Genomic DNA, 55,684 nt, shown 5'->3' with positions numbered 1-55,684 from the left:
AACAGAACCAGGATGACGCCTGTCGATGTGAAACCGCCAAAACCACCCACAATGATCACTCCTTCGACAAAATTGAATAGCCGGCATACTCCCCAAGTCGGATATTCGCAATATCAATGTATGCAGAAGACGAATGACCGGTATGGACGAGTGAGGGGGATCATTTTAAGGCGACGAACCCATTCCTTTGGCAGGGTACAACACTTTAAATGCGAAGGAATTCCGGGAGCACATGCCGAATCCTCGACAATAACAACGCCGAAACGACAGGATCAACCATTTTCCGACTGACTGTGTGATTTTTTTCACATCACTTTTCTCTCGGACATGCTATAGTAAAGGCGTAGGGAGGAAGCAAATCCCGACATCAATCAAAGGAAAGGAACATGCGATATGAACACGGTGCTTCGTTCCCGATCCAGCCGACGACACTGCTATAGCAGCCGATCTTGTATTAAAAAATAGTCTTACCTTGTTGGAAAGCAGGCGAACAATTTTTCTTGCGGATGTTTGTGAATATTTTCACGAATCTTGAAAAAAAGTCGAATGATTTCGAAGGTCCTTCTATTCCTGTAAGTTTAAATGGATATTATCCCTAAATAGTGGTAATTTATCCCTCTTCATCTCTTTAGCGATGTGCAATAATGAAAAAAATGAATGTGTCAAAATTTAGACACAATTGAACAAAAGGAGCGATTACGATGATTATGAAATGGTTAAGAGAAAACGTGTATGCTGCCGGCTTGCTGCTCATATTACGCGTATACGTCGGATGGACGTGGCTTACGGCCGGGTTCCACAAACTAACCGGCGGGTTCGACGCCGCCGGCTTCCTGAAGGGCGCTATTGCCAAACCGGCAATGGACAAAGCCACAAACGAATTGATTTACCCGACCTTCACGGCATTCCTGCAAAACTTCGCTTTACCTAACGCGAAGCTGATCAACTTCCTGATCCCGCTCGGTGAGTTTCTCGTCGGCCTCGGCCTAATTCTCGGGACGCTGACGACGGCGGCCGCCTTCTTCGGATTAATGATGAACTTCATGTTCCTGTTCGCCGGAACCGTAAGCACGAACCCTTGGCTGGTGCTCCTTGGCTTCATCGTCTTGGCCGCAGGAGCCAACGCCGGCAAATTCGGCGGCGACTACTACGTACTTCCTTACCTCCGCAAAGCGTTCCGTAAGATGAACAAAGGCGGGGACGGTCACGATCCTAACAAAACCGCCGGCGGCACCCGTGCCCCGATGGGCGTGTAACGCAAGCATACGACAAGAAGATCACGGATCGATTCCGTGGTCTTACTTTTTTTTATTCACAATCAGCATCATCATAAACGAAATGACGATGATCGAGCCGGTCCACCACCAGGCGAGCGTCATGCGGCCGGATTCCACCGCCATGTAGATGGCGGTCGGAACGGTCTGCGTCTTGCCCGGGATGTTGCCAGCGATCATCAGCGTCGCCCCGAATTCGCCGAGTGCCCGGGCGAAGCCCAGAATGTAAGCCGTAGCGAGGGAGCGCCAGGCCAGCGGCAGCGTAATATAGCGGAGCACCTGCCACTCGCCTGCGCCCGTGGAGCGCGCGGCGTCCTCCAGGTTGCGGTCGACCGAAGCGAACCCGACCTTCATCGTTTGGTACACGAGCGGAAAGGCGACCACGACCGAGGCGATGACGGCAGCCCACCACGTGAAGATGAGCGGGGCCGCAAACCATTCTTCGATCCAGCGGCCGAACCAGCTCTTCTTGCCGAGAAGCACCAGCAGGATGAAGCCGATCACGGTCGGAGGAAGCACCAGCGGCAGCATCAGCGCGGTTTCCAGCAGCGTTTTGCCCGGAAACGCACGGCGGGACAAGCCCCATGCCGCAGCGATCCCGAGGAGGAACACCAGCGCGCTAGCAAACAGCGATACTTTGACCGATAGCAGGACCGGCGACAGAAAAGCGTTCCAATCAGTGCCAGGCATACCGGCTACTTCCCGGCAGGAACGGTGAAGCCATACTTCGTGAACACGTCCGTCGCCTCTTTACTCTGCAGATACGTGTAGAAGGCTTCGGCTTCTTTGGCATGCTTCGTCGCTTTGACGATACCTGCCGGATATTCGACCGGCTTGTAGGTTTTCGGATCGACGTTGAAGGCGATCTTCACCTTCTTGGACGTAAGCGCATCCGTCTTGTAGACGAAGCCCGCTTCCGCGTTGCCCGACTCGACGTACGTCAGCACCTGCCGCACGTCTTTCGCCATGACGAGCCTCGGCTGTAAAGCATCCCACTGCTTCGCGTTCGTCAGCGCTTCCTTGGCATAACCGCCCGCCGGTACGGATTCCGGCTCCCCGATGGCCACGTGCTTCACTTCCGGCTTCGCCAAATCGCCCACCGTGCCGACCTGCGCTTTGCCGCCTTCCGGTACGACAACGACGAGCTCGTTGACGAGCAGATCTTTCTGCTGCGCCGCATCGACAAGCTGCTTGTCCACCAGTGCTTTCATATTTTTGGCGGCGGCGGACAGGAACACGTCGGCAGGAGCACCCTGCTCGATCTGCTGCTGCAGTGCGCCGGAGGCCCCGAAGTTGAAGTTCAGCTTGATGTTGGCGTTCTTGCTTTCATAAGCGGTCTGGATTTCCTTGAGCGCGTCGGTCAAGCTCGCCGCGGCGGATACGGTCAGCTCCACCTTCTCAGCAGGGGCGGCTTGGCCGGCCTGACTCTTCTCTTGCCCGGCTTTCGGCGCGTCCGCCGGAGTCGGCTTGGCTCCGCCACAGCCTGTAAGCCCGATGGCTAAAGATAAAGCAAGCAGCAGGAATAAACAAGAAGCGATGATTTTGCGCATAATACCCTCTCCTATCTATTTAATTATGTTTAGATATAACTAGATATAATTAGCTCGAAACTCATTATAAGCGAAGAAAAGGAACCCTGTAAACAGCGGTTTGAATCGCTACCGCTTCCATCGTATGATAGACGTGACGACTTCGTGTCCAAGCCGGGAGCAAGACCGGCGCTGCCTGCGAAGACGAATGCAAGACGGGAGGTTTCAGCGTCATGACCAACGACGTTTCCTATACAACTGAAGAAATCGCGAAGCTTTTGAAAATATCCAAGCTGACGGTGTACGACCTGATCAAAAAGGGCGATCTTCCCGCCTATCGCGTCGGCAAGCAAATGCGTATCGACGCCGCGGATCTGGAAGCCTATAAAGCCAGGAGCCGCGAAGGCCGCATGCCGCCCGCAGCCGCTCCGGCGTCGTCCGGTTCCTCAAGGCCGGAGGCCGTTTTTTCTCCGGGCAGCCGTCCGCTCGTCATCACAGGGCAGGATATCAGCCTCGACATGTTGGCCAAGCATCTGGAGAAGCAAGCGCCCGGCGTCCGCCCACTCCGCTCGTACGTCGGCAGCTTAGACAGCCTGATCTCGATGTACCGCGGCGAATCGGATATCGTGAGCACGCATCTGCTGGATGGCGATACCGGGGAATACAATATTCCGTATATCCGCAAGCTGCTGGTCGGCTTTTCATATATCGTCGTGCATCTGCTTACCCGGAATGCTGGGCTTTATGTGCCGCGGGGCAATCCGAAAGGATTGCGGAGCTGGGGCGATCTTGCACAGCCCGGCCTGCGTATCGCCAATCGGGAGAAAGGCTCCGGCGCGCGCGTGCTGCTGGACGAGCAGCTTCGGCTGCACGGCATCGCTCCGGGCAGCATTGCCAGCTATGAGGCGGAGGAATCCAGCCATATGGGCGTAGCCGGTAAAGTCGCTGCGGGCGAGGCCGATGTCGGGATCGGGATCGAGAAAGCGGCGAGTATCGTCGGAGGCGTCGACTTTATCCCGCTGATCCGGGAACGTTACGATCTCGTGATGCTGAAGAAGCCGGATAACCGCGAATGGATCGAAGCGGTCCGGCGCATCCTGCAATCGGACGCCTTTCTCGGCGAGCTGCGCTCTATCGGCGGATACGACTTGACCGAAACGGGCAAGGTTTTACTGGAAACGTGACGGACCGCTTTCCGTAAACGCTACCCGGCAGAAAATGGGTTGGAGCATGACCGCCATCTGTGTCGTTATTGTGGCCTGCCTTCCCTTCTATCCGAGACTGCGCTACGATCTTTATGAACAAGAACGATGACTGAGCGGCTACGCTTGGCACAAAATCTAACCGGACTCGGGTGATCGCATCAGCATGGATTTTTCAATCATCCAGCATTTGACAGAGGACAACATCAAGTATTGGTTGGAGCAATACCGCTCCCTGGGGCCGCTGCCCGGCATCCTGCTCACGTTCGCCAAGTCGTTCGTTCCTCCGCTGCCTACGCTAGTTATCGTCGGAGTCAATGCGGCGGTATACGGCTTATGGCTCGGCTTTCTATATTCATGGATCGGCATGATCGCCGGCTGCCTGACGACCTTCCTCATCATTCGCAAAGCGGCCGACCATCCATACTTCGAGCGGTGGAAGCGCAAGCCCAAAGTCGAAAAAAGCATGCGGTGGGTCCGCCACAACGGGTTCAGCTATGTGTTTCTGCTGAGCGTGTTTCCGGTCGGTCCGTTCGTGCTTGTCAATATGGCGGCTGCCGTCGCGCGCATGCGCTTGCATACGTTTCTGATCGCCGTAGCCGCCGGCAAAGCGATCATGATCTTCTCCGTCTCGTACATCGGGTACGATCTGGAACGATTCGTCCGTGAGCCGCTACAACTGCTCTATGTGGTGGTGTTTATCGGGGGTTCGCTGTTTCTCAGCAAAAAAATCGAGGCGCATTTTACAAGAGTGGCTGCGGCCAAAGAGGAGCAACGAGGTCTGGACGGCGACGGGCGGGGAAGCGGATGAATTCCCCGCGGAACGGCCAGAGGCCATGCTCCCTCCCCCTTGGGGGAAACGGCTGTGACCGTTTATTCACAAACCTTTTCCAGTTCGGCCATGCTGTTGATGCTATTCACGTCGTTGATTCGACAGCGTAGTTCCCTCCTATCTTGTTTAGACCTTTGTTCAATCCACATCCTGTTAATACGAAAACTCTTCGCCAGATCAACCACTTTATGCACATTTTTCAACTCGTCCTCAACAGCCGTTCCATCTTCCAATCTTTCATATCGGACGTCCAGATAAAAAAGCTGCCGGTCAATCGCTTCTTGAAAAGAAATATACTTGGGCCCAAAAATAATGGCGTTCTCATCCACAAATTCTCCGTATAGGGAATGGTAGTCCGACACGTTGTTTATGCGGTATTTTTCCTCCGGGAGCAGCTCTTGCAGTTTTGGATAAACCGTCTCCTTCAGTTCGGCGTTCCAAAAAGCTTGCACATAGTCATCTTTAAACACGAACTGCTTGTTTTTCTCCGAAACATCCACTCTGATCTTGTAATCGGGTTTTGCAACAGAATGTACTTCAGCACTATACTTGTCAAGCGTGCCGTTATACTCGACCTTTTCAATTCTGAATTCTTCCTGATATTTGCTTTTCAAATGAATGGCCAGTTCCTCCTGCACTCTTTTTTCATCGGACGTGAATTGATTGAAGATGGCATTCAGCATCAAAAAAACCATCCCGCCCACCATCAAGTAGAGAACCAGCAGAACGCAAAAGACGGCTGCAATAATAAAAAGTACGGTTTTGAGCGCCGCCTTAACGTATCTATTGGTTAAAAATTTATCCAGAAACGTTGGTTCCTTATTCGCTTCCGCTATCTTTTTAAGTTCGTTGGTCCTTGAGTGCATCGCCTCAAATAAATTCCGATCCATTTGCGTCATCCCATTCTCTCTAATATCTGTTCAACGCGGAAAAAAGGTGCTCATGTCGCCGACCCGGCAAAATGACGAAATCCGGAAGCATAGGCTTCCGGATGACCCCCTTGGCTTTTGGCCCTCAGGGAGACGGTTTTCGTTTGGGCAGTGACTGCCGTACAATCCCCGCAAGGCAAGGCATTTACTCCTTACAGGGCATGTATCCACGTAACATCCGAAGCTTGAAGGTCGGCCTCCCATTCCTTCGGCTTGTTCACATCGCTGATAATGATATCGATTTCCTTGAGATCGGCCAGCTTGTAGAACTGCCCCTCGCCGATCTTCGAGCGGTCGGTCATGACGATCGATTGCTTGGATTGCTCGATCAGCTTGCGCGCGAGCTGCCCCCGCTCGGCGTCGAAGCTGGTAATTCCGCGGTTCACCATCATGCCGTCGATCGAGATAAACGCCTTGTCCGCATAAAACTGCTCGACCATCCGCTCAGCCATCGAGCCGGACACCCGCGCCTGCGCGGCATTGACCTTGCCCCCGATAAAATAAACGTCGCCGGAGAACAGCTCTTTATTCTTGTAATCGATAAGCAGGTAGAGCGCCGCAGCGGAGAAGGCCAGCACCGTAATATTTTTCTTATTGAGCAAAAAATGAATCATCTGCTGGGTCGTCGTGCCGTCGTCGATGAAGATCACGTCGTTGTCCTCGACCAGAAACGCGGCCGCCCGCCCGATCCGCTTCTTCTCCTCGGCGTACAGCACTTCCCGCTTCAGGTGCGGCGGCTCTTCCCGCGCCAGATTGATTTTGACCGCGCCGCCGTAAACCCGCTTCAGCTTGTTCTCCGCCTCCAGTTCCTCCAAATACCGGCGGACCGTCTCCGACGACACCTTCAGCTTCTCTACCAGCTCAAACGTTTTTACTTTTCCTTCCAGGTTGAGCGTGTTCAAAATAAAATCCTTGCGTTCTTCCCCCACCAAAGACATTCGGCGCAACCTCCAGCCCTGCGTATGATACTTGCATTATAGCACCCAAACGCCGCAGCTTACACGATTTTCCTGTCCGTCGCTTTACAACCAGAACCGGTTGCGCCCGATCGCCTCCAGCAGCCGCCCGATATCATCCGCATGCACATCCCCGATATTGCCGATGCGGAACGTGTCCGCGGACGAGATTTTGCCCGGATACAGCACAAAGCCTTCGAGCTTCATCCGCGCGTAAAATTCCGCAAACGAAAACGGCGGATGCGCTGGGTACACAAACGAAGTAATGATCGGCGATTGGCACGAGGCCGGAAGCAGCGCTTGAAACCCCAGCTCCTCCATCCCCCGCACCAGCAGTCGCTGGTTGTTCTCATACCGCTGCTGCCGCTTCTCGATGCCTCCCTCGTCCTCCAGCTCCAGCAGCGCTTCGTGGAACGCGTGCACGACATGGGTCGGCGAGGTGAACCGCCACTTGCCCTGCTGCCGCTCCATCGTCTCCCATTGATCGTACAGATCGAGCGAGAGCGACCGGGCGCGGCCGGCGCAGGCAGCCAGCTCCTCCGTCTTCGCGATGACGAAGCCGAAGCCGGGAACGCCTTGAATGCATTTGTTGCTGCTGCTGATCAAAAAATCGATGCCGAGCGCCGCCACGTCGATGGCGATGCCGCCGAAGCTGCTCATCGCATCGGCGATCAGCGTCTTGCCGTGCTTCTTCGCCGTCCGGGCGATGTCCTCCAGCGGATTGCGCATTCCGGTCGTCGTCTCCGTATGAACGACGGCCACATGCGTAATGTCCGGCTTCGCAGCCAAGACGACTTCCAAGGCGGCTGCTTCCGCAGGCGTCGTCTCGCCGAGCGCGATCCGGACGGTCGAAATGTGCAGCCGCTCCGCCATTTGCGCGATCCGCTCGCCGTAAGCTCCATTAATGAGGACCGCCAGCTTACCGTCCGCAGGGATCGTCGAGCCGATCACCGATTCCACGACGAACGTGCCGCTTCCCTGCAACAGCACGGCCGTATACCGGTCCGTCTCCGTCGTCGCCAGCCGGACCAACCTGCCGCGAATGTCCTGTACCAAGTCGTTGTATTCGCGATCCCACGTGCACCAGTCCTTCAGCATCGCCGCCTTCACCCGCTTCGTCGTGGATAAAGGGCCCGGCGTCAGCAGCAAGTATGGATTATCTGGCATTGCTGGAATGGTCATCGCTTCTGTCATAAGAGTTCATCCTTTCGTTGCGGCCGCCGTGGAGCATGGGGATTCCCCTGCAGCCAAGCGCCGGTTGATATCTGCAATGACCGGGTCCAACGCCCCGATGGAGTCGATGACGTAGTGTGCGCCCTCCGACCGGTAGCGCCGCCCGATTTCTTCAAGCTTCCGTCGCAGAACGGCGGGATCACATGCGTTCACTTCCGCTTCGCTCATGCCGAGCTCGCTGCTGCCCTTCAGAATGCCGACCGTCCATGTTCCGGCGTTCAGCCCTTCCCGAATGTCGCTGATCGTATCTCCGACTTTGACAATATACTTCATCGGGTAAATTCCGAGCCGGATTGCGTTCTCGTAGATCATCCACGGATACGGCCGGCCCGCAGACATTTCGTCCGGCGTTACCAGCCCATCCGGTGCATAGCCCTGCTTCTTGGCCTCGGCAGCGACGACCTCCATCATCTCCGTCGTATATCCCGTGGTCGAGCCGACCTTGATCCCCTGCGACCGCAGCCGCGCCACCAGTTCAATCGCTCCCGGAATCGGGGTCGCATACTGCTTCAGGATGCCAAACAGCATCAGCTCGAAATCCGCGTACAGCGAATCGACATCGGCTTCCTCCGGCGTCCGGCCGAAGGCCGCCTTCCACTGCTCCGCCACGCTGTCCAAGCGGCAAAGCTCGCGGAGATGGTCCCGCTTCAGCATCCCCATCGGCCCGCGCGCTTCCTCGGCCGTCAGCGCAATTCCCCGCTTCGTGAACACTTCCACGAATACCGACACCGGCGCAAAACAGCCGTAGTCGACAGCGGTTCCCGCCCAATCCAAAATGACTCCTTGTACCGTCATATTTTGATTCCTCCCGTATCATTTGTGCATTTGCCAAGCTTCCGTCCGCCGCTTCACGCCCCTCAAAATGAGCTCGTAGAGCAGCCGGACGGCTATATTCGTTCCCAGGATCAGTACCGACATAGCCGCCGCGGCCGCCGTATCGCCCGCATCGTCCATATGGACGATGGATACCGCCGCCAGCCTGAAGTCCGGCGAAGTCAGGAAGACGAGCGCCGACACCGTTACCATGGAGTTGGCGAAGAAATACATCGCCATCTCGATAATCGCCGGCATCGACAGCGGCACCGTCACCTTGAGGAAGGTCCGGTAGAACGGCACCCGCATCGACTCCGCCACCAGCTCGAACTCCTTGTCCTGCTTCTTCAGCGTTGTCGTTGCCGTGATGAAGGGTACCGCGAAAAAGTGAACGACATTTGCCAACACCAGAATGGCTATCGTGCCGTACATCGGATGCAGCGGGTTATCCGGCGCGTTGAAGAAGAAATGTACGCCAGCCCGATGACCATGCCGGGCAGCGACAGCGGTAGGATGGCCAAGAAATAGCCGAGCTGCCGGACGCTTCGCAGCATCCGTGTTTTTTCGATCAAATACGCCGTGACGAACGCGAACAGCGTGCCCAAAATTGCCGTCAGCAGCGAGAGAACCAAGCTGTTCCAGAACGGCTCGAATCCGGCTGCCGCCATCGCGGAAAAATCAAAATGCTTGAGCGACAGCGTCAGGTTGTATGGCCATACGTTCACCAAGGAAGCATAAACGATCGTCAGCACCGGAATGAGGATTCCGATGGACATCAGGGCGCAGAACAGCATGAACAGCATGTCACGCAGGCGGCCGCTCACAATGCGGTACGGCGTCGATTTGGACGTAATCAGCGCATTTTGCTTGCGCTGCACGAGCCGGTCCACCACGAACGCGATCACTGCCGGGATCGTCAGCAGAATGCCGACAGCCGCGCCCATGGACATGTTTTGCTGACCGATCACCTGCTTGTAAATATCCGTCGCGAGCACGTTGAACTTCCCGCCGATGACCTGTGGCGCTCCGAAATCGGTGAAGCATGCCGTGAAGCAGACGAAGATGGCGCTGATCAGCCCGAACTTGACCGACGGCAGCGTCACCGTGAGTAACCGCTTGAGCCTTCCCGCGCCGAGCGTCTCCGCCGCTTCGTACAGCCGGTAATCGGTCACGGCCAGCGACGCCGCCAGGATGAGGAACGCCTGCGGGAACAAGTAGATGACCTCCGCCATAATGATGCCGACCGGGCCGTACAGCTCGATTTTAAACCCGGGTGCCAGTCCGAACAGTCCGTTCGTGACAAGCCCTTGGTTGCCGAACAAATACGTCAGCGCGATGCCGTGCATCATCGTAGGCGCGAACAACGGCACAAGCGCGATCGTTTTGAAAAACGCCTTGCCCCGGATCGCCGTCCGGATGACCCCGTACGCATAGAAGAACGCCAGCGTGACGGCGATGCCCGTCGCCACGACCGAGACGTAGATCGTATTCGTTAGCGACTGGGACAGCGCCGGCGTCGAGAAGTAACGCACAAAGCTAGCCAGCCCGACGAAAGCTCCCTCGCGGTCCATGAACGCCTTGGCGAACAAGACGCCCAGAGGAAACAAAACGGACGTGAGCAGCAGCAGGACGACGATGACGACAAGCGACATCTGCCAAAGCTCCGCGCCCCCCGCTTTCGGGCTGAGCGCCCGGGTTCGTGCAGTCCACATGATGAAATCTCCTTCACTTGGATTCAGTTGGCCAAGGCCTCTGCTTGGAACGACAGCAGCTTCTCCGCAAGCACATTCAGCAGGACGCGGGCGTCTTTGGCTAACGGTAGCTCGCCGGAGGCTTGGGCGGGAACGTCCACCGATACAAGCCCGCCTGCGCCAGAGTGCAGCATTTGGAGACTCAGCCTGTAAAACGGACCGCGGAATTCGACGTTACGGACGACGGCCGGGATGCCTTCACCCGCATTGCCCGCTCTGACCTCGATATGCTCCGGCCGGACGGCGATCGATAAATACGGTTGCATAAGAGCCTCCTTCAGGCCGCCCCGCAAGGGACCGGCTTGCTTGCTTTCCATTTAAGTATAGGCCGGTTTTGTTAACGGAGTATCAAACGCAAGTTAAGATTATGTTATTTGTTTTGTTTAGTTGCAGTTACGTTGTTTTATCTGGAGGTTGGCATAAAAAAGCGCAGAACCTGCGGCTCCGCGCTTTCATTTAGTTGCGATTTGTTCGACTGTGTGCTACTTTTTGGCTTCGCTCTTGTTGTCGTAGCGTTTGCTCCACTCGTTCAAGACGCTTTCCCGGTTTTTGGCCGCTTCGTTCAGGTCGTTCTTGATCAATTGCTTGATCGGGTCCTGTTCATAGCCTTCCGGAATTTGGCTGCTGTCGCTCTTCACCGCCAAAATCGCAAAGTTTTTGCCGTATTCCTTCATGGCGTCGTCGCCGATGGCCCAATCGAGGAAATCTTTGGCCGCCTGCTTGACCGTCTTCTTCAGCAGCGCATTGGCTTCCACATCCTAGCCGGAGCCTTCCTTCGGAAACACGACCTCAACCGGAGCGCCGGTTTTCTTCTCTTGAATCCCGCGGTAACCGAAGGAGATCCCGATCGGAACCTCGCCCGTTCCGGCCATCTTCGCCGGTTTGGAGCCGGAATGCACATACATCGCGATATTGTCGTGAAGCTTGTCCATGTACGCCCACGCTTTGTCCTTGCCTTCCAGCTGCACGAGTCCCGACACGGTCAGGAAGCCGGTTCCGGAGGAGGCGGGATTCGGCATCGTAATCAGGCCCTTGTACTCCGGCTTAATCAAATCGGCATAGCTTTGCGGAACCGGCAGGCCGCGCTTCTCCATCTCTTTCTTGTTCACGATAAACGCCGTTTCCCAAGCGTCGATGCCGACCCAGCGTGTCGGACTGTTCTTATCCTTGAAGTCCGGTTGTATCCGGTCGACGCCCTGCGGCGAATACCCTTCGAGCATCCCGTTCTGATCCAGCACGAGCAAGCTCGTTGCGGCAAGCCCCCACACGACGTCGGCTTGCGGGTTATCCTTCTCGGCAATCAGCTTCGCCGTAATGATGCCCGTCGAATCGCGAACGATGTTCAGCTTCACGTCAGGGTACTTCGCTTTATACGTCTCCAGATATTTTTTGATCTGATCGTCTTCCAGCGCGGTATAAACCGTGAGCTCTTTGCTTTTCGTACCGATGCCCGCATCGGCGCCGGCGCTTCCTGTATTGCCCGCTCCAGCAGCATGGAAAGCGCCAGCATGAGGATCATCATAAGCGATAAAGACTTTTTCACGTCATAATCTCTCCTTTAATTGGATATGACACCTTGGGCTTAGCCCGTTATCCTAACTATAAGAGAGTTTTGTCAAACCCATATTAAATACACGTTAATTTATTGTATTGTTATTCTTTTTATTGGTTTTAATTTTTTATATATCCATAACCGGCTTTTCTGTTCGTCGCCCCGATAGGCTCCCGTGCATATGGTAGTAGCATACTTGCGAAACTTCTGCGAAGGAGCTGCTCCCCATGCCATACCGCATTATCGTCGATTTGTCACAGCGGATGCTTCATCTGCTGGAAGGCAACCGCGTAATCCGTTCGTATCGGATCGCTATCGGCAAAATACTGACACAGTCGCCCGTGGGCGAGTACAGGATTATTAACAAGGTGCCCCATCCGGGCGGACCATTCGGCGCCTTCTGGATGGGGCTGTCGCGCCCGCATTACGGCATCCACGGTACGAATAACCCGTCGTCCATCGGCCATGCCGTCTCCCATGGGTGCATCCGCATGTACAACGAGGACGTGCTGGCGCTTGCCCGCCTTGTCCCCATCGGCACGCGGGTAACGATCCGTCAGTAGTACACGGCAGGAACTTCCCCGCCCAGTAAGATTTTGCTTACCGCTTAAAAAGTAATCCTCTCTTGTCCGAACCATTTTCAGCTCGCATTCAGGTTCATGTCATGATTTCTTCATACTTATCTGCCATAATGCTATAAAAAAGCAGGCATCCTATGCAAGAAAGGCTGGGCGGAATGGAGCGGAAACACAATTTCTTTTATATTCAAGCAGCCCGCGGCGCTGCCGTTCTGCTGGTCATGCTGTTTCACGCTTCGCAAACGGGCCAGCATTATTTTGGATACAATTATCTCGGGATCAGCGAAATGGGACGCTCAGGCGCCTATACGTTTTTTTTCGCTTTGACCGGTTATTTAATGTTCACGCTGTATCGCGAACAATTCGGAAGGACGGAGCTGTTCGGAACGTTTCTGCTGAAACGGTTCTACCGCATTTATCCATTATACTGGCTCTTCACGGCCGCCGTCGTTCCGATATATTTTTTGGTGCCATCGTTCGGTTTCGGCTATGAGCGCGATCCCGCGGTCATTTTCAAATCGATGCTGCTGTGGCCGCAGGCTCAGGCGCCGATTCTGGGCGTCGCTTGGTCGCTGACGTACGTCGTGTGGTTTTATCTGATGTTCTCCCTGGGATTTCTCTTGAAAGAAAAAACCGTCGCTGCGATCTATTCGGGGTGGCTGACGATCATTGCCCTCCATGCCATCGGGTGGATTCAGGTGAAAGAGGGATTGCTGGGGCAATTTTTGTTTAACGAGGCGCACTTGGAGTTTTTCGCCGGCATGCTCGTCGCCTATCTCGTCCGCAAACGCCAGCTTGGCCGCAGCCTATGGTGGATCGCAGGAGGCGCCGCCGTCTACGCGATTCTCTGGGTGCTGCGGTTTGAGGAATCCGGCCTGCGGTATACGGATCTGCTGCATACGTTCGGATCAGCGTTAGTGCTGGTCGGGGTAACGACGTGGAAAGGTCCGGCGTACCGCTGGCTGAAGCCGTTCGCGCTGTGCGGGAACGCCTCTTATTCGATTCTGCTCGCCAGTCTGCCGATGATGTCGGTCACCTTCAAGCTGGCGCGGGCCGCGCATGCGGTGGAACGGATCGGTCCAGCGCTGACGGTCACGCTCTGCTTCCTGTCGGGACTGCTCCTCTGCCTCGCGGTGTACCGTTGGGTCGAAAGACCACTGAACGCGTTGACCAAAAAAGCCGTGAAAGCACGGAAGCGCAAAACCCAGGAAGCCTATTCGCGAGCCACGTAGACTCGAAAAGCCGTATTCCATAAGAGGAGGGGAAGCCCCTCCTTATGGAATACGGCTTTTTGAGGTTGTTGCAGCCACGCTTGGAGCGGCTCCCGGCGACAGCCGAGTTTATTCCAGCGCGTGATCTGCCGGGGTATACCCGCCCGACCATGCTTTACGCGACGTCCAGTCCGCCGCTTCGCCCTGCCAGAACGGGCGGTCCGCCGAAAGCCCCAGCGGCAGGAAAACGGTGGCGCATAAGTACAAGCTGCCGGTGGAGATGTACGGCTCCCCGATCTCCGGCTGATGCCCGCAGAAGCCGATCGTCAACCAGCCGCCCGCATCGAACGTGCCCGGCGCTTCGATCATGCGGCGCATGACCTCGGTAAGCGCGCAGCGCACTTGGGCCGGAGCGACATCGTCAGGCAACTGCTCGCGCAGCGCCATCTGGCCCAGCAGTTGGAACGCGCCGAAGCGGTAAGCGAGCGAACGCCCGACGACGGGAAACGTTCCTTCTGGCGAAATGGACCGCTCCTGCACGGCGGCGTAACGCAACGCCCTCCGCTGGACACGCTCCCGCAGGCTCGCCCATTCGGGATAGCGGTCGCCGACCGCCTCCAGAAGATCGAGCAGCATCGGCTGAATGACGAAGCTGTTGTAGTAATCCGCATGGTAATGAGGTCCGTCGCCGTACATGCCGTCGCCGAGATACCACTGCTCATGCTGCTTCAGCGCGTAATCGATCCGCATCGGGTCCCACGTGTCGTCGCCGATGACGCAGAGCGCCGCTTCGATCATAGCCGCGAACAGCAGCCAGTTGTTGAACCACGGCTTCCGGGAACGGGTCGCGCGCAGCGCTTCCTTCACGTTCGCCTTGACATGATCGTCCAGCCCGCTCCACAACGCCGTCGGTGCCCGCAGAATCGCATGGGCCAGAAAAGCCGCATCCACAATCGGTTGGTAGCCCTCGGAGAAATTCATCCGGTCCGGCGACTGCGGATCGGTCGTCGCATCCATCGCCAGCCGCGCTAACCGGACATATTCTCCTCGCAGCTCTCCTTCCGCTCCCGTCCTCGGGCCGTGCTCCAGCCACGGCGCGATGCCTGCGAGCAGCCGGCCGTATGCTTCCAGATACGTGTACAGCTCCCGGTCGTCCAGCTTCGCTTCCACCGGCATCCGCTCTTTCAGCTTGCGCTGCGACAGCGCTTCGAGCACCGGCTTCGCGATGTGCTGCATCGTTTGCAGCCAGTAGTCTCGGTCATCGGCATGAGTCGTCACGTTTGATCTTCCTCTCGTTTGTTTCGCAAGCGCCCCGCTACATCATGCCGGACCTCGACTTGTACTCCCCGGGCGTGACGCCGATGTATTTTTTGAACACCTTGGAGAAGTACGTCCGGTCCGAATAGCCGCAGCGCAGCGCGACGACCTCAATGGAATCCTTCGTCTTCTCCAACAGATCGGCGGCGATCTTCATCTTGTACCGGTGGACGTAGTCCGTGAAATTTTCGCCGGAGAGCTTCTTAAAGTACCTTGAAAAATAGCTCGGGTTCAAGTACAAATACGTCGCAATATCGATCGAGGTGATCGTCTCCGCCAAATGCTGCGCGATGTACTGGTCGATCGTCTGCAGCTTCGGCTCCTTGCTCGTCTGCGGCTCCCCGAGCCGTCGGCCGTTCATAATCTGCCGCAGCTTCAGCCCCATCAGCCCGAGCGCGTCGCCAAGCGTGAGCGTCTGCTGCAGGCAGGCGTACAGCGTCTCGCCGCTGAACGCCCGGTACTGGAGCTCAACGAGCCGCAGCCTGTCCGCGCACTGATGCACGAACGACGCCGGTTCCGGCTTCAGCTGCAGCGCCGACCGCCGGATGTCCGCCAGTGCTTTCTCCAGCAGCGCCTCGTCGTGATCCCGAACCGCCTGAGACAATTCGGCGTACTCCTGCTCGAACCCCCCGGCTCCCGGATGATACGCTTGCAGCAAGCCGGCCGCGGGCAGCACGGTCACCAGATGCTCCGTGTAGAAAGCGGTGTAGCGCTCTGTCGCCATGCGGCGATGAGCCGCGCCAATCTCCGTAACCGCCAGCTTGTCCGCACCCGAGCTGACGAAGAACGTCGTGCCTACACCGAGAAACTCTTTGCATTTGGCCTGGAGCTTCGCCAGAAATGCCAGCAAATGCTCCTGTGCGTTCCACTTCAAGGATGGCCGGTAATTGAACAGCACGGCCAACCCTTCGCCGTCGTTGAAGGTCGTGATGCCTTCGAACTCGCCCGCCAGCTCGGCCGCAATATTTGCGAAGCCGTAACGGATGAGCGGCAGGTCCTTGTGCGCGTAGCGCGAGAGCACGTCATAATATGATATGTAACCGAGCGCCAGCAAAAACGACGGCTGGTCCCAGACGAGGCCGAGCCGTCCGGCGGAATCGGTCAGGTAAGCGGCTTCTCCGCCGCGCAGCAGCTGCTTGAAATAAGAATCCCGCAGCACATTGGCATGCCGACTCCAATCCTCACGGTACGTCAGCTGCTCCGTCTGCGCTTTCGCCGCGCGAATGAACCTTACGGATTTCTCCAAGCTTTGCGTTAACTGCTCGGCCGTCAGTTCGTCCTTGATCAGGTAGTCGTCGACGCTCAGCTTGAGCGCCTTCTGCGCATAGTGGAAGTCTTCATGGCACGTCAGAAAAATGACCCGCACCTCCGGCCGCCGCCGCCGCATTTCCGAAGTTAGCTCCAGCCCGTCCATTTGCGGCAGGCCGATATCCGACACGACGAGGTCCGGTCGGAGCTCATCGAACAGCCGCAGCGCCTTGACGCTGGAGTACGTATCCGCGACGATCTGCAAGCCGAGCGCGTTCCAATCGATCAGCTGCCTCAAATATTTCAGCATCGGCACATCGTCGTCGATGATCAGGACTTTGTACATGACTAATCCTCTCCCGTTGTCCATAGTCGCTCGTCAGGCCCGCATATTCAAAATAACGGCTAAGCCCCCAGACGGGTTCGCCCGAAGCTTCATCGTGGCATCAGGCCCGTACGTCAGCCGAAGCCGCTGCAGCACGTTGATCAGTCCGACCCGCCGGTACGTCTGCGGCTTGTCCGTCTCGGGCCCCTCCAGCATCCGGTTCAGCGCCTCCCGCTCTTCGTCCGGCATCCCCTCGCCGTTATCCGTCACCCGGATCTCGAGACGCGAGTCCAGCCGCTCGGCGTCAATGTCGATTCTTGCATCGTCCAGCTTCTCAGCGAACCCGTGCAGCAGCGCATTCTCGACGATCGGCTGCAGCAGCAGCTTCGGCACCTCGAATTCGGCCACCTCGGGAGCCAACATTACCTTCAGCTCGACGTGAAGCTCGCTTCGCAGCCGCATAATGTCCATATAATGCTCGATCAGCTTGCATTCCGCGGCCAAGGAGGTCCGCTCGTTCACCTTCATGTACGCCCGTAGCAGACTCATCAGCGCATCGATCTGGCGGCTGTGCCGACGGTCGCCGTCCAGAATCAGGCTGCATTTGATCGAATTAAGCGTATTGATCAAAAAGTGCGGCCGGATTTGGGCGAACAGCGCCTGCAGCTCGATGACGCGCTTTTGCTCCTGCTCCTGCTCAATGTTCGTAATGAGCTGGTTGATCTCGTCGAGCATCCGGTTCCACGTCTGTCCGAGCTGCGCAATCTCGTCCTTGCCCTTGCCCTGAAACCGGATCAGGCGGTTTCCTTGGCTGAACTGCTTCGCCATGAAGTCCAGCTTCCGAATCGGCCGGTGCAGTCGTTTGGCCAGCAGCAGCGACACAATAAAGAACAGCGCAAAGAACGGAATAACGAACAGCATCGCGATATAAAAGATTTTATAAATTTGCCCAGCCACTTCTTGATCGGGCGTCTCGTAGATCATTTTCCAGCTGGTCTTGGACAGCACCGCTTCGCTCCGCAGCGTTTGGTCGGACGCGCTTCCGCCGCCGAACTGAACAGAAGCGTCCCCCGCGATCAGTCCACCTTCCTCGTCGTATAGCGCAAAAGCGCCGGAGGCCGCCTGCCGGAACAGCTTCTCGAAGTACGGATTCGTAATGCCGATGTAGAGCGTAGCCAAATAAGCGTTGTCCACCGGGTCCCGGATGACTCTGGCCGCGTAATAAACCGGTTCCCCCTTGCCTCCCTCGGTTTGGACGCGGCTCAGCCATTGCAGCCGCTTCGGCGTGTCGGGATCGACCTGGGAGCGGAGCTGCTCCCAGTGCTGCCGGAACGGAGCCAGCTGATCTGGCTCGCTGGATGGGATGATGAAGCCCTCGCTGTTGACCAGAAACATCCGGATGTCCGTATTGAGCGTCTTCGCCAGCACCAGACCGAAAAAATCTTGAATGTGCTGCTGTCTCTGGTAATCGGCAAAACTGGCGATTTGCCGGGTATTGGTGAAGCTGCGAAGCTGAGCCCTCGCGCTCGGGTCTTGTATGAAAAAATTCGACGCATACGTCAGATCGTCGATCGTCTTCGTAATATCCTTCGCCATCACGTCGACAACCGACTGGTTGGTCAGGCGAATTTTGTCCATCACCGCATCCCGCGTCATGGACAGCAAAAATACGGACACGATGACGATCGGCAGCAAAATGAGAATCAGAAACGAGAGCTGAATACGCCGGTAGTAGGAAAATTGAAACATGCTGTTCATGGTGTCAAAAGCTCCCCTTTCTTTCCTACCCCCCATTGTATCACAGAACGCATGCGTCATATCGGGTCCCGGCGCAAAGAAAGGACGCCCTGCGGCGCCCCTTTCCCTGACTATTTTTTGCTGTTCTCTTTGATGATTTTGTTCGCCTGATTGACCATTTGCTTCTGGGCATCCTCGGCAGACTTTCCGTCCAGAATGAACGCGCTGAAGCCGTCTTCGAGCACTTTCTTCAGCTGCGGCGCATACGGCGCAACGACCTCGGACGGAGCCGGCGCGTGAATGCGTTTGTCGAACAGCGCTTTGTCAAGCGAGTCGGTGTTGAAGAGATCCTTGCTTTTCGCGATCGTGCCTTCGATGATCTTCTTGTCGTCGGCTTTCTTCCAGCCGGACAGTTCCTTCTTCGCATCCGACGTATTCGTCGTTATGAAACGGATGAACTGATACGCTTCGTCCTTGTACTTCGATCCGGCCGCGACGGAAATGAACTGTCCGCCGATGCTCGTTTGACCGAGCTCCGCATCCTTCGAGGAGCGCGGCACCGGCGCGAACGCCACTTTGAAGTTATGCGGATACTTCTGCACGTCGGCCGAGTCGGCAACCATCCAGCTGCCCGTCACGAGCATCGCCGTTTTTTCGTTGAAGAACTCCGTCCGGTACGCCAGCTTCGCGCCCACGACGTCAGCGAACGGCGTTGTGGATTTGTCTTCTTTCTCCATCGCGCGGCGGAGGTTGAAGAACGTCAGCGTCGACGGATCGTTAAATTGGGTCGTGCCGTCTTCCTTCAGGAACGCGTTCTGCTTCTCGTTGAACAAAATCGGGTTGGCGTAGTCGCCCCAGTTATGGAAGTAAGCACCATACCGTTTGTTGTTGCCTTCGCCTTTAGTCAACTTCTTCGCGTATTCGCGGAAGTCGTCCCAAGTCCAGCCGATCTCCGGCACCGGCAGCTTCGCTTCGTCGAGCGCCTTCTGGTTCAGCAGAACGATCCAGTTGCTGCGCTGGTACATCGCAGCGTAGTTTTTGCCTTTGTATTTCGGATTGACGTAATACTCATCTTCCGGCTTCACGTTCTCTTTAGCGTACATATCGTCAAGAGGAGCCAGCACGCCTTGCGCCGCGCGGGCCAGCGTCTCGTCGATGCTCGGGAACAGTACCAGGTCGATCTGCTCGCCGGAGGACATCGTTACGTCCAGCTTCTTGAGCGTCTCTACCGAGTTGCCCGGCACGAGCGGCACGGACTCGACTTTGATGTTCGGATATTTCGCTTGGAATTGATCGATGAGTGCTTTGGTCGTCGCACCCATGACCTCGTTATCCCAGTTGTAATATTTCAGCGTCACATTCTTCTTTCCGCCTTCGCCGGACGCTTCCTGCTTCTCCGCCCCTTGGCCGCAGCCGCTCAGTACGGAAACCGCAAGTACCGCCCCGCTCAGCAGCAACGCGCTTGTTTTCTTCATGTGAACTCCCCCTCGGGTCATGATAATATAGGTCTCTATAGCTGCATTCTATAGCTTTCCCGCCCAAAACGATGTGTCTAATTTTTGCCTGTCCCGTGCAATATTTTGACCTTTATCCCTTTACCCCGCCGAGCGCGATTCCGTTAATGACCTGCTTCTGGAGCACGACGAAAATAATCAGCAGCGGCAGAATCGCAGAAAGCGAAGCCATCATGATGACCGCGTAGTTGTCGGCGAATTCGTCCTTGAACATTTGCATCCCCAGCGGGATCGTATACAGACTTTTGTTGATCAGAAAAATAAGCGGCGTCTGGTAATCGTTCCACGTCCAGATGAACTTGATGATGCCGACCGTCGCCAGAATCGGCTTACAAAGCGGCAAGATGATGCTCCAGTACGTTTTGAAATAACCCGCGCCGTCGATTCTGGCCGCCTCGATAAAATCGCTATGAATCCCCATCATAAACTGCCGAAGCAAAAACGTGAAGTAGATCGAGAACATGCCCATCAGAACCATGCCTTCGTGCGTGTTGTACATATGCAGCCATTTCATCAGAAGATAGCGCGGCACGAGCGTCGCCTGCTCGGGAATGACCATGAACGTGAGCAGCACGCCGAAGGCGAGATCCCGGCCCTTGAAACGCAGCTTCGTGAACGCGAACGCCGCCATCGACGAGAAAAAGATCGTGCACGCCGTCATGATCAGCGCCAGCTTGAGCGAATTGAAGTAAAAGAGATAGAACGGCACCTTGCCCAACCACACCTCTTGAAAGTTGCCGATAAAGTTCCAATCCGTCGGAATCCAGCGGATCGGGAATTCCATGACGTCCTTCTCGAACTTCGAGGCGGCCGAGATCATCCAGATCAGCGGAACCAGGAACAATACGGAGAACGCTCCGAGAAGGATTGTCAGGAGCCATTTAGTGAGATCGAATTTTCGTACAGGCATACCCTTCTACTCCTCTCTAGTAATGTACTTTGCGCTTCTGGAGCTGCCAAGTGGCAAGTGTCGCCAGTCCGACAATCGCGAACAGGAGCCAGGAAATCGCGGAAGCGTAGCCCATCTTGAAGTTGCGGAAGCCTTCCTCGTAGATGCGGAAGACGATCACCGTCGAAGAATCGTTCGGTCCCCCGCCGGTCATGAAGGCGACAAGGTCGAACACCTTGAACGACGACATCAGCAGCGTGATGAACAAAAAGGACGTCGTCGGCCCGAGCAGCGGCAGCGTGATCTTCGTAAACTTATGCCAAGGCGAGGCGCCGTCGATGCTGGCCGCTTCGTACATTTCTTCGGGAATGTTCGTCAGGCCCGCCAAGTAAATGACAATCTGGTAGCCGATGCCGGCCCAGATCGCAATAATAATGATCGAGAGCAGCGAGTAGTTCGAATCCGCCAGCCATTTGGGCGGGTCCGTGATGCCGAGGCTGATCAGAAACTGGTTGATCGGCCCTTTCGATGGATGGTACAACGCGCTCCATACCGCTCCAAGCGCGACGAGCGACGAAATATACGGGATGAAAAAAGCGACCTTAAAATAGCTTTTCCCGTAAACGCGCGAATGAATAAGCACGGCGAGTAGCAAGGCGAGAAGCATGCCAACCGGCACCGTGAGCACCGTGTAAATCAAGTTGTTTTTGAGCGCCATCAGCACTTTCTCGTCATCGAAAAGCTTCGCAAAGTTATCGAGTCCGACGAATTTAATCGAAGAAATCCCCCCGACCAAGTTCCATTCGCTGAAGCTGAGATACAGCGAGAACAAGACCGGAAATACGTAAAGCAGCACGATCCCGATAAATTCGGGAGCGAGAAACAGCCAGCCGACCAGCGCTTCCTTCTTGGAATTGTTCCACTTGGATTTGGCCGCTCCGCCCGCCGTCCGGTTCGAAATCTTGTTTGTCTCCATCGTTATCACCCCTGTAAGTGAACAATACTATTGTTGATTCTTACTATATAAGAGGCGGCGATCCCCGCGCTGCGGACGATTCTGACTGAGTTGTGCAAAATTTTTACCATGCCGGCAGGGTTAGAAGGAACGGGGCGGGTGATTTTATGCGGCGTTGGTCATAGCAAAAAGGACAATCCCGGTTGAGTCTCAACCTGAATTGTCCCACGATATGGTCTGTATTTACGGTTTTTTCTCACTCTTTCCTCCTTCTTCAGAAGCCGCCTTGATTTCCTCCAAGGTAATGAGTTTCTCATCGAGAAGAGGGGTGATGTCGAATTTAACATTTTTACCCTCGGCTACTACTTTCAGCGTATACAGTTTATCATTGATATTGATTTCGGCGGATTCGTTTGACATGCCTCCATGGAGATTCTTGTAGTTTCTTTTCATCAAAGCTTTCATTATAGCGTCAAAGTTATCCCGAAGTCCTGCATCTGATTTTGTTATGGTCTTCGCTCCCGGATCTTGAGTCTTCGCGGGAATGGAGCTCATCGCGCCCGTAACGTTAGCCAATTCAAACGTTTGGGTCTGTTCATTAAACGATACGTTGTAGCCTGTTAACTTCCCGATCTCGCGCACCGGCAAGTAAGCCGTACCTTCGTACACCAGCGGGCTCGTCTCCAATGGAGTTTCTACGCCGTTGACTTTGAAGTTGAACTTGGCAAAAACCGCCTTAACTTCTTTGCCGATATCTTCCGCTGCAAATGCTGTTGCCACCGATCCAAGCATCATTCCTGCCGCGAGGCCGATTACGAGTTTTTTCATTCATTTCTATCCGGGTAATCTATCAATTTCATTTTGCCAACAAGCCGGGATTGCGTGTAAGATAGTCATGAATACTTCTATTATAATAAGGAGGGATGGCTGTGACGTTCGGAGCCCGCGTGCTGAAGACAGGGTTTGCGGTTACCCTGGCACTGTATATTAGCGTATTGGTCGGGTACACGCCCCCTGTGATCGCCGGAGTCGCTGCGATTTTTGCCATGCAGCCATCCATTTACCGCTCGTGGCGTTATTTCCTTCAACAGCTGCAAACGAATACGCTCGGGGCCGTGCTGGCCTTGGTTGCCGGCATGATTTTCTCGAATGACCCGATCGCAGTCGGTATTGCTTGTATCCTTGCCATTATGATCTGCCTGAAGCTGAAAATGGAAGAAACCGTTGGCCTGACACTGGTGACCGTCATTGCTGTTATGGAAGCATCCGGGCAGTGGGATTTCGCGCTAAACCGGTTTTTGCTGAGCTTAATCGGGATTGGCTCGGCGTTTTTGATTAATATTACGTTCTTCCCTCCCCGCCCCAGAGTTCAGTTTGTGAAGCAGATCGAATCGATCTTCTTCAAAATGTCTCTGCTGCTGCGCACGGTCATATCGGACGAGATCAAGGAAAGCGTGTTCCGCGACGAAAAGCAGGCGCTCGAAGGAGCGCTCAAATCGCTGACGGACAAGTACACGCTGTTAGAAGAAGAGCTGCATAAGCTCAAGCGCGCCAAATTTAGCGAGGCCCGCCATTTGGTCGTCTACAAGCAAATGCTGCACACGCTGCACAAAGGGATGGAAGTGCTGGATGCCGTGGAGGAGCATTATTTTCAAGCGTCCCGCTCTCCGGAACTCGACCGGGAATTCGACCGCCATATGGAGAAGCTGATCAGGTTCCACGAACACGTGCTCTTGAAATTCGAGAATAAGCTGAAAGCGGATATTTCTGAAGCCGCGGTCATCGAAGTGGAGAACGAGCGCTTCCTGAAGCAGCTCATGAGCTGGTATGCCGATGCCAGCGATGGCGATCTGCGCCTCTCAATCGTAGCCGCGGCCATGTATGACTACGGCTACCATACCGGCAGGCTGAACAAGCTGGTCGAGCAGTTCGACCGCGGCGCGGAGGATAAAGAAAACGATTTGCTGGAATCCGTGTCGGCGTGGATTAATAAGAAGTAGGTGAACGGCCCTTTTGCAGACGGTGTGCTGTAAGAGGGCCGTTGTTTTATTGTTACATGTTGATGAAATGTGAGGTGACGATCTATGTCCATACTTGCCGAACGATTGCGGCACTTGAGAGAAAATAAAGGCTGGTCTCAAACCTATGTAGCCGAACGATTAGGTATCAAACGCAGCAGCACTTACGCCAATTGGGAGTACGGGATACGCGATCCGGATACCGAAACATTGGTTAAGCTTGCACAAGTCTTTGAAGTGACCACAGATTATTTAACAGGAGCATCGGACCATGTCCAGTTTCCGCCATTAGACGAGTTGGATCTGAAGTTATTTCAAGCGATTCGCAGCTTGAGCGATGAAGATAAGGAATACGTGCTAGGATTCATACAACGGATTAAGTGATTGAAAGTTCCGCGGCATTAGAGATTGCTGAAAGTGCTATTGAATATGTAAATCTCTTTGACCTTATGGATAGAAGAGAGTAAGTCGAAATGTTAAGTCGCAGCATATTAACAAATCTGCAAATGATTCATCATATCTCACACAAACACCAGACCTCGATTTGACTTTAATCAACAATACGTTTATACTTTGTATATACTTTTTTAGTTGGGGGCGGTTCCATGTTTCAGGTTCAAAAATGGGGAAACAGCTTGGGCATTCGCATCCCGAAGTCCCTTGCCTTGAAGGTGGGACTTGAGGAAGGCTCCGAGGTCGATCTAGACGTGGAAGATGGTCACCTTGTAATTAAGCCGAAGTCGTCCACTCTGGATGAACTTCTTGCCCAGGTTACGCCGGAAAATCTCCATAAAGAGGCTTCTACTGGCGAGCCACAAGGACGGGAGTCATGGTAACCAATACGTATGTGCCGGATCGCGGCGACTTGGTGTGGTTGCAATTCAACCCACAAGCAGGTCATGAACAAGCTGGGAAGCGTCCTGCTTTGGTCATTTCACCTGCCGCGTATAACGGGAAGGTCGGACTTTCTCTGCTCTGTCCGGTAACGTCCAAGATCAAGGGCTATCCATTCGAGGTCATCATTCCGCAGGATTTGCCTATCGAGGGGGTAATTCTCTCCGATCAGGTGAAAAGTCTCGACTGGCAGTCCCGACTGGCAACTTTCATCTGTAAAGTTCCAGATGAGACACTGGCTGAAGTTGTTTCAAAAATGGAGCTGTTGATTCGATAACAGCTTTTTGCCTTCCAATGGGTTACGAATATGTTGCTACTTCTTAAAACCCTTTTCCCCCGATCGGCCGGACCTTTACGCCGCCGACTTCCGCAATCAAATGCCGACAGCGCCCGATGAGCTCGCGCACTTTTTCGTTCTTCAGCGATGCGGCATGCGCCTCCTGGCTCTCCCACAGCACTGCAATGCCGTACCGTACGGCGGTCATCCGCTTGCCTGAGCGCCCCGTTAAGCCCGCATCGCCTTCGACAGCGCGGCCAGTTTGTTCATCGTATTCCAGTTGCGCGTGGTTACCATATCGCCTAGCTTGTTCAAATGTTTTGCCAGCTTGGAATCCAGTATGCTTTGACGGAACAAAAAGTAAATCTCGCGTCCGTGGATGTGGTATTCATCGTTATCGCGTTCGCTGGCGGACAACAGGTCGATCACCTTCTGCGGCGGCGCTTCGGTCAATAAGGAAACGTGGATGCTCTCGCCTTCCGCCAAGGGAATATCCGCATAAGGGCAATCCGCAATAATTCGCTCCAGTTCCTCGGCCGTCCTCATGACAACGGTGATCGAAATGCCAAATACCGCTCTAATCTCCCCTTCGATCCGCAGGCGCAGCGTCTCCGGGATCTCTTCCGATTCGAACAGGACATTGCCGCTTTGAATATACGTTTGGACCCGATACAGGCCCATCGTTTCCAGCGTGCGCTTCAATTCAGCCATCTTAATCTTATTGTGTCCGCCCACGTTAATTCCCCGCAGCAGCGCGATATAAATGGTCATTCTGCCACCTTCTTCTTCGGAAGTATAGTTATAAGGTCGGGTCGTGCTTGGTCGTAAATTTGCTATTCTTTAGTATACCTTCGACGCCCCCTTTTGAGTATGTTTTCATGACGGACATAAGCAGGTACTTTGTTGTTTTTCGCGACAAGCCAAATTTTGGTATACTAATCTTCAGGAGTCATTTCGACGGAACAGCGAGAGGTGAAATGAATGATGAAAGACCCGGTTATTGTCTTACCTTACAACGACTCGTGGCCTGATGAATTCAAAATCATCGGTGAGCGCATAAGACAAGCCCTGGGAGACGCCGCCATACGAATCGACCATGTTGGGTCTACTTCCGTGAAGGGGATCGACGCGAAGCCCATTATCGACATTCAAATTTCGGTGAAGCAGCTTGCATCGCTGGAGACTTACAAGCCGCAGTTGGAAAGCATCGGCTTCATTCACCGGGAGGAGAACCCCGACAAAACCAAAGCCTATTTCAGAGAACGCCCGGGAACGAAAAGAACCCATATCCATGAGAGAACATGGCAGTTGGTCCGAGCAGCTGACTCTTCTATTTAGAGACTACTTGCGCTCCCATCCGGAAGCTTGTACGACCTATGTCAAGGAGAAGCATCGTCTCATGGAGCTGTACCGGAATGAGCGGGAGAGCTACGTAGACGGGAAAACCCCTGTGATTTGGAGCATTTTGCAGCAAGCCCATTCCTGGTCTCAAGAAACGGGATGGAGGCCCGTAAATAGCGATAGGTAAACCACGAAATGGAGGAGAAAACCATGAACTACCATTTGGAAAGAGTCGCCAGCGGATCGGACGAACACGGGTTCGTTCGGAATCAACTGCTAGCCTACAATCTCAAGAACGTTGACGCTTCCTTGGAAACGATCAACTTCATTGTAAAAAACGAGAGCCAAGAGATCATCGGCGGCCTATTTAGCCGTCGGTTCGGTGAAGGTATTTTTGTTGAAATGCTGTGGGTAGATGAAGGCTCGCGTAAATTGGGACTGGGATCGCGCTTGCTTGAAGAGATCGAGCAGGCCGGAAGGCAGCAGGACGTAAAGCTCATTTATTTGGACACCTTCAGCTTCCAGTCTCCGGATTTCTATAAAAAGCATGGTTTCGAGGTATTCGGGACTCTGGAGGATTTTCCGGTCCAAGGGTGCACGAAATACTTTTTGAAAAAGGCTCTTTAGCAGGTAACGGAAAATGGTAAAATTCGACCTCATATCGGACATTCACTTGGACTTTTGGGTGGAACATTCGGGGAATTTGGCGAAAATGAACCGGCAGTTAGACGCTTTTATTCAGCTGCTTTTGCCTGCCTCTCCCTCAAGCACCCTAGTCATCGCCGGCGATCTTGGACATTTCAATAAGCAGAATGCGATGATGCTTACGAGGCTCAAGGAACTCTACAAACATATAGTCATCGCAGCAGGTAACCACGATTATTATTTGGTGTCCAAATCCATCAAAAATAAATACAAAAGGAACTCGCTCCACCGATGGGCCGAAATGAAGCAGCTCCTTGACCCGCTGCCGGGCGTGCATATCTTGGATGGAAACTCGATCGAAATGGATGGGATTCGGTTCGGCGGCTGCGGCATGTGGTACGATTTTCAGTACGGTCTTCAAGTATTAAAGGCTGACGAGGACCAGATTTACGATCATTGGAAAACAATTTCGAACGATTCCGTGTTAATCGAAGGAAGACCGAGATTGGTGAAATGGATGCGAGACTTATCTCCTTTGGTGATTTCATGACAATTATAGCACATATGTTCGCATGCGTATACAAGAGATGCTGATTCATCTCCCCCTTATCGAAGAGGGAGTCTTCTCAGCCTTAACGATAAAGGAGCGATATCCTATGGCTTCCAAGGCCGCAGCATTCTCCAAATCGATCCAGTCTTACTTAACCTATACCAAGATGCCTTGGGGGCAGTTATTCTATGCGACAGCCTGGCATCAAATCGATCGTTTTCTTGAAGGAGCCGGACAGTCGATTCTGGATGTCGGCAAGAGGAGCTTGCTTTATCGGGACGGTATGACTGGATAAGCAGCAGGAAGATTGGCATCGCCGGGCCATGAAACTGGAGCTCGAATTAGGGCGTCTAAGTCCGTATCGAGATATTGCGGTGTTTACCCACCTCATCGCCCGAAAAAAACCATAGCTTCCACTACGAATAGCGATTTGTAAATCTATCGCGATTAAGCGGTAGCGTCGAAGAACAGTACCGCAACGTGGCCGTCAGTACCGTTAACGAAAGCTGTGACTGGCCTTGTTCTTCTTCATGTGAAACCATGGAAACACATCGCCGTAAACATATAAAAAATAGATTAGGAGTGATGAACCATGTGGAAACCTGTCGATACCCGCTTTTACGCCAAACGATTACCCGTTGCGATCGCTGCGATTGACGACGGCGGCGAGGCCAATTTTATTCGTACGGTCCTGGAACAATTCAATATGGTTACGCTGTTTCATGCGATCGGCACGCCGGAGGATTTTCTGCAAGTGATCGGGCAAGGAGAAGAGAACGCTCCACCTTACCTTATTATTAGCGCTCATGGGGACAAGGGCGGAATTATTTTCGGGGAATATATCGAAGAAATCGACGTTTCGAGCTTGCACGATGAGGTTATGCTTCCGGAGACGATAGGCCGATCGATCAACCTGCCGGGAACGGTTGTCATCAATACGTCCTGCTCCGGAGGCGTGGAAGCAGCAGGAAAAGCTTTTATGCAGGGAAATCTTAAAGCATATATCTCCGCCGATATAGATGTTTCGGGAGAAGCGGCGGCGCTGTTTATCATGCACTTTTTCCATCAGTTGATCAAGACGGAATCGTTGGAAGAAGCCTGGCAGCACGCGGCCGCTTACGATGAGGAAAGCCGCTCCTACCGGTTGTACGTACCGGACGGCTTCTATCAGTTGACGCCGGAGGGACAATGCAATAAGACGACATATTAAGTCTGGGGATACCCCCGGAGGTGAGTCCGATCGGAACGATCGTTTATTTCGTAAGACATGCGGAATCGCTTTATATTGCCGGTAAGGAACGATCGAGGGGATTGACGGATAAAGGAAAAGCCGATGCGATAAAAGTGAAGGACATGCTCCTTCATGAGCCTATCGATCTGTTGATTTCCAGCCCGTATGAAAGAGCCGTTCTGACCATTCGGGAATTGGCCGACCACCTGCGCAAGCCCATTGTTCCAGAAGAGGATTTAAGAGAACGACAGGTATCCAGGGAAGACTTCTTCCTTTCGAAAGACCGGTTCATCCAATCGAAAAAACAGCTATACGACGATCCAACCCTCGCTTTCCCGGGCGGGGAGTCCAGCCAACAGGCGCAAGAACGAGCCGTAAAAGTATTAGCCCAGTACCTGGAGCAATATTCGGGCAGATCGATCGTCGTAGGCACGCATGGAGATATTATGACGCTGATGTTAAACTATTTTAACCCGTCGTATCACTTTGATTTCTGGGAATCGACGACCATGCCGGATATTTACAAGCTGGAGTTTCAGGGCAAAGCTTTATCGAACGTGACGAGATTATGGAAGTAATCTGAATCGCTCTGGGGAGGAAACGAATGCTACGGTTATTTCGCTATAATTGGATGGTGCGGGACGAATGGTTTGAGACCTTCGGGGCAATAAGCGAAGAAGAACTGCTGCGCGAACGCACCGGCGGAGTCGGCTCCATCCTGAAGACGCTGTTTCATATCGTTGATGTGGAGTGCAGTTGGATTCGGGCCATCAAGGGCGAGCCGGACCCGGAGCCTGCTTTCAATGACAACGCCAGTTTGAACAAAATACGGCAGCTATCCGCGCAGTATCGGATCGAAGTCGAGGACTTTCTCGTCCATTGGACAAATGAATCCGATGGAGAACCTGTTATGCCTTCCGGGATGGACGAAACGTTCACCCAAGGCGAAATTTTAAGACATGTGATCGCCCACGAAATTCATCATGTCGGACAATTGTCCGTCTGGGCCAAGGAACTCGGCTTGCGGGCGGTTTCGGCGAACTTTATCCGGAGAGGCTTATAGATAGTCAACCGCAAGGACTTGATGCCGCAGCAACGCAAGCAACTCCAGATCGGAGCCGTTGGCGTAGGCGACGTCGGCGAACAGACGGCGGTGAATGATCTCTTGCGCCCCGATGCCAAGCAAAAACAGGCGGGCGACCGAAGAAGTGCTCTTCCAGCCGTTCGCCTGTACGAAATGCAGCTTTATTTTGCAGGAATTCCCTGCCCGGTATATCGTACGATTAAATCTCGGCCCTCCGGGAGCGGTCCTTTAGCGCGTCTCCGGCCGATGCTCCGGCTGCCCTGTCACGACCGTACCGTCCGCAAGGCGCAGCCAGCTCTCGAAGCCGCGCTCGCCTTCGCGCAGCCGGATGATACGCGCTCCGCGCGGGAAATCGTCCCGGCCGTACGTGTTGTAGCCCGTCGCCCGGCCATAGCACAGGCGGACGCCGTGAAGCGTGCCGCAGTAATCGTTGACGTGGTCGTGGCCAGCGAACGTGCCCATGACGTCGCCCATTTCGACGAGCGCCGAAAACAGTCCCGTGTTGATCTTCGGGCAGCACACGTTCTCGTACTTATGCCCATAGCATACTTCACGCTCCCATACCTCCGCATATTCCGGCAGCGGGATATGGAAGAACGCCAAGGCCGGCAGCGGCGTGCCGCCGTTGTCCGACGTATAGGCTGCGGACTGCCGGACGTACCAATCGATCTGATCGCGGCAAATCCAGCCGTAGCCCTGAACGTGCGGCAGCGTGGACATGCAGCCGGAGTCGAAGCCGTACAGCAAGGCGGCCGGACGACCGGACGCATCCCGGACTTCGAGCACATAGTTGCCTTCTCCGGCGATGTCCGACGGACCGCCCGACGCTAACGCGTATTCGTAACCCGACACTTTATCCATCAGCTGCTGCCGGGTGATTTTCATCTCGGTATCGTGATTGCCGAAGACGACCGCCCACGGGATGCGCCGCTTCTCGACGACGGAAACCGCCCGGTCGAACCGGCCAAGAGGATCGTCACATTCCTTGTCCTCAATGACATCCCCGGTGAAGTAGACCAGATCGGGCCGCTCCGCTTCGAGTATGTGCTCCATCAGCTCCAAGGTACGCCGGTCTGCGTCGCCTCCGGCTTTCATATGCACGTCGGTAAACTGCACAATCGTAAACGTCCGGTCTTCCCGAAAAGTTAAAGCTTGCACTTGAATCGCTCCTCTTCGCTAGTGTTTATCGCGTTACCCTTCGCCGGAAGCGGCTGCCTGCCTTATACGCGGCGGCGTCGGACCCGCTCCGTGCGTCGACGGCGAACCTCAGGCCGTCTTCCCCGCCGCTTCTGTTTTATCCCCGTGCTCGAGCGGCTTCCAACCCGGCGTCTCTACCTTCACCATACCCGGAAGCACGATCAGCTCCTGTACGACATGCTCGTATTGCCCGTCCGTCATCTTGAGCGCCATGCGTACGCTTAAGGCGTTGCGGAAGCCTTCCTCCGTTTCCTTCGCCCGGCTCTCCAGATGCAGCACGGTGACGGAAGCGCCCGCGGCCTTGATCCGGTTCAGCATCGTACCGAGATTCCCGTCTCCGTCCCAGAGCTCGACCTCTACCTCGCGCTTGCGCTTCGTCTTCGCCAGAGCCGCCTTCTCCACCTTGTTCAAGAGGAACAGGCTGACGATGACCGCAGCCGTAGAGACGACGGCTCCGTAGTAAAAACCGGCGCCGACCGCAAGGCCGATAGCCGCCACGACCCATAACGAAGCCGCAGTCGTCAGACCCGACACGGTCGACCCCGTGCGCAGAATCGTTCCGGCGCCGAGGAAGCCGATACCGCTGATCACCTGGGCGGCGAGACGGGTCGGGTCCAGCCTCACGTTCGTTTCGCCCGCAAAATCGGAAAAACCGTAGCTCGACAGCAGCACAATCAGAGCCGAGCCCATGCAGACGAGAATATGCGTGCGAAAACCGGCCGAATGCCCGCCAATTTCCCGCTCCAAGCCGATCAGACCGCCCAGCACCAGCGCCGTAATAATACGAAGCGTCAGCTCCGCATAGCCGATATGCCACACATCCGGGGTCAACGACAGTTCCATGGGGACCTCCCCTTACTGCTCGAGCGGAACGGCGATCCGTTTCTTCTCGTGCACGTAGATGATTTCTTTGTACCCGGTCCGGGCCAGCAAATCCATCGCCTCGTCCAGCTGTGTCCCGATGTCATCGGGAAAATGGGAATCCGAGCTTAACGTAATCGGGACGCCATGTTTATGCAAAATGTCCAGAAAAGCCGGACTCGGGCAAGCTTCCTTGACCGGGTACCGGTAAGCAAGCCCGGTATTGATCTCGGTCGCCACATCGGCCTGCTTGAGCGCACGAGCCACGTCTTCGTACATCGGCAGCAGCAGCTTCTCCTCCGGCCGGTAATTGAACACCTTCAGATTGTCCAGATGAGCAATAATGTCGAACAAGCCGCTGGAAGCCGCCATTTTCACGTAGTCGAACAATTGCCGGTACAGCGCAAGCAAGTCTTTTTCCTTGAACAGCTCCTGCGTTTCCGGGTTGTCGAAGCCCCAGCCTTCCAGAAAATGAACCGACCCGATCACGTAATCCAGTTCGTACCGCGACAGCAGCTCCCCGAGCTCCGCCTCGCCGCCCGGGAAAAAGTCCGCCTCGACCCCGAGCGATACGGGCACGCCTGCTGCCTTCGCCCGGCGCACCACCTGAAGATACGGCTCGATAGAGCTTACGCAGACACGGTCCAGCCAGTACTGCTGCAGCCGGCCAAGCGGCGTATCGTCCACAATCATGTGCCGTTCGTAATATGGCCGGAACTCGGTAAACCGGTACAGATGATCCACCATCCCGAACCGCTCGATCCCGCGCTGCCTCCCCTGCTCGAAATAGAACGCGAGCCATTCGTCGCTGAAGCAGCCCGCCGCAAGCCGCTGCTGAAGCAACTCTCCCAACTTGTTCATCCATTCAAGCGAATGCGGCCGGTCGCCCAGCCGCCCGCTCTCCCAATGCACGTTCTCCAGCGCCCGCGCCGTCCGCTGCAGCCAGCCGGTCGAGTACGGGCCCTCTTCCAGGTGAAAATGAAAATCCAACTTCATCCCGCTTCCTCCTCAGTCCCTCGATTTAAAAAACTCCGACGAAAAAGTGTTCCTCCGCTTTTGACGATTGGTAGTCACTTGTTGTTTATTGTTGCTTATATCACTTTGTTTTTGTGGTTTCTTGTTGATTATTGTAGTCCTTTCTTCATCATCCGTCAATCTCAAAATAAATGGTGGCATTGATTGTTTTGGAAAAACCTTTCAAATCCTTTATACTGAATAAAAGAAGTTTTTCTGCCGAAGCCGAAACTTACACCCAAAGGAGCGATCCCCTTGCTAATCGATATCAAATCCAGATTGGACGAACCCGAAATCGCGGAGCTTCTCGAATATTCCATTTTTCCGGACCCGGCTCGGCTGGAGCAATCCTTAAGCGACTATAAGCGCAGCGAAGAGCTTGAATTGTACGGCTACGAAAAGGACGGAAAGCTGCTCGGCCTCGTTGGCTTCCGGATCGGTCCCGGGCGCGTGATGGAGCTGCGGCACATTGCTGTCCAGCCGGACTACCGGGGAGAAGGCTATGGCCGGGGCCAAATTTTGGAGTTGATCCATCTCAAGGGCCCTGCCGAAATCGTAGCGGAAACGGATGAGGACGCGGTCGATTTTTACCGGAACATCGGGTTCGAGATCGTCAGCTTGGGCGAAAAATATCCGGGTGTGGAGCGGTTTCGCTGCACCTATGCGGTTGAGCCGGAGGAGGAACAGGAAGCATGAGCCTTTCTTTGGAAATCGTTGAAATCCGGGCATACGAGCCGGAATCGTTGGAGCAACTGGCCGAGCTGCTGATCGACACTGTGGAGAGTGGCGCTTCGGTCGGCTTTTTGCCGCCGTTAAGCAAGGAAGAAGCCGTTAATTATTGGAAAAGCGCGCTGGAGCCGGGAGTCGTCTTGTGGGCGGCCAAGCTCGATCAGACGATTGTCGGTGCCGTGCAGCTCCAGCTCGCGCAAAAAAAGAATGCCGCCCACCGGGCGGAAGTCGCCAAGCTTATGGTCCATACCCACAGCCGCAGAAACGGAATCGCCCGCGCCCTGATGCTGGCCGCCGAAGAGCGGGCCTGTACCGAAAACCGAACGCTGCTTGTGCTTGATACGCGCGCAGGCGATCCGTCCAACCTGCTGTATCGGTCGCTCGGGTATGTGGAGGCGGGACGCATTCCCCGCTACGCACGCTCCGCGGACGGCAGCCTGAACGATACCGTATTTTATTACAAGGAGGTCGAGGTGTAGCGCCATGAATCAGCTCCTGCTCCTTCTCGCATGGCTGCTGGTCATCCAGCCGGTTACGACGACGCCAGAGGCCATCACGCAACCCACGCAAACCAACCAGGCGGCGCCGAATCATTTCACGGCCAAGGTTTCTTTATTAACCCATGCGCTCGAAAAGCAGATGGCCCTGGAGCCAAGTCTGGACTCCAAGATGCAATTTATTTCTCTGGATTGGCAGATGACGGACTGGAAGCTGTCCGAAGACGAGCAAAACGAACTTATCTCACATTTTCATACGAAATACGGCGTGGAGATCCTGTTCGACTCCTATCATCAATTAAAGGAGAAAAACAAGTTGGACCCGAAAACGAACCGCCTCTACGGTATCCTGCTCAATATTGAGAAACTGGAAATTCATTCGCCGGACAGCGTGACGGTCACCGGCGGAAAATACCGCTCTCCGTTAGGCGCCGCAGGAATGACCGCCACCTGGAAGAAAACGAAGGATGGCTGGGAAATCGTTAAAATTACCGGTAGTTGGATCAGCTAGGAGGCGCGGGATGAACAAAACAACGATATATTTGGTCCGGCACGGCCAGACGGAATGGAACGTGGAGCACCGCTTTCAAGGTCATCAGGATTCTCCGCTGACGGAGCTTGGCGTAAAGCAGGCTCGTTGGCTGGGCGACGCGCTGCTGGAGCAGCCGCTCGATTGGATCTACAGCAGCTCCAGCCCCCGGGCCGTCAAGACCGCCGAGCTGATCCGCGGCAGCCGGCCGAGTGCCATAACGGAATGCGACGAGCTGAAGGAAATCAATCTGGGCGAATGGGAAGGACAGACCACTGCGGAAATTGCGGAGCGCTGCCCGGAGGCTTACGAGCACTTCTGGCGTCAGCCGGACCGCTTCCGCGCCGCTCAAGCGGAGACGTTCGTGGAGGTGGAGCGGCGCGCCCTCGGCAAGCTCCGACACATTCTGCGCGACCATGCCGGGCAGGCCGTGCTGGTCGTCACCCATACCGTCGTGGTCAAATTGCTGATGGCTGCTTTCGAGCAAAGGCCGATCGAGCAATTATGGGAGCTCCCGTACATTCATCCGGCCTGCCTGTGTAAGATCGAATTTACTGAGGACGGCAAGCCGGACATCAAGCTGCACGGCGACATCAGCCATTATCAGGAAGCGCTTCAGCCTGTAGAAGGATAAATGACGCATGATCCGGGAGGTCTGAGAATGAGCATCGTACAAGTTACCTCTGATAATATCGCTCGGGAACACATCTGCTGCGCCATGTCGGACAAGAAAGTCCAGCGCGGCGTCAGCCTGAAGAAAGAATGGCTGGCTTGCCGTTTTCAAGAAGGGCTTGTCTTTAAAAAGCTGGACGCCAAAGGAAAAGTGTTCATCGAATACTTGCCTGCCGAGAACGCTTGGGTGCCAATCGATGCGCCGAACTACATGTTCATCAACTGCTTTTGGGTGTCCGGAAGCTACAAGGGACAAGGATATGGAGCGCAGCTTTTGCAAGAATGCATTCGGGACTCGGAGGGCAAAGCGGGCATCGTTGCGGTATCGAGCCATAAGAAGCGGCCTTATCTCTCGGAGAAGTCCTACTACGTGAAACACGGATTCGAGGTGTGCGATACCGCTCCTCCCTATTTCGAGCTGCTCGTCAAGCGGTTCGATCCGAACGCCCCGCTTCAGAGAAAATGCCAGACAGCAGGCCGTTGCCGACGATAACGGTCTGGTCGTGCTGTATACGGATCAATGCCCTTTTACCGATCATTATACCGGTGAAGAGCTCGATGCCATTGAGCGGGCGTACGGAATTCCCGTAAAACGCGTGAAGCTCACGACTAAGGAACAGGCGCAAAACGCCCCGACCGCCTTCACGAAGTACAGCGCGTTTTATAACGGACGGTTTGTCACATACGAGATTTTGACCAAAGCCAAATTCGATAAGCTGTGGAGCACACTCGGGAAGCCGCAGGGGTAGAACGAGTACAGCTTTATCCGGGGCCGTGTGACAAGTCCGGCGCCTGCGGGAGAGCCCGCTCCAAGGCCGGATTTGCCGGCGTCGGGAAATACCGTTCGAGCTGAAGGAGAGATTAAGGGTGAAAATTGTATTTTGCAGCGATCCTCTGGATCCGAAAACGGCGGATGCCGACTACGAGCTTGAGTACCGCACGGCCGCAGGACTGGGGCTCCCCGTCGAGCTGATCTCGCTCGACGACTTGTTGGACGGGAAGACGGCACGCGCGGTCCAACGGGTCCGGGAAGCGAACACGGCAGAGCCTGCGATTTACCGCGGATGGATGATGAAGCCTGTGGACTACGAGCAGCTTTATTCGGCCTTGCAGCAAAAAAACGTCCATCTGGTCAATACGCCGGAACAGTACGTGCTCTGTCACCATTTTCCTCATAGCTACAGCTTTATTAAAGAGCATACTCCCGAGAGCCGTTGGTTGGATATCGCCGCGGTCCACTCGGACATCAACCGCGTCCATGAAATGCTGGCTTCGTTCGGGAGCCGACCGCTTCTTTTGAAGGATTACGTCAAATCGCGGAAGCACGAGTGGGAAGAAGCCTGCTATATTCCCGATGCGTCCGATCGGCAGCAGGTGGAGAAGGTGCTGCGGACCTTCATCGAGCGGCAGGACAACGGGCTGAACGGCGGAATCGTGTTCCGCGAGTACGTCGAACTCGAAAAGCTGGGGACGCATGGCAAAAGCGGCATGCCCCTATCGAAGGAATACCGTCTTTTCTTTTACCGGCACCGGCTGATCGCGGCGCAAAATTATTGGGAGGAAGCAGCCTACGACGGGGAACGTCCGGATCTGAGTGTGTTTGTTGCGATCGCGCGGCGGATTCACAGCAGCTTCTTCACCATGGACATTGCAAAGACGACCACGGGCGAATGGCTGATCATCGAGGTCGGCGACGGGCAAGTATCCGGCCTTCAGGATATGACGGATGTGGAGGCTTTTTACCGGTCGTTTCTGGACTGAGAGGTCAGATAAACGGCAGGGCGAAGTTTAAGACGAATAAAGCGGCGATGGTCACGAACACCGGGGAAATTTCCCGCCGTTTGCCCGCCGCGAGCTTCAGGATCGGAAATGCAACGAAGCCGAGCCCCATGCCGTCCACGATGCTGGAGGTGAGCGGAATCCCGGCCACGATGAGGAAAGCCGGCAGCCATTCTGACAAATCGTCGAACGGAATATCCTTCACGCCTTGGAGCATTAGTCCGCCGATCAGAATCAGCACCGGCGCGATGGCCGAATCGGGAATCAGCCGCATGACCGGACCGAGCGGCACCGCGCAGGCGAAAAGCACCCCGGCCGTTACAGCCGTTAAGCCGGTCCGGCCGCCGGAAGAGATGCCTGCGGCGCTCTCTACCGCCGTGACCGTCGGGCTTGTGCCCAGAACGCCGGAAGCGGCTACGGATATGGCTCCCGCCTGAAGGCTGCGGGTCGCCTTCTCCGGCTGTCCGATGAGCCGCAACTGCGCGTCGATGAGCCCGATGCTCTCAAATAGCACGACAAGCGCGAACGAGAATACTGCGGTCCAGAATACGATGGACGGCAGCCCGGAGAACGACATCGCCCCGAATACGGAGCCGTAAGCCGCCAGCGATAATCCCGTCCCCGCGCTCTCCCAGGCGAGCTGACCCGTTATGGCCGCCAAGCCGGTACCGGCCGCGATCCCGATCAGCAGGTTTCCCGGGACGCCGCGGACATACAAAGCCAAGGTCACGGCCAGCGTGGCAAGTGTCAGCAGCGTGTGCGCACTGCCGAAATCACCGAGCGCAACGATCGACGAACTGCCGGGGACGACGATGCCCCCCTTTTGCAGTCCGATGAAAGCCAAAAATAAGCCGACGCCCGCGCCGATCGCATGCTTGAGCGAGTCGGGAATCGTGGCGGCAAGCTGCTTGATCAGAGGCGTAAAGGCAAGCGCCGAGACGATCAAGCCGGATACGAAGACGGCCGCCAGCGCCTCCGGCCAAGGCAGCCGCATCCCCTGTACGACGGTGTACGAGAACAGCGCGTTTATGCCCATTCCAGGCACGATGATCAGCGGACTGTTCGCCCAGAGACCGACGAGCAGCGACCCGAAACATGCCGCAAGCGCCGTCGCGATCACCCCGGCCTCGTACGGAATACCTGCATCCGCGAGGATCGATGCGTTGACGGCGACAATATAAACAACCGTAACAAACGAAACGACGCCCGCGGTTATTTCCGTGCGGACGGTCGTACCGTACTGCTGTAGAAGAAATCGTTTGGTTATCATGCGGCATCCCTCCCGAGCGACGACCCGCGCGCTCTATCATTAGTTCCATACATAAAATGCCAAAGGGTGATTACTGCAATGAAACGGACGGTACTATCAAGCAACCGTTGCAGAAGGCCCTTTCTCGCAAACGGAAATGGAACGCTTGATTGCAAACGGCATCATTGACGATTTCACGAACGTAAGGGCAACGACCGGCGGACCGTGGATGCCTGCCAAAGATACGGACACTTTTCATGCGGCTTTTGACGCCTTGCCCCGCCAAGGACGCAGGGAGTATAAGCTCAGCCACTACGTCACTCTCTTCATGCGATCTGCTTTATTGTTAACCTGTTCGTAGTTATCTTATTACTAATTAAGACGACGTTGGTCCAGTTTTATTAAATCGACTACTTTTATTTTGCGGGAGGTCACATCATTGAATTATACTTCGTTTTATGTCGATCTGGCTCAGCAATATGCGCAGCAACAGCTTATCTCGCAGCAGGTTGGCGCTTTGGCAGGCGGCTCTGTGGGGCGCGGCGAAGCGGACCGGTTCAGTGACTTGGACTTAAATGTCTATACGTCGAACCAAGAACAGCCGCATTACAGCGCAAATGTGCTTTTTCAGGAGCATGTCATTCAGCTTCATGTCCACCCGCTGCCGCAGATGGAGCGAATTATTGATTCCCCTTGGGATTTCCGCTTTCTGGAGGAGGCCCGCATCGTTTCGGACCCTTCAGGACTGCTGCAAGCTTTGATCGACGATGCTTCGGCGTATTTTCAATCTCCGCAAGGCAGAGAACGGATGCTGTCGCAAGCCAAAGCCGCGATCGCCGAGCATCAAGCTTGGCTTCAGGAAAGTCTAGACGCCCAAGAACGAATGACGGCCAGTTTCGCCGCCGATGCCGTTTGGGGAGAAGCGGCTCAAGCCTACGCTTATTTTGTCCATGGCGCGATGTCGACCGGAGGATTGCTGCCGATCATGAGACAGCTGGACCTGTACCCGGCCTACCGGGAGATTCGATTCGGTGCAGGCAGCATCGATCCCGACAAACTGCTCACGTCGCTTCAGGCTTACCGCGCTTACTTGCGCGAGCGGAACGACGATGCGGATGCCTTCGGGCTGCAATCCGTTCAAGACGAGCTCACGGCTCGCAAGGCGGCACGGTACAAGGAAGCAGGCGACCCGGATAATCTCGCTTGGCAGCTTTATGCCGAGGCCTTCTGGTGCTATCTTGCCCTGGATGATGGCCTATCGTTCGAACAGCATGCCCGGGGACTGCCGGAAGCGATGCAGGCGCACCTTGTCACACTAGGCTTCCGAACGTATTCGGAGGAGCAGATACACACCTTAATGAAACAAGCAGAGCACTTGATCAGCCTTTCCGAAGAAGGCCGGGTGAGGTAACGATACCATGAGGAGAAAAAAGAGGGGAAAACGCAATCTATGGGCGGCCACCGCATTCATTTTGTATACGTCCTGCATGCTGTACATGATGTTTGTCGGATTCGGGCGGACGGTTCATGCGGACGAGTTTCGTTACAACCTGCATCCTTTTCGCACGATCGGCCATTATTTTATTCATTTTGACTCCATCGCTTTATCCGTTGTACTTATCAATCTGGGTGGCAACATCGGAATGTTTATCCCTTTCGGAATTTTGCTGCCGCTCTTGTTCCGGAGATGCCGGACGTTTCTAGGTTTTTCGCTCGGCTTCATCATTCCGCTGATCGTCGTCGAGCTTCTTCAGACGGTATTGCACGTCGGTTCCGGCGATATCGACGACGTCATTCTTAACTACGCGGGCGCCTCTCTCGGGTACATGGTGTACAGGGTTGCGTTCGGCAGGAAGCGTCACAGAGGATCGTCCGGTATTTCTATGGTATGAGAATATATTGTCCATATGTCTGAACGTTTTCCGTCTGAAAGGCGTAGATAAACAAGAACTATGGGAGGTCATCGCCATGAACGAACCGACATTGTAAAAAGCGATGGATACACTGGAGTTTCTGAGCCAGAACGAAGAAGCCCGGCGATTGTATGAAATGCGGCAAAAAGCGCTGCACGACGAAGCGTCCATGATCGATGGAGCCAAAGAAGAAGGAAAGCAGGAAAGAAAACGGGAAAAAGAAATTGAAGTAGCCAAAAACTTGCTGGAAATGGGCATGGACGTGGTCAAGATCGCTAAAGCGACGGGATTGCCCGAAGGCGAAGTAAGAAAATTGAAAGAGCAGCTTCACTAATTGCCCTTTGCTAAAATTTCATCTGCCGTCAGGAAAATACGTTCAAAAGAACGTGTTTTTTCTTAAACATCCGCTGCCTTGCAAGCCTGCTTAATCTTCACCCTCCGCTTCTTCTTCCCTCTCGGCCGAAACGGATAGCACATCACATCGTACTCCTGCCTTAGGCTTCGCCTGAGGCTTTTTCCGTTTTGGGGCAAGCAAATCAAATTCTTCATAATTTCTTAACGTAATCATTCATTCCACTTTACACAGCTCCCCTATAATCAAGTTGTCCAATTCAAGTGGAGGTGCTTATTTGAAATGAAGAAAAAGGCTTTTAAAGTCTTAACCAGCATCGTGGTCACCGGCAGCCTGCTCGCAAGCGGCACGGGATTCGTCTCCGAGCCCGCACCGGCGGCTTATGCGGCGGAAACTGCGCAAGCTCCATCCGTGTACATCGCACCGATCGACCGAGCTAAATTTTTAGCCGGAAGCCTCTTCGACTTCCGTGTGGAATTAAATCACCTGACGGCGATGCCTTCCTCCGTCACCATTACGGTGAACGGCAATGATGCCGAGCCATTTTTCGGCAAGCCATTTGTAAAAACCAACACGGACAAAAGCCAGGAGTTCACCATCCGGGACGTCAAAATCAATGAGCCCGGCACCTATGAAGTCTCCGTCAAAGCCGACAACGACTTGGCAAAAACCGTGAAATACGAAGTCGTGCTCGCCGACCAAGGCGGCAAAAAAGCGAAAAACGTTATCCTGTTCGTCGGGGACGGCATGGCTTTCCCGGATATTACGATGTCCCGCATCATGTCCAGAGGCATCACCGAGGGCAAATACAACAGTTTGCTCGAAATGGATAATTTCGATCAGCGCGCGGTCGTGACGACCTCCGGGATGGATGCGCTGGTAACGGACTCCGCCAACAGCGCCAGCGCGTACAATACCGGCCACAAATCCGCCGTGAACGGCCTGGGCATCTACCCGGACAATACGGAAAGCTCGCTCGACGATCCGAAGGTCGAGACGCTTGCGGAAATGCTCAAGCGGACCCGCGGTATGTCGGTCGGCGTCGTCACGACATCGGAAATCGAAGATGCCACCCCGGCGGCCGTCGTCTCCCATACGCGTCGACGTTCGGACAAGCCGGAAATCGCCGAAATGCTGTACAAGCTGCAGCCGGAAGTGATTCTGGGCGGCGGATCGGCTTATTTCCTTCCGAAATCGACGCCGGGCTCCAAACGGAAGGACGAGAAAAACCTGTTCGACATCTTCCAGCAACAAGGCTACGCGATCGCGGAGAACGCCACCCAGCTGAAAGCGGCGAATACGCCGGACAAGCTGCTCGGCCTGTTCCATACGGCGGACATGAGCGTATACTACGACCGCTCGACGAACAACAAAGCGGAGCTGAAATCGTTCACGGACCAGCCGAACCTGTGGGATATGACGCAAAAAGCGCTCGATACGCTCAGCAAAAACGACAAAGGCTTCTTCCTGATGGTCGAAGGTGCAAGCATCGACAAGCAGCTTCACCCGTTGGATTGGGAGCGCGCGGCTTACGATACGATCGAGATGGACAAAGCGATCGGCGTAGCCAAACGGTTCGCCGAACAGAACGGCGAGACGATGATCATCGTTACGGCGGATCATTCGCACTCCGTCAGCGTCGCAGGAACGTATTGGGAAGGCGATGGCAAGTCGGGACGCGAAGCGCTGCGCACGTACGAGGATTCCAAATTCCCGACGTATGTCGACAGTAACGGCGACGGGTTCCCGGACACGCCGGACGTTGACCGCAAGCTGGCTGTCGTGTTCGGCTCGCATCCCGACTACTATGAGGATTACAAATTCGATGCGGTGCCGACTTCCCCGACGGTAAAAAACAAAGACGGCCAATATGTGGCCAATCCGGCCAAGCTGGCGAAGCCGGACGATCCGAACCGCGACCGTTTCCTGCGGCCGGGTACCATTAGTCCGGCGGATAGCCAAGGCGTGCATACGGCTGACGACGTGCCGCTCATGGTATACGGCCCGGGGTCGCAATATTTCAAAGGCACGATGGATAACACCGATGTGTTCTTCGGCATGGCTAACGCGCTTGGCCTGAACGCATCCGATGCGAAATCGGATGGCAAAAACTGGGTTCCGCTGGCCAACTTCGTCAATCTGATGGGCGGTACGGTGAAATACAATGCGTCGGCAAGAGAAATTACGATACGAATCAACGACGGCACGATTGTTTTGAATCTGAATAGCGGCAAAACGACGAAGAACGGCAAAGATGTCGCGTTGGAGCATAAATTCGAGAACGGCACGACGTTTGTGTCCGGCAGCTCCATCTTGGAAGTGCTCTCGAAATAAACAAGGCGCGCGAGATCAACACACATGGAAATTACGGAGTGAATGGAGGCGTTATCCATGCGGCTTGAACCAAGAGGCATGACTGCCCTAACCGCCAGCCTGATCGCCGTTATGCTCCTCGTTCCCGGCTGCAATCAACCGGTTCCCCTGTCTTCCGGGGGGCCGGTTGATTCTTCCGTTTCGGCGGCAGCGTCCGCCCCGGCGGTGGAAACTTCGGCTGCCGGAACGCAGCTGAATCAGGCAGACGCGGTAGCGGGGAGCCAGACCGCAGCCACCAGCACGGAGGAGGCCGACAAAGCCGCTCAGCCAGTGGCGGCGGATGCAGGGCAAGCGGGCGGCGGGCAAACCGCGGCGGGAAGTCCGAGCGCAGGCGCAGCGGGCAGTGCGGCGGCCGCCCCCGGGGCAGCGGGCAATGCACCCGCAAGCACGGCCCCGGCGGGCGATGCAGCCACGGGGAGCGCAACGGCCGACGCGGCCGCCAAAGGCGCTCCCGCGGCAGCCGGAACGAAGCCAGCGCAAGAGAAGCCGCCTGCGGCCGAACAAGCGGCGTCCAAGCAAGCTAAACCTGCGGTGACGAAAAATATCGTGAAGGAAGCCGGTAAAACGCCTGTTTTGACGTTCGAGGACTTATACGCCGAGATGACGGTGCGAGGCGTTAAGCTATCGGATAAAGTGAACCAACTGGCTGGCAGAAAAGTGGAAATGACGGGGTTCATGGCTCCGCCGTTAACCGCCAAAGTCAACTTCTTCGTGCTGACCAAAGTCGCGCTCACCGTCTGCCCGTTTTGTTCGACGGATGCAGACTGGCCGACGGATATCGTGGTCGTCTTTATGCCCAAGGGCAAGGACGTGACGCCGACGGAGCATCAGGTCAAAGTGACGGGCACGCTCAGCGTCGGCTCGCAAACGGACGAAGAGACCGGCTTCGTCAGCCTGATCCGCATTAACGCGGACAACGTGGAGGTGCTGAAGTAATGCTGCACGCCGAGAACTTGACCAAGTCGTACCCCCTTCCGGGCAAGCGGCAGGTGAACGTGCTGAACATCTCCCACTTTGCCATGAACGCGGGCGAACGGGTGGCCTTGGTCGGACCGAGCGGCTCGGGCAAAAGCACCCTGCTTCAGCTCATCGCTGGCATCCTGCGGCCTACAAGCGGCTCCATCCGCCTGCTAGACCGGCAGCTCGAACGGCTGAGCGAAGCGGAGCTGGACCGGTTCCGCGCGCAGCATATCGGCTACGTATTCCAGAATTTCAACCTGCTGCCGGGCTTTACCGCGCTGGAGAACGTGCTGGCGGCCATGCAGTTCGGTAAAACCATCCCGCCGAAGGCGCAAAAACAGCGCGCCGGCGACCTGCTGGCGCAGGTCGGCCTTGAGCACCGGCTTCACCACAAGCCGGGACAGCTCAGCGGCGGCGAGCAGCAGCGCGTCTCCATCGCGCGGGCGCTGGCGAACCGCCCGGCCCTTGTGCTGGCGGACGAGCCCACGGCCAGTCTGGACCACGCCAATGTGGAGCAGGTGTTTTCGCTGCTGGCCAAAGCTTGCGAGCAGAACGGGACGGCCCTGCTGCTGTGCACTCACGACCCGGAGCTGGCCGGCAGACTGGACCGCGTCGTGAGCCTCCGGGAGCTTTCCATTTACGATACCAGAGAGGTCGGGTAATTCATGTCTTTGCTGCACATGGCTTGGCGCAACCTCATGAACCGGCGGGTCCAAACGCTCATCACCGTCATCGTCGTAAGCATCGGCATCGCGATGACGCTCAGCATCATGATGCTCTCCGCAGGCATCAAGCAAGGCATTGTCAAAGCGAGCGAGCCGTTCGGCATGATCGTCGGCTCCAAGGGCAGCGCCAATCAGCTCGTGTTCAACACGATCTTTTTGATGGATAACCCTTTGGCGAATATTTCGTTAGACTATTACCGTACGCTTGAAAACGATCCCCGGGTCACGCAGGCGGTTCCGTTTGCGCTCGGCGACAATTATAACGGGTTCCGGCTCGTCGGCACGACCCCTTCCTTCTTCGCGCTGAAAGGGAAGCCTAGCGACCCGCCTTATTTCCGGCTCGCGGCCGGGCAACTGTTCGACAAGCCGTTCGAAGCGGTGCTTGGCGCCAAGGTCGCCAAAGAAACCGGGCTCAAGGTTGGGGACCGGCTCATTTCGGGTCACGGCGTGGCCAAATCTTTACAGCACGACGAAGGCCACAAGGACCATCCTTACACGGTCGTCGGCATCCTGCACAGCGTATCGGCCCCTTCGGATCAAGGGATTTACGTCAGCATGGACAGCTACTGGATCAGCCATGAGCATGCAGGAGAGCAGCAGCACGATGAAGACGAGCATGGCGTGACCGCCGCCTTGGTGAAGCCGCGAAGCTACGTAGATCTGATGAAGATGTATCAGGAGATCAATCAAGGCAAAGAGGCGCAGGCGGTGTTCCCCGGACAAGTCATCGCCAAAATCTTCGATATGATGGGCAGCGGCGAACAAATTTTGAAATATATCAGCTACGTCGTTCTGGGCATGGCCGGGCTGACCGTCGTTCTGGCCCTGTACGGCTCCACCGTAGAACGAAGGCGGACCGTCGCCATCCTGCGCGCCATCGGCGCAAGCCGCAGCGCCGTCGTCACGATCGTGCTGCTCGAATCCGTGCTGGTGGTCGTCTTCGGCTGCGTGCTCGGCACGGCGCTCGGCGGCGGACTCACCTGGCTGTTGTCGGACTATATCGGCTCGCAAATATCCGTGACCGTCGCGGTCGCGTACAGTTGGGACGTAGCTGCCGTTATCGGAGGCGTTGCGCTGCTGGGCATGTTCGCGGGCATTCTCCCCGCCGTCAGCGTTTACCGGACGGAAACGGCCCGTTATTTGCACACAGCATAATTAAAGCTTGTAAAAACGACCATCGCCCTCGCTTCAGCTCGGAAAAGACTGGAGGAGGGCGATTCGCCGTTTTAGCGCTGCAGCAGCGCCGTTATTTTTTTCTCAAAAGTGGCATAGTCGGCAGCACCGGTAATTTTATCCGCGATAATCCCGCTGCGGTCCACCAGGTAAGTTGTCGGGATCGGCACAATACGGTACGCCTGGGCCGTCTCCGCCCGTTCATCGAGCAGCACCGGAAACGGCAGGCCATGCTCTGAGACGAACGCCCGGACGGATTCGATCCGGTCCTTGGCCGTAATGTTAACCGCCACCAACTCAACTTGGTCCTGATACCGCTCATGCAGCCGGACCAGCGCCGGAGCCTCCACTTTGCACGGCTCGCACCACGAGGCCCAGAAATTGACGATCAATGGCTTGCCGCGAAATTGCTCTGATGTGTACGTTTGTCCATCCAACGCCGTGAGCGCGAATGCGGGCGCCTGGGCCCCAATCTTGGCCGCCGTCCCGGTACGAGCCGGGTACTTGGAATACAGCGCTAAGGATACCAGCGCGATCAGAAGCAAGAGCATCCCTTTTCTTTTCATCGTTTCACCGTCCGTTCTTGTCCAGCCTGTCCCCTTTATTGTATCGGAAGATTGTTTCCCGAATGTCAACGTCAATGTTTGTAAAAGAACGATCTCAAATGGTAAAATCAGGTGTGGTGCTGCAGCCCCGAGACGAAGCATACGGAGGCTTGGAACAAGATCAATTGAGCCGGGTTTGAGCTAAAAACATTATCAGGGGTGGAAAAGCAAATGAAAAAACTTTTACTTTTGGCATTGTGCCTCTTTTTGACCGGATCGACAGCCGCTTATGCCTACCAACCCCAGAACGATCCACCGGGCATAAGGAACAAGTCGAATGATGTTATGGATTATTTCTCTGTTGAAGCCTCGAAAGAGGGCAGCTTCTTCTTTACATCCGGGGACGGAAAAGAGGAGCTGAAACCTAGTGTAGACGGCACGATTTATCGGGTCGTGATCGGTTCCAACGCGAATGCCACATTTACAGCCGTGTTTCCGGATGGTTCCGAGCAAGCATTTGAAATGGACAAATCCCATCACGGATACTTGGTCATTCCGGTCGAGTCTGGCGTCAAGTCGCTCAAAATTAAAGTTGGAACGGACGGATCGCGAACGGTCAAGGCCAACTTGCACCAGTATCGCGTACATACGGAAAAAAATAATTTCATTTTCAATTATAAAAAATGGAAGAAAAGAACGAAATAAGAGGGAACCGTCACACAGTCCCCTCCTCATTTCCAAAGCAAGCAGCTGTTAACCGAAGCTTGCTTGCAATAGAAGCCCTCCATTTCCTTTCACGATCATTATAAGCACAGAAAGGACAGGCCGGGGCCGATGGCATCTATTTATTGCGTCCCCCTCCAGAAACGCAATAAACGGACATGGAGCGGATTTTCGGCACGGCGGCGCTGTCCAGTACGTTCAGACGAATCCGGTCCGTACGGACCGGAGCAAACCGGTCGATCTTCTTATGGCCGACCGCGCTGCCTCGGACCAGTTCAACCCACTGTCCGTCCAGCATCGCTTCCAGCGAATATTCCCGGATGCGCTCGCCATACCGGATATCTTCAATGAGGATGGTATGATCCAGCTCCACAGTCTCTTCCAGCACCAATTCCGCCGTGCCTTCGGCACCCTTCACCTCGGCGAGGGAGCTGCCAAAACGGCGGCGGATCTCCTCCCCGAACGCCAGTACGCGCTTCACGTCCGCCTCCGGCAGCAGCCCCCGCCGGTCCGGAGCCACATTCAGCAGCAGCGTCGCTCCATGCCCGACCGAGCGGTAATACACGTCCATGAGCTCCTCCAGGCTGAGCAGGCTGGCTTCGTCGTCCGGATGCCAAAACCAGTGATTCCTGCGTATCGGCACGTCGCATTCGGCCGGAAGCCAAGCCGGCGTCTCCGGCAGCCAGTTCACGGACGCCTCGGTAAACATGCTGGCCCGGGCCGTCTCGGCCGTGTTCCAGCACGGATACGGCGCAACGCCGTCCTCGTTCCCAACCCATCGGATCGTCGGGGCCCCCATGTTGAAGATCATCGCGTCCGGCTGATGCCGTTTGACAAGCGCGATGATGCGCGGCCAATCGTACTCCCGGCCCTCGGACCCCGCCCCGTCGAACCACACCTCGACGAGCGGCCCGTACTGCGTCAGCAGCTCGGTCAGCTGTTCGGCGTAAAAGTCGTCGTAAGCGGCGCGGTCCGGATAGCAAGCCGCATTCCGGTCCCAGGGCGACACATAAATGCCGAACCCGAGCCCCTCGCTTCGACAGGCATCCGCACATGCGCGTACAACATCGCCGTTTCCGTCAAGCCACGGGCTTGACTTTACCGAGTAATCCGTCGTCCGGGTCGGCCACAGGCAGAAGCCGTCGTGATGCTTTGCGGTCAATATAAAATAGCGGAATCCGGCCTGCTTCGCGATCCTTACCCACTGGACAGCGTCCAGCGCCGTCGGATAGAACCGCTCAGGCGAGTCCGAGCCGTCGCCCCATTCCTGATCGCAAAACGTATTGATGCCAAAATGGCAGAACATCCCGAGCTCCATATCCTGCCAGCGGAGCTGCTGTTCCGTCGGTATAGCTAACGGTGGTTCATGCTTCATCATGCCGTAATCTCCTTCCGTTCTTCGAAATTTTTTGGGAAACCTCGCAGCCAAGCCCGCGCTGCCACTCCGTTGGGAGTACAGGCGGGCTTGATGTTGTCATTCGTTCCTCTGCGGATTACTTCTGACCCTTGGCTTTAAAGCTGTCGTTCATTTCCTTGATATGGCTTTGATAGCCCGTATCGTCCTTCATCGTCTTGACGAATTTGTCCCAATCCTCGATCGTCGCTTTGCCGATAATGACGTTGATCATCATATCGTTGATCTTTTTGTTCCAGTCGGCTCCTTTTTCCTTGAACGGCGCCGATTTCGGCAGCCCGAATTCCGGATTCGGCGCGGATTGTCCCGCGATGGTATCGATCAGTTTTTTATTGTATTCGAGGACATCAGCCGGCATGCCTGGCACGCTGGCACGCTGGTATTTATTAAAATAACCGGTTAACCATTGGCCGGTGGTGTCGCCTGAATAGCCTTTCTTCTTGCCTTCTTCCGTTTGCGTGACCGCTCCGTCCGCACCGATCGTATAGTCCGTATCCTTGATGCCATACGTTCCCAGATTGTAGCCTTCCTCGGTCGCGGTATAATCGTATACTTCCAGAATGCGCTTCAGCTTCTCCTCACTTACTTTCTTGCTGACGAGGAATTGGCCGTAATAGCCGATGGCCTGCTCGTAATGCGCCTTGCCGTCTGCAGCCTTTGGAATCTCATAAGCCACCAAGTTGGCGTTCGGATTCGCTTTTTTCAAGTCTTGGTTGAATTTATAAGCATCATAAACGTTCGTGATCGCCGCTCCGGCTTTTCCTTGAACGAGCATGTCGCGCACCTGCTGGCTCTTCATAACCGGCAGATCCGGCACAATACCTCCGGATTGGAATGTTTTATTCCAGAACTGCATCGCTTCTCTCGCCTGCGGCGTCATCCAGTTCGGGGTGATGCTGCCGTCTGCTCCTTTCTGCCAGCCATATCCCCCGCCGAACATACTGACCAGAAACCCGGCCGGGCCCGGCGAACCGAATAGCGCCAATCCGTACGTGTCGGCTTTGCCGTTGCCGTCCGGGTCGTTCTTCGCGAAAGCTGTGAGCACGTTATTTAGCTCGTCCATCGTCTTCGGCGGCTGCATGCCGAGCTTGTCAAGCCAGTCTTTGCGCAGCAGGAGCGCCTCGGAGCCGTCCAGCGGACGCACCCGCGGCAGCGAGTACAACTTGCCTTTAATGGAGGCGTTATCAAAAACGCTTTGCGGATATTTGGATAAGTTCGAGTAATTTTTGATAAACGGCGTCAGTTCCCAGAACGCGCCTTTGTCGATCGCATTCAGGAAGCTCGGCGTCGTGTTGAAGTCCTCCACGAACATCACGTCGGTAATGTCGCTCGACGCCAGCAGCACGTTCAGCTTTTCCGTGATGTTGTTAGCCGGGATATAATTGATTTTCAGATTGACGTTAAATTTCTCGCCGATCTTCTTGAGCCCTTCCAGCTCCCCGGTCGGCGCCGCGCTGAAAGCGATCGTCGTGACGGTTATATCCATCGGCTTGCCGGATTTGCCCTCCCCTTGGGCTGCCGGAGCGTCACTGGACGTCTTCCCGCCGCAGGCGGCGAGTGAAGCGACCAGGGCGACCGATACGGCGCCTGCTGCGATTGTTTTCATCGTTTTCATTCTAGATGACCTCCCTTAAATATGTTTCCGTATGTGAGGCGAAATGTCCTTTATCGGCGAACGGCCGGACACAGTCAGACTTGAATGCCATCAGCCTTTGACCGAACCCACCATCATACCCTTGACGAAATACTTCTGCAAAAACGGATAAATCACAACGATCGGCAGCGAGGAAATGACGACAGCAGCCATCTTGATGACGTCGGGCGGCACGGTCTGCTCGCTTTGGATCATGGCCGCAACGCTCGGGTCGGCCACCTGCGTGGACGCCTGAATCAGCAGCAGCTGGAGCAGCACCTGCATTGGCCGCAGCGAGTCGTCGTTAATGTACAGCACCGCGCTGAAATACGTATTCCAGTACGCCACCGCAAAAAACAGTCCGAAGGCGGCCAGCGCAGGCAGCGACAGGGGCAGCATCACCCGGAAGAAAACACCAATGTCCGAGCAGCCGTCGATGTTGGCGGCCTCCTCCAATTCGGAAGGCATGTCTTGATAGAAGTTTTTCATCAAGAACACATACCAGGCCCCGGTCAGCACCGGCAAAATAAGCGCCCAGATCGTATTGGTAAGGCCCAGGCTGTCCACCAGCATATAGTTCGGGATCATCCCCGGCTGAAACAGCATCGTGAGCAAAATCGCCACGAGGAAAAACTGCTTTCCCTTCAGCCGTTTGCGCGACAGCACATACGAGAGCGAGCTGGTCACCACAAGACTGAGCAGGGTGCCGACAACGGCCAGCACTGCGCTGATTCCCATCGACCGGATGAACGTCCCCGTCGACAAGATGTACCGGTACGAGTCGAGACTCCATTTTTCCGGAAAAATAACGACCGACTTCGTCACGTACTCGTTCGCGTCGGTGAACGAGATGATCACCACGTACAGAAACGGCAGCAGCGTCAGCAGCGAGATGATGGTCAACAGCACGTAATTCGCCGCTTGAAAAAAACGGTAAGAGGCCGATGCTTTCATGTTAGTATAGCCCCTCCTCTCCGAAACGCTTCGCGAGACGGTTGGCCGTAACGACGAGGATGAGACCGACGACGGATTTAAAGACGCCTACGACGGTCGCATAGCCGAACCGGCCGTTCAGAATGCCTACGCGGTAGACGTAGGTGTCGAACACCTCGGCCACGCTGGATACCGGCGCGCTTGCCATCAGGTAAATTTGCTCGAAGCCGACCTCCAGCACTTGTCCGAGCCGCAGGATGAACAGCACGATGATCGTGCTGCGGATGCCCGGCAGCGTAATGTTCAGCATCTGCTTCCAACGGTTCGCCCCGTCGATCTGGGCCGCTTCGTACAGCTCTTGGTTAATCGCCGTAAGCGCCGCGAGGAAAATAATCGTCCCCCAGCCTGCTTCCTTCCAGATGCTCTGTGCGGTCAGCATGAGCCAGAAGCCGTCCGGGTTCGTCAAGAAAGCAATCGACTTGCCCCCGGATTCCGTAATCAGTTGGTTGACTACGCCGGTGCCTTGGCTGAGCAGCAGGAAGCAGATCCCCACAATGACGACCCAGGACAAAAAGTGAGGCAAGTAAATAACCGTTTGTACGAATTTCTTAAAGAACAGCAATCGCACTTCGTTCAGCAGCAGCGCCAGCACGATCGGCATCGGGAAGAACAATAAAATGTTCATGAAGCTGATCCCCATCGTGTTGCGGAACAAAATCCAGAAGTCGGGGTTCGAGAAAAATTCCTGGAAATATTTGAACCCTACCCACTCGCTCCCCCAGAAGCCGCTCCAAGGCGAGTAATCCTTGAAGGCCAGTGCCAATCCCCAAATCGGGAAATACTTGAAAACGAGAAAAAACAGCAATCCCGGCGCCGCGAGCAAGTATAAGCCTTTGTCTCTTCGCAAAGCGACCGCCCATTCCTTAATGAAGCCGTTTGTCTTCCGCCCAGCTCCGCTCTTCCGCAAGCCAGTTGGAGTGTTCGCACCGCGAACCGCTTCCGTTTCGGATGAACTCATGCTTCCACCTCCTGCGTATGTCAGATCAATCCGTCTTCGATCGAATATGTCTGCATCGTACAGCGAAGCGGAGGCGACGGCAAGGCGCAATTCTTGGGGCGGTTTCCGGGCAAAAAAGGAGCATCGTCCCTCTCGCCAAAAGTGAAAACGACGCGTCGGCGCACGATGGATCGCTGTCATACTCACTTCTTAACTTCGCCAGCATTACAAAAAATGAGCATGACCGCAGTCTGCGCTTTCCTCCCCATAAGGTTGATCCAGTCGGGCTTGATAAAATAGGAGGCCAATGAACCAGGCTGTAGAAGCGTTTTTGAACGATATATGGGGTCAACTCATTGCCATTTACGATAAAGAGTGTCAGAGAATTAACGCGTTTCAAGACCAAAGTCGGCTTCAAGCATGATTCCAAGACTATCTTAAAGTGACGTTGAGAAAAGGAAAATTCAACTGGGCACAAGGCAAAATTCATATCGACATGGATGAATCGTCCTTCCGGAGCGACAGCTCCTATAAGTTCGAAGCCGGCACTTACATAGTCGAATTGACGGATGAAATGTTACTTCATGACTTTTTTCCCGCCCTGCGTGACCGAATAGAGACCCTATTCCGCTCCGATCATTATGGTCCTCATTTTTTTGATTACCGGTTTGAACTCGTATTCGAGTTTGAGCGGGAGCGATCTAAGCTGCGCCACTCCCAATGCTTAGTGAATGAAGAGAAGCTCCAGGGTCTCCAACAAACGCTGCGCAGCTTTATTGACACCGAAATTATGGAAGATCTTCCCGTGCTTCCAAATGAAAAGGACGAGTTTTTCGGCTCTACGCCATAATCAGTGCTTGACAGACAATATGGCAAGTTGAGCGTTCAGTTATACAATCTTAATGCTTGATTTCACTGGTATCTGTATGCCTCGCATTTTTGTTGGAAGGGGTCAAGCACTGATTTCGGTTTTGAGCCAGTTTTTCTTCGCACATCATCTGGTAAATCCGGATCTGATGGAGCAGAGACAGGAAGTCATCGTTCCGCTGATCCGGCGTGCCTGATTCAAGGAAAAGCTAATGATATTATGCAAACCATTGAGATTGGCATCCTATCCGAAGAAGAAGCCGCTTACCGTGAAGCGCTGGACTTTATCTGCGGTCTCCTGCAGCAAGGTTTTCCAAAGGGATACGAGCTAAAGCTGGAGAGCAAAGAAAAGCGCTACTTGCCGTTAAAAAAGCTGGCCAAGTCAGGTCTGCATCAGTTTTTCGCCAATGCGCTGCGTTACCCGACATTATTCCCTCAGCTTGCGGCTTATGCGGAGCTGGCTATGGAGGAATTCGCCTGGTACCAGGATGTGGAGCCAAGCGAGAAATCGGTCATGCCCGGCACCTACGCCGTATTCGGTCTCGGCTTGAGCAGCGATGCCTATTTTCCGTTACTTCAGCGTTACATGGTGCTGGTCGATTCGGAGCATCAGTCCATGCAGGACGGCTATGCGGAAGCTTTTATCGAAGCTCATGGCCTGACACCCGAACGTATGCCTGTCTTCGTCGCTATTCTGCTTGGCGGCAGCGAATCGGCGAAGCCTCTCAAAAACCTGGCAATAAATACTCCCGAGCTGGGCGAAGCACTCATACAGGAGCTTGAGACAAAGGAAGATTATGATCGTGAAGTCGTGATATACCGCATATTCGGCAGTACCAAAAAGCTGGCTCAGGCGGCAAAAAAGGAGTCATCCCCTGTAAAGGAACAGCTTGAGCGGCTATTGGAGCTGACAGGGGAGGCGTAACCGGAAAGGTTTGCCTCATACCGCAACATAGTCTATAATCAGTACTGCTTTCATCTATGATTCTACTACATACATCTAGGAGGCAACATCGCATGAAATCTGGAACATGGAACAAATGGAAACGCGGTCTGGCCGGGGGATTGCTCGCGGTCACCTCAATGCTCGGAACGATCGTACCAGCTCTAGCGAACGAAGCACCGCAGGTTACGCCTCAGATCAGTAAATGGTCTGTAAGCGTACTGAACGAAGGCGAAAAATATGGCATTTTCCCGCTGTCTTGGTACTACGACGGAACCTTTCAAAAGCCGATTGCTCATGATAAATTTCAATCGTTAGTCCAGGCGACCGGAACGAAGCTGGATGCGCTGGGATTAAGCAAAAAGGGCGATTTCACGCTACCATCGGGAACTACAACGATAACAAGAGATACCGTTCTCCAATCTTTATACGGGTTGTTAAAGCAGTACGAGCTGCCGGCAGCCTTCGAGATGGATAAAGACGCTGCACCAGTTCCGTATTTGCAGAAAAAAGGCATCGTCCAAGGAACCGGCAGCGGTCTGGAGCTGGATCAACCGTGCACCGTCGAGCAGGCGGTCGTGATGGCCAGCCGGGTCATTGAATATGCCTATGAAACCGCCGATGGTGGGGCCAAGGGGCTTTTCTGGAAAGTGACGAAGGGGAACAATACGCTGTATTTGCTCGGATCGATTCACCTGGGGATTCCGGAGATGTATCCGCTGCGAAAGCAAATCAAGGATGCCTTCCAATCGTCCGACGCACTGTTGGTCGAAGTGGATCTCATGCCGGACGACACGGCGGGGTTGGAGTATTTCACCGGTCTGACGAACTATAACGACGGCACGACGCTGAAGGACCACGTATCCAAGGAAACGTACGAAAAGCTGGAGCGTGTAATCGACAAATTGGGGCTGTCCAAGCAAGCTTTCGATCAGTTGAAGCCTTGGGTGATCACCTCCAACCTGTCCCTTACTGCGCTCATGAAATCTCCTGAGGAGTTGGCGCAGGCGACCGCTTTGGGTGTCGATATGCACTTCCTCTCGAGTGCTAAGCTGGCCGGAAAACCGGTTCAGGAGCTGGAAGGGTTCAAGCTGCAAGGCGATGTTCTGAGCAGCGCGTCTCCGCAAGAGCAGGAGAAAGAATTGAACGCGGTGCTGGACCATCTGTTATCGCCTGACGCTAACGCTCCGGATGCCGCCACACAATTCAAGCAGTGGCAGCAGCTGTGGACCAAGGGGGATTTGGACGGCTTTAGCCAGTCTTTCTCCGCTTCGCAGCAGTTTACCCAAAGCGAGATGGCTCAAAGGCTGTTAGGGGAACGGGACAAGAACATGACGAAAAAACTGGCGGAATTGTTGGAGAAAGATGGAAAATCCACCTATTTTGTCGTCGTCGGTGCGGCGCACTATGCGATGAAAGATATGGTTATCGATCAATTGAAGCAAAAAGGCTACGACGTGCAGTTTATAAAATAAATGGATTGAAGGTTTTTCAATCAAAACAGGTCCGGCCTTATGCCGAACCCGTCTCACGGAACTGACCGGGCGTTTGCCCGGTTTGTTTTTTGAATACGCGGATGAAATTTTTCGGCTGGTAGCCGACGCTCTCCGCCACTTCGGCGACGGACAGGCCGGTCGTCTTCAGCAGCGTCTTGGCACGCTCGATGCGGTAGGCCGTCAAATATTCGATGAACGACACGCCCACAATGCGCTTGAACAGCT

60 protein-coding genes and 6 pseudogenes (2 of these 66 only partly in view) are annotated in these 55,684 nt (G+C 55.0%); 36 read left to right on the top strand and 30 right to left on the bottom strand.

Annotation, left to right across the window (positions count from 1 at the left end; all coding sequences use genetic code 11):
- Window positions 1-59, bottom strand: the 5' portion of a protein-coding gene (locus BLO51_RS30235; protein ID WP_100085691.1) for a dihydroorotate dehydrogenase. The gene continues 43 nt to the left of window position 1, outside the view; 59 of the gene's 102 nt are visible here — the first part of the coding sequence; it begins with the start codon at window positions 57-59; the stop codon falls past the left edge of the window.
- Window positions 60-701: 642 nt separating this feature from the next.
- On the opposite strand from BLO51_RS30235, the gene BLO51_RS09890 reads away from it, so the two are divergent.
- Window positions 702-1,256, top strand: a complete 555-nt coding sequence (locus tag BLO51_RS09890; RefSeq protein ID WP_090670460.1) for a DoxX family protein — start codon at window positions 702-704, stop codon at window positions 1,254-1,256.
- Between the two features lie 42 nt (window positions 1,257-1,298).
- Here the strand turns inward: BLO51_RS09890 and modB are convergent, their stop codons facing one another.
- Together modB and modA are read right to left on the bottom strand one after the other, a co-directional pair.
- A complete protein-coding gene (gene modB / locus BLO51_RS09885; RefSeq protein WP_090670458.1) occupies window positions 1,299-1,964 on the bottom strand; it encodes a molybdate ABC transporter permease subunit in 666 nt (221 codons plus the stop codon).
- Between the two features lie 5 nt (window positions 1,965-1,969).
- Complete coding sequence (modA, locus tag BLO51_RS09880; protein ID WP_090670456.1) at window positions 1,970-2,824, bottom strand: molybdate ABC transporter substrate-binding protein; 855 nt, start codon at window positions 2,822-2,824, stop codon at window positions 1,970-1,972.
- Between the two features lie 212 nt (window positions 2,825-3,036).
- On the opposite strand from modA, the gene BLO51_RS09875 reads away from it, so the two are divergent.
- Both BLO51_RS09875 and BLO51_RS09870 read left to right on the top strand, forming a co-directional pair.
- Window positions 3,037-3,987 carry a helix-turn-helix transcriptional regulator gene (locus BLO51_RS09875; protein WP_090670453.1) on the top strand — a complete coding sequence of 317 codons (951 nt, stop codon included), beginning with the start codon at window positions 3,037-3,039 and terminating at the stop codon, window positions 3,985-3,987.
- Window positions 3,988-4,171: 184 nt separating this feature from the next.
- Window positions 4,172-4,816, top strand: coding sequence for a TVP38/TMEM64 family protein (locus BLO51_RS09870; RefSeq protein WP_090670451.1), 645 nt, complete (start codon window positions 4,172-4,174; stop codon window positions 4,814-4,816).
- A gap of 62 nt (window positions 4,817-4,878) precedes the next feature.
- Here BLO51_RS09870 and BLO51_RS09865 read toward each other — a convergent pair whose 3' ends face one another.
- The 7 genes and pseudogenes from BLO51_RS09865 to BLO51_RS09835 all read right to left on the bottom strand — a co-directional run bounded on the left by BLO51_RS09865 (window position 4,879) and on the right by BLO51_RS09835 (window position 12,048).
- Window positions 4,879-5,727, bottom strand: a complete 849-nt coding sequence (locus tag BLO51_RS09865; protein WP_143006855.1) for a hypothetical protein — start codon at window positions 5,725-5,727, stop codon at window positions 4,879-4,881.
- Between the two features lie 191 nt (window positions 5,728-5,918).
- A complete protein-coding gene (locus tag BLO51_RS09860; protein WP_090670444.1) occupies window positions 5,919-6,704 on the bottom strand; it encodes a DeoR/GlpR family DNA-binding transcription regulator in 786 nt (261 codons plus the stop codon).
- Between the two features lie 84 nt (window positions 6,705-6,788).
- Complete coding sequence (phnW, locus tag BLO51_RS09855) at window positions 6,789-7,889, bottom strand: 2-aminoethylphosphonate--pyruvate transaminase (RefSeq protein ID WP_090670568.1); 1,101 nt, start codon at window positions 7,887-7,889, stop codon at window positions 6,789-6,791.
- 33 nt (window positions 7,890-7,922) lie between these two features.
- On the bottom strand, window positions 7,923-8,750 hold the full coding sequence (phnX, locus tag BLO51_RS09850) for a phosphonoacetaldehyde hydrolase (protein ID WP_090670441.1): 828 nt from the start codon (window positions 8,748-8,750) through the stop codon (window positions 7,923-7,925).
- Between the two features lie 18 nt (window positions 8,751-8,768).
- Window positions 8,769-10,480: pseudogene (locus BLO51_RS09845) on the bottom strand (putative 2-aminoethylphosphonate ABC transporter permease subunit).
- Window positions 10,481-10,503: 23 nt separating this feature from the next.
- Window positions 10,504-10,785: a TOBE-like domain-containing protein gene (locus BLO51_RS09840; protein WP_245719601.1), complete on the bottom strand. Its 282-nt coding sequence runs from the start codon at window positions 10,783-10,785 to the stop codon at window positions 10,504-10,506.
- 216 nt (window positions 10,786-11,001) lie between these two features.
- A pseudogene (locus BLO51_RS09835) lies at window positions 11,002-12,048 on the bottom strand (putative 2-aminoethylphosphonate ABC transporter substrate-binding protein).
- Window positions 12,049-12,298: 250 nt separating this feature from the next.
- Here BLO51_RS09835 and BLO51_RS09830 point away from each other — a divergent pair.
- Both BLO51_RS09830 and BLO51_RS09825 read left to right on the top strand, forming a co-directional pair.
- The gene (locus tag BLO51_RS09830; RefSeq protein ID WP_090670438.1) at window positions 12,299-12,634 is read left to right on the top strand and encodes a L,D-transpeptidase; all 336 of its coding nucleotides are present in this window, start codon (window positions 12,299-12,301) and stop codon (window positions 12,632-12,634) included.
- Between the two features lie 173 nt (window positions 12,635-12,807).
- Window positions 12,808-13,881, top strand: coding sequence for an acyltransferase family protein (locus tag BLO51_RS09825; RefSeq protein WP_217266715.1), 1,074 nt, complete (start codon window positions 12,808-12,810; stop codon window positions 13,879-13,881).
- Window positions 13,882-13,989: 108 nt separating this feature from the next.
- On the opposite strand, the gene BLO51_RS09820 is transcribed toward BLO51_RS09825, so the two are convergent.
- The 7 genes from BLO51_RS09820 to BLO51_RS09790 form a co-directional block, all read right to left on the bottom strand.
- Window positions 13,990-15,138, bottom strand: coding sequence for a DUF2264 domain-containing protein (locus BLO51_RS09820; RefSeq protein WP_281180338.1), 1,149 nt, complete (start codon window positions 15,136-15,138; stop codon window positions 13,990-13,992).
- Window positions 15,139-15,175: 37 nt separating this feature from the next.
- The gene (locus BLO51_RS09815; RefSeq protein ID WP_167670156.1) at window positions 15,176-16,771 is read right to left on the bottom strand and encodes a response regulator; all 1,596 of its coding nucleotides are present in this window, start codon (window positions 16,769-16,771) and stop codon (window positions 15,176-15,178) included.
- Between the two features lie 33 nt (window positions 16,772-16,804).
- The gene (locus tag BLO51_RS09810; protein WP_167670155.1) at window positions 16,805-18,508 is read right to left on the bottom strand and encodes a sensor histidine kinase; all 1,704 of its coding nucleotides are present in this window, start codon (window positions 18,506-18,508) and stop codon (window positions 16,805-16,807) included.
- 110 nt (window positions 18,509-18,618) lie between these two features.
- Entirely contained in the window at window positions 18,619-19,962 is a 1,344-nt protein-coding gene (locus BLO51_RS09805; RefSeq protein ID WP_090670425.1) for an ABC transporter substrate-binding protein, read from the bottom strand.
- Between the two features lie 112 nt (window positions 19,963-20,074).
- Window positions 20,075-20,911, bottom strand: coding sequence for a carbohydrate ABC transporter permease (locus BLO51_RS09800; RefSeq protein ID WP_090670422.1), 837 nt, complete (start codon window positions 20,909-20,911; stop codon window positions 20,075-20,077).
- Between the two features lie 16 nt (window positions 20,912-20,927).
- A complete protein-coding gene (locus BLO51_RS09795; protein WP_090670420.1) occupies window positions 20,928-21,866 on the bottom strand; it encodes a carbohydrate ABC transporter permease in 939 nt (312 codons plus the stop codon).
- Window positions 21,867-22,088: 222 nt separating this feature from the next.
- Window positions 22,089-22,673 (bottom strand): stalk domain-containing protein, encoded by a 585-nt coding sequence (locus tag BLO51_RS09790; RefSeq protein ID WP_090670417.1) that lies wholly within the window; start codon window positions 22,671-22,673, stop codon window positions 22,089-22,091.
- A 101-nt stretch (window positions 22,674-22,774) separates the two neighbouring features.
- Here BLO51_RS09790 and BLO51_RS09785 point away from each other — a divergent pair, with 101 nt between their 5' ends.
- From BLO51_RS09785 to mazF, 4 genes are all read left to right on the top strand, one after another.
- Window positions 22,775-23,845 (top strand): FUSC family protein, encoded by a 1,071-nt coding sequence (locus BLO51_RS09785; RefSeq protein WP_090670415.1) that lies wholly within the window; start codon window positions 22,775-22,777, stop codon window positions 23,843-23,845.
- Between the two features lie 84 nt (window positions 23,846-23,929).
- A complete protein-coding gene (locus BLO51_RS09780; protein WP_090670412.1) occupies window positions 23,930-24,247 on the top strand; it encodes a helix-turn-helix domain-containing protein in 318 nt (105 codons plus the stop codon).
- A 221-nt stretch (window positions 24,248-24,468) separates the two neighbouring features.
- Window positions 24,469-24,699 (top strand): AbrB/MazE/SpoVT family DNA-binding domain-containing protein, encoded by a 231-nt coding sequence (locus tag BLO51_RS09775; RefSeq protein ID WP_090670409.1) that lies wholly within the window; start codon window positions 24,469-24,471, stop codon window positions 24,697-24,699.
- Window positions 24,693-25,034, top strand: a complete 342-nt coding sequence (gene mazF / locus BLO51_RS09770) for an endoribonuclease MazF (protein ID WP_090670404.1) — start codon at window positions 24,693-24,695, stop codon at window positions 25,032-25,034. Before BLO51_RS09775 ends, mazF begins: the two co-directional genes overlap by 7 nt.
- 43 nt (window positions 25,035-25,077) lie before the next feature.
- Here mazF and BLO51_RS09765 read toward each other — a convergent pair whose 3' ends face one another.
- Window positions 25,078-25,242, bottom strand: coding sequence for a hypothetical protein (locus tag BLO51_RS09765; protein ID WP_174551222.1), 165 nt, complete (start codon window positions 25,240-25,242; stop codon window positions 25,078-25,080).
- 20 nt (window positions 25,243-25,262) lie between these two features.
- Window positions 25,263-25,805 (bottom strand): DUF1697 domain-containing protein, encoded by a 543-nt coding sequence (locus tag BLO51_RS09760; protein ID WP_090670401.1) that lies wholly within the window; start codon window positions 25,803-25,805, stop codon window positions 25,263-25,265.
- Window positions 25,806-26,015: 210 nt separating this feature from the next.
- On the opposite strand from BLO51_RS09760, the pseudogene BLO51_RS09755 reads away from it, so the two are divergent.
- From BLO51_RS09755 to BLO51_RS09725, 7 genes and pseudogenes are all read left to right on the top strand, one after another.
- Window positions 26,016-26,562, top strand: a pseudogene (locus BLO51_RS09755) (GrpB family protein).
- A 23-nt stretch (window positions 26,563-26,585) separates the two neighbouring features.
- On the top strand, window positions 26,586-27,002 hold the full coding sequence (locus BLO51_RS09750) for a GNAT family N-acetyltransferase (protein WP_167670154.1): 417 nt from the start codon (window positions 26,586-26,588) through the stop codon (window positions 27,000-27,002).
- A gap of 13 nt (window positions 27,003-27,015) precedes the next feature.
- Entirely contained in the window at window positions 27,016-27,570 is a 555-nt protein-coding gene (locus BLO51_RS09745; protein WP_090670395.1) for a metallophosphoesterase family protein, read from the top strand.
- 106 nt (window positions 27,571-27,676) lie between these two features.
- Window positions 27,677-27,865 carry a hypothetical protein gene (locus BLO51_RS09740; protein WP_090670392.1) on the top strand — a complete coding sequence of 63 codons (189 nt, stop codon included), beginning with the start codon at window positions 27,677-27,679 and terminating at the stop codon, window positions 27,863-27,865.
- A gap of 297 nt (window positions 27,866-28,162) precedes the next feature.
- Window positions 28,163-28,780: a hypothetical protein gene (locus tag BLO51_RS09735; RefSeq protein ID WP_090670389.1), complete on the top strand. Its 618-nt coding sequence runs from the start codon at window positions 28,163-28,165 to the stop codon at window positions 28,778-28,780.
- A 20-nt stretch (window positions 28,781-28,800) separates the two neighbouring features.
- Window positions 28,801-29,379, top strand: coding sequence for a histidine phosphatase family protein (locus tag BLO51_RS09730; RefSeq protein ID WP_245719599.1), 579 nt, complete (start codon window positions 28,801-28,803; stop codon window positions 29,377-29,379).
- 26 nt (window positions 29,380-29,405) lie between these two features.
- On the top strand, window positions 29,406-29,864 hold the full coding sequence (locus tag BLO51_RS09725) for a DinB family protein (protein ID WP_090670383.1): 459 nt from the start codon (window positions 29,406-29,408) through the stop codon (window positions 29,862-29,864).
- Here BLO51_RS09725 and BLO51_RS29740 read toward each other — a convergent pair.
- The 4 genes from BLO51_RS29740 to BLO51_RS09710 form a co-directional block, all read right to left on the bottom strand.
- Window positions 29,859-29,987: a DUF4127 family protein gene (locus BLO51_RS29740; RefSeq protein ID WP_217266714.1), complete on the bottom strand. Its 129-nt coding sequence runs from the start codon at window positions 29,985-29,987 to the stop codon at window positions 29,859-29,861. The genes BLO51_RS09725 and BLO51_RS29740 overlap by 6 nt on opposite strands.
- Before the next feature lie 126 nt (window positions 29,988-30,113).
- Entirely contained in the window at window positions 30,114-31,043 is a 930-nt protein-coding gene (locus BLO51_RS09720) for a metallophosphoesterase family protein (RefSeq protein WP_090670379.1), read from the bottom strand.
- A 108-nt stretch (window positions 31,044-31,151) separates the two neighbouring features.
- Entirely contained in the window at window positions 31,152-31,925 is a 774-nt protein-coding gene (locus tag BLO51_RS09715) for an MgtC/SapB family protein (RefSeq protein WP_090670376.1), read from the bottom strand.
- Between the two features lie 12 nt (window positions 31,926-31,937).
- Window positions 31,938-32,939: a PHP domain-containing protein gene (locus BLO51_RS09710; RefSeq protein WP_090670373.1), complete on the bottom strand. Its 1,002-nt coding sequence runs from the start codon at window positions 32,937-32,939 to the stop codon at window positions 31,938-31,940.
- A 273-nt stretch (window positions 32,940-33,212) separates the two neighbouring features.
- On the opposite strand from BLO51_RS09710, the gene BLO51_RS09705 reads away from it, so the two are divergent.
- The 7 genes from BLO51_RS09705 (at window position 33,213) to BLO51_RS09680 (ending at window position 37,145) form a co-directional block, all read left to right on the top strand.
- The gene (locus tag BLO51_RS09705; RefSeq protein ID WP_090670370.1) at window positions 33,213-33,653 is read left to right on the top strand and encodes a GNAT family N-acetyltransferase; all 441 of its coding nucleotides are present in this window, start codon (window positions 33,213-33,215) and stop codon (window positions 33,651-33,653) included.
- Window positions 33,650-34,165, top strand: coding sequence for a GNAT family N-acetyltransferase (locus BLO51_RS09700; protein ID WP_090670367.1), 516 nt, complete (start codon window positions 33,650-33,652; stop codon window positions 34,163-34,165). Before BLO51_RS09705 ends, BLO51_RS09700 begins: the two co-directional genes overlap by 4 nt.
- Before the next feature lie 4 nt (window positions 34,166-34,169).
- Window positions 34,170-34,694, top strand: coding sequence for a hypothetical protein (locus BLO51_RS09695; RefSeq protein ID WP_090670364.1), 525 nt, complete (start codon window positions 34,170-34,172; stop codon window positions 34,692-34,694).
- Between the two features lie 10 nt (window positions 34,695-34,704).
- Window positions 34,705-35,346, top strand: a complete 642-nt coding sequence (locus BLO51_RS09690; RefSeq protein WP_090670361.1) for a histidine phosphatase family protein — start codon at window positions 34,705-34,707, stop codon at window positions 35,344-35,346.
- 27 nt (window positions 35,347-35,373) lie between these two features.
- Window positions 35,374-35,877: a GNAT family N-acetyltransferase gene (locus BLO51_RS30225; protein ID WP_245719598.1), complete on the top strand. Its 504-nt coding sequence runs from the start codon at window positions 35,374-35,376 to the stop codon at window positions 35,875-35,877.
- A gap of 10 nt (window positions 35,878-35,887) precedes the next feature.
- Window positions 35,888-36,133 carry a YoaP domain-containing protein gene (locus BLO51_RS30220; RefSeq protein WP_245719597.1) on the top strand — a complete coding sequence of 82 codons (246 nt, stop codon included), beginning with the start codon at window positions 35,888-35,890 and terminating at the stop codon, window positions 36,131-36,133.
- Between the two features lie 118 nt (window positions 36,134-36,251).
- Window positions 36,252-37,145, top strand: a complete 894-nt coding sequence (locus BLO51_RS09680; protein WP_090670358.1) for an ATP-grasp domain-containing protein — start codon at window positions 36,252-36,254, stop codon at window positions 37,143-37,145.
- A 4-nt stretch (window positions 37,146-37,149) separates the two neighbouring features.
- Here the strand turns inward: BLO51_RS09680 and BLO51_RS09675 are convergent, their stop codons facing one another.
- Window positions 37,150-38,433: an NCS2 family permease gene (locus tag BLO51_RS09675; RefSeq protein WP_090670355.1), complete on the bottom strand. Its 1,284-nt coding sequence runs from the start codon at window positions 38,431-38,433 to the stop codon at window positions 37,150-37,152.
- Between the two features lie 136 nt (window positions 38,434-38,569).
- On the opposite strand from BLO51_RS09675, the gene BLO51_RS29170 reads away from it, so the two are divergent.
- The 8 genes and pseudogenes from BLO51_RS29170 to BLO51_RS09640 all read left to right on the top strand — a co-directional run bounded on the left by BLO51_RS29170 (window position 38,570) and on the right by BLO51_RS09640 (window position 45,890).
- Window positions 38,570-38,773 carry a hypothetical protein gene (locus tag BLO51_RS29170; protein WP_217266713.1) on the top strand — a complete coding sequence of 68 codons (204 nt, stop codon included), beginning with the start codon at window positions 38,570-38,572 and terminating at the stop codon, window positions 38,771-38,773.
- Window positions 38,774-38,851: 78 nt separating this feature from the next.
- The gene (locus BLO51_RS09670; protein WP_090670353.1) at window positions 38,852-39,823 is read left to right on the top strand and encodes a hypothetical protein; all 972 of its coding nucleotides are present in this window, start codon (window positions 38,852-38,854) and stop codon (window positions 39,821-39,823) included.
- Window positions 39,824-39,830: 7 nt separating this feature from the next.
- The gene (locus BLO51_RS09665; RefSeq protein WP_090670350.1) at window positions 39,831-40,304 is read left to right on the top strand and encodes a VanZ family protein; all 474 of its coding nucleotides are present in this window, start codon (window positions 39,831-39,833) and stop codon (window positions 40,302-40,304) included.
- A gap of 34 nt (window positions 40,305-40,338) precedes the next feature.
- Window positions 40,339-40,659, top strand: a pseudogene (locus BLO51_RS09660) (Rpn family recombination-promoting nuclease/putative transposase); the annotation flags it as partial.
- Between the two features lie 300 nt (window positions 40,660-40,959).
- A complete protein-coding gene (locus BLO51_RS09655) occupies window positions 40,960-43,011 on the top strand; it encodes an alkaline phosphatase (protein ID WP_090670347.1) in 2,052 nt (683 codons plus the stop codon).
- 57 nt (window positions 43,012-43,068) lie between these two features.
- Window positions 43,069-43,986 (top strand): hypothetical protein, encoded by a 918-nt coding sequence (locus BLO51_RS29735; protein ID WP_217266712.1) that lies wholly within the window; start codon window positions 43,069-43,071, stop codon window positions 43,984-43,986.
- Complete coding sequence (locus BLO51_RS09645; RefSeq protein ID WP_090670344.1) at window positions 43,986-44,672, top strand: ABC transporter ATP-binding protein; 687 nt, start codon at window positions 43,986-43,988, stop codon at window positions 44,670-44,672. The genes BLO51_RS29735 and BLO51_RS09645 overlap by 1 nt, the downstream gene beginning before the upstream one ends.
- A gap of 3 nt (window positions 44,673-44,675) precedes the next feature.
- On the top strand, window positions 44,676-45,890 hold the full coding sequence (locus BLO51_RS09640; RefSeq protein WP_090670341.1) for an ABC transporter permease: 1,215 nt from the start codon (window positions 44,676-44,678) through the stop codon (window positions 45,888-45,890).
- Between the two features lie 71 nt (window positions 45,891-45,961).
- Here the strand turns inward: BLO51_RS09640 and BLO51_RS09635 are convergent, their stop codons facing one another.
- Entirely contained in the window at window positions 45,962-46,474 is a 513-nt protein-coding gene (locus tag BLO51_RS09635) for a TlpA family protein disulfide reductase (protein ID WP_090670339.1), read from the bottom strand.
- Between the two features lie 210 nt (window positions 46,475-46,684).
- Between BLO51_RS09635 and BLO51_RS09630 the strand changes: the two genes are divergently transcribed.
- Entirely contained in the window at window positions 46,685-47,158 is a 474-nt protein-coding gene (locus BLO51_RS09630; protein ID WP_143006854.1) for a hypothetical protein, read from the top strand.
- Between the two features lie 136 nt (window positions 47,159-47,294).
- Here BLO51_RS09630 and BLO51_RS09625 read toward each other — a convergent pair whose 3' ends face one another.
- The 4 genes from BLO51_RS09625 to BLO51_RS09610 form a co-directional block, all read right to left on the bottom strand.
- Window positions 47,295-48,551 carry an alpha-L-fucosidase gene (locus BLO51_RS09625; protein ID WP_090670559.1) on the bottom strand — a complete coding sequence of 419 codons (1,257 nt, stop codon included), beginning with the start codon at window positions 48,549-48,551 and terminating at the stop codon, window positions 47,295-47,297.
- 118 nt (window positions 48,552-48,669) lie between these two features.
- On the bottom strand, window positions 48,670-50,205 hold the full coding sequence (locus BLO51_RS09620) for a type 2 periplasmic-binding domain-containing protein (protein ID WP_090670334.1): 1,536 nt from the start codon (window positions 50,203-50,205) through the stop codon (window positions 48,670-48,672).
- Window positions 50,206-50,295: 90 nt separating this feature from the next.
- Window positions 50,296-51,177, bottom strand: coding sequence for a carbohydrate ABC transporter permease (locus tag BLO51_RS09615; RefSeq protein WP_090670332.1), 882 nt, complete (start codon window positions 51,175-51,177; stop codon window positions 50,296-50,298).
- A 1-nt stretch (window position 51,178) separates the two neighbouring features.
- Window positions 51,179-52,174 carry an ABC transporter permease gene (locus BLO51_RS09610; RefSeq protein ID WP_090670330.1) on the bottom strand — a complete coding sequence of 332 codons (996 nt, stop codon included), beginning with the start codon at window positions 52,172-52,174 and terminating at the stop codon, window positions 51,179-51,181.
- Between the two features lie 286 nt (window positions 52,175-52,460).
- Here BLO51_RS09610 and BLO51_RS09605 point away from each other — a divergent pair.
- The 4 genes and pseudogenes from BLO51_RS09605 (at window position 52,461) to BLO51_RS09595 (ending at window position 55,438) form a co-directional block, all read left to right on the top strand.
- Window positions 52,461-53,003, top strand: a pseudogene (locus tag BLO51_RS09605) (DUF6138 family protein).
- A 52-nt stretch (window positions 53,004-53,055) separates the two neighbouring features.
- The gene (locus BLO51_RS31170) at window positions 53,056-53,217 is read left to right on the top strand and encodes a DUF6138 family protein (RefSeq protein ID WP_425415804.1); all 162 of its coding nucleotides are present in this window, start codon (window positions 53,056-53,058) and stop codon (window positions 53,215-53,217) included.
- 2 nt (window positions 53,218-53,219) lie between these two features.
- A pseudogene (locus BLO51_RS09600) lies at window positions 53,220-53,945 on the top strand (DUF6138 family protein); the annotation flags it as partial.
- A gap of 92 nt (window positions 53,946-54,037) precedes the next feature.
- Window positions 54,038-55,438, top strand: coding sequence for a TraB/GumN family protein (locus tag BLO51_RS09595; RefSeq protein ID WP_090670326.1), 1,401 nt, complete (start codon window positions 54,038-54,040; stop codon window positions 55,436-55,438).
- Window positions 55,439-55,475: 37 nt separating this feature from the next.
- Here BLO51_RS09595 and BLO51_RS09590 read toward each other — a convergent pair whose 3' ends face one another.
- Window positions 55,476-55,684, bottom strand: the 3' portion of a protein-coding gene (locus BLO51_RS09590; RefSeq protein ID WP_090670324.1) for an AraC family transcriptional regulator. 2,113 nt of this gene lie beyond the right edge of the window; only the last 209 of its 2,322 coding nucleotides appear in the window; the start codon falls outside the window, past its right edge; it ends in the stop codon at window positions 55,476-55,478.

Origin of the sequence: Paenibacillus tianmuensis, assembly GCF_900100345.1 — a bacterium.
In the GTDB taxonomy this organism is placed as follows: domain Bacteria; phylum Bacillota; class Bacilli; order Paenibacillales; family NBRC-103111; genus Paenibacillus_G; species Paenibacillus_G tianmuensis.
This window is presented reverse-complemented; position numbering and strand designations above follow the sequence as displayed.

Coding starts and splice junctions, on each gene's coding strand:
- BLO51_RS09740 (WP_090670392.1), top strand. CDS start 27,677: ATGGCTTCCAAGGCCGCAGCATTCTCCAAATCGATCCAGTCTTACTTA.
- BLO51_RS29170 (WP_217266713.1), top strand. CDS start 38,570: ATGGAACGCTTGATTGCAAACGGCATCATTGACGATTTCACGAACGTA.
- BLO51_RS09710 (WP_090670373.1), bottom strand. CDS start 32,939: ATGAAGTTGGATTTTCATTTTCACCTGGAAGAGGGCCCGTACTCGACC.
- BLO51_RS09750 (WP_167670154.1), top strand. CDS start 26,586: ATGAACTACCATTTGGAAAGAGTCGCCAGCGGATCGGACGAACACGGG.
- BLO51_RS09620 (WP_090670334.1), bottom strand. CDS start 50,205: ATGAAAACGATGAAAACAATCGCAGCAGGCGCCGTATCGGTCGCCCTG.
- BLO51_RS09830 (WP_090670438.1), top strand. CDS start 12,299: ATGCCATACCGCATTATCGTCGATTTGTCACAGCGGATGCTTCATCTG.
- BLO51_RS09735 (WP_090670389.1), top strand. CDS start 28,163: ATGTGGAAACCTGTCGATACCCGCTTTTACGCCAAACGATTACCCGTT.
- BLO51_RS09815 (WP_167670156.1), bottom strand. CDS start 16,771: ATGTACAAAGTCCTGATCATCGACGACGATGTGCCGATGCTGAAATAT.
- BLO51_RS09675 (WP_090670355.1), bottom strand. CDS start 38,433: ATGATAACCAAACGATTTCTTCTACAGCAGTACGGTACGACCGTCCGC.
- mazF (WP_090670404.1), top strand. CDS start 24,693: ATGGTAACCAATACGTATGTGCCGGATCGCGGCGACTTGGTGTGGTTG.
- BLO51_RS29735 (WP_217266712.1), top strand. CDS start 43,069: ATGCGGCTTGAACCAAGAGGCATGACTGCCCTAACCGCCAGCCTGATC.
- BLO51_RS09840 (WP_245719601.1), bottom strand. CDS start 10,785: ATGCAACCGTATTTATCGATCGCCGTCCGGCCGGAGCATATCGAGGTC.
- phnW (WP_090670568.1), bottom strand. CDS start 7,889: ATGCCAGATAATCCATACTTGCTGCTGACGCCGGGCCCTTTATCCACG.
- BLO51_RS09630 (WP_143006854.1), top strand. CDS start 46,685: ATGAAAAAACTTTTACTTTTGGCATTGTGCCTCTTTTTGACCGGATCG.
- BLO51_RS09640 (WP_090670341.1), top strand. CDS start 44,676: ATGTCTTTGCTGCACATGGCTTGGCGCAACCTCATGAACCGGCGGGTC.
- BLO51_RS09610 (WP_090670330.1), bottom strand. CDS start 52,174: ATGAGTTCATCCGAAACGGAAGCGGTTCGCGGTGCGAACACTCCAACT.
- BLO51_RS09860 (WP_090670444.1), bottom strand. CDS start 6,704: ATGTCTTTGGTGGGGGAAGAACGCAAGGATTTTATTTTGAACACGCTC.
- BLO51_RS09700 (WP_090670367.1), top strand. CDS start 33,650: ATGAGCCTTTCTTTGGAAATCGTTGAAATCCGGGCATACGAGCCGGAA.
- BLO51_RS09625 (WP_090670559.1), bottom strand. CDS start 48,551: ATGAAGCATGAACCACCGTTAGCTATACCGACGGAACAGCAGCTCCGC.
- BLO51_RS09690 (WP_090670361.1), top strand. CDS start 34,705: ATGAACAAAACAACGATATATTTGGTCCGGCACGGCCAGACGGAATGG.
- BLO51_RS09890 (WP_090670460.1), top strand. CDS start 702: ATGATTATGAAATGGTTAAGAGAAAACGTGTATGCTGCCGGCTTGCTG.
- BLO51_RS31170 (WP_425415804.1), top strand. CDS start 53,056: ATGCTTGATTTCACTGGTATCTGTATGCCTCGCATTTTTGTTGGAAGG.
- BLO51_RS09595 (WP_090670326.1), top strand. CDS start 54,038: ATGAAATCTGGAACATGGAACAAATGGAAACGCGGTCTGGCCGGGGGA.
- BLO51_RS09870 (WP_090670451.1), top strand. CDS start 4,172: ATGGATTTTTCAATCATCCAGCATTTGACAGAGGACAACATCAAGTAT.
- BLO51_RS09800 (WP_090670422.1), bottom strand. CDS start 20,911: ATGCCTGTACGAAAATTCGATCTCACTAAATGGCTCCTGACAATCCTT.
- BLO51_RS09745 (WP_090670395.1), top strand. CDS start 27,016: ATGGTAAAATTCGACCTCATATCGGACATTCACTTGGACTTTTGGGTG.
- BLO51_RS09635 (WP_090670339.1), bottom strand. CDS start 46,474: ATGAAAAGAAAAGGGATGCTCTTGCTTCTGATCGCGCTGGTATCCTTA.
- BLO51_RS09795 (WP_090670420.1), bottom strand. CDS start 21,866: ATGGAGACAAACAAGATTTCGAACCGGACGGCGGGCGGAGCGGCCAAA.
- BLO51_RS30225 (WP_245719598.1), top strand. CDS start 35,374: ATGAGCATCGTACAAGTTACCTCTGATAATATCGCTCGGGAACACATC.
- BLO51_RS09760 (WP_090670401.1), bottom strand. CDS start 25,805: ATGACCATTTATATCGCGCTGCTGCGGGGAATTAACGTGGGCGGACAC.
- BLO51_RS09825 (WP_217266715.1), top strand. CDS start 12,808: ATGGAGCGGAAACACAATTTCTTTTATATTCAAGCAGCCCGCGGCGCT.
- BLO51_RS09810 (WP_167670155.1), bottom strand. CDS start 18,508: ATGAACAGCATGTTTCAATTTTCCTACTACCGGCGTATTCAGCTCTCG.
- BLO51_RS09655 (WP_090670347.1), top strand. CDS start 40,960: ATGAAGAAAAAGGCTTTTAAAGTCTTAACCAGCATCGTGGTCACCGGC.
- BLO51_RS09875 (WP_090670453.1), top strand. CDS start 3,037: ATGACCAACGACGTTTCCTATACAACTGAAGAAATCGCGAAGCTTTTG.
- BLO51_RS09805 (WP_090670425.1), bottom strand. CDS start 19,962: ATGAAGAAAACAAGCGCGTTGCTGCTGAGCGGGGCGGTACTTGCGGTT.
- BLO51_RS09615 (WP_090670332.1), bottom strand. CDS start 51,177: ATGAAAGCATCGGCCTCTTACCGTTTTTTTCAAGCGGCGAATTACGTG.
- modA (WP_090670456.1), bottom strand. CDS start 2,824: ATGCGCAAAATCATCGCTTCTTGTTTATTCCTGCTGCTTGCTTTATCT.
- BLO51_RS09775 (WP_090670409.1), top strand. CDS start 24,469: ATGTTTCAGGTTCAAAAATGGGGAAACAGCTTGGGCATTCGCATCCCG.
- BLO51_RS09790 (WP_090670417.1), bottom strand. CDS start 22,673: ATGAAAAAACTCGTAATCGGCCTCGCGGCAGGAATGATGCTTGGATCG.
- modB (WP_090670458.1), bottom strand. CDS start 1,964: ATGCCTGGCACTGATTGGAACGCTTTTCTGTCGCCGGTCCTGCTATCG.
- BLO51_RS09695 (WP_090670364.1), top strand. CDS start 34,170: ATGAATCAGCTCCTGCTCCTTCTCGCATGGCTGCTGGTCATCCAGCCG.
- phnX (WP_090670441.1), bottom strand. CDS start 8,750: ATGACGGTACAAGGAGTCATTTTGGATTGGGCGGGAACCGCTGTCGAC.
- BLO51_RS09865 (WP_143006855.1), bottom strand. CDS start 5,727: ATGGATCGGAATTTATTTGAGGCGATGCACTCAAGGACCAACGAACTT.
- BLO51_RS09765 (WP_174551222.1), bottom strand. CDS start 25,242: ATGACCGCCGTACGGTACGGCATTGCAGTGCTGTGGGAGAGCCAGGAG.
- BLO51_RS09725 (WP_090670383.1), top strand. CDS start 29,406: ATGCTACGGTTATTTCGCTATAATTGGATGGTGCGGGACGAATGGTTT.
- BLO51_RS09665 (WP_090670350.1), top strand. CDS start 39,831: ATGAGGAGAAAAAAGAGGGGAAAACGCAATCTATGGGCGGCCACCGCA.
- BLO51_RS09715 (WP_090670376.1), bottom strand. CDS start 31,925: ATGGAACTGTCGTTGACCCCGGATGTGTGGCATATCGGCTATGCGGAG.
- BLO51_RS09780 (WP_090670412.1), top strand. CDS start 23,930: ATGTCCATACTTGCCGAACGATTGCGGCACTTGAGAGAAAATAAAGGC.
- BLO51_RS09645 (WP_090670344.1), top strand. CDS start 43,986: ATGCTGCACGCCGAGAACTTGACCAAGTCGTACCCCCTTCCGGGCAAG.